Annotated in this window: 42 protein-coding genes, 2 tRNA genes, 11 pseudogenes and 1 riboswitch (1 of these 56 only partly in view); of the genes and pseudogenes, 12 read left to right on the plus strand and 43 right to left on the minus strand. The window is 63.7% G+C overall.

Translation table 11 applies throughout. The features are described from left to right. The 14 genes and pseudogenes from BQ7477_RS03820 to BQ7477_RS03880 form a co-directional block, all read right to left on the minus strand. A pseudogene (locus tag BQ7477_RS03820) lies at positions 1-200 on the minus strand (PHP domain-containing protein); the annotation flags it as partial. Positions 201-351: 151 nt separating this feature from the next. Next, entirely contained in the window at positions 352-912 is a 561-nt protein-coding gene (locus BQ7477_RS13225) for a transketolase C-terminal domain-containing protein (RefSeq protein ID WP_478209453.1), read from the minus strand. Beyond that, positions 898-1,389, minus strand: a pseudogene (locus BQ7477_RS13230) (hypothetical protein); the annotation flags it as partial. The pseudogene BQ7477_RS13230 and the gene BQ7477_RS13225, both read right to left, overlap by 15 nt. A 117-nt stretch (positions 1,390-1,506) precedes the next feature. After that, a complete protein-coding gene (locus BQ7477_RS12305; RefSeq protein ID WP_073982866.1) occupies positions 1,507-3,378 on the minus strand; it encodes an FAD-dependent oxidoreductase in 1,872 nt (623 codons plus the stop codon). Between the two features lie 16 nt (positions 3,379-3,394). Further along, the gene (locus BQ7477_RS03835) at positions 3,395-4,444 is read right to left on the minus strand and encodes a dihydrolipoamide acetyltransferase family protein (RefSeq protein WP_478209447.1); all 1,050 of its coding nucleotides are present in this window, start codon (positions 4,442-4,444) and stop codon (positions 3,395-3,397) included. Then, entirely contained in the window at positions 4,383-5,132 is a 750-nt protein-coding gene (locus BQ7477_RS03840; RefSeq protein ID WP_073982868.1) for a DeoR/GlpR family DNA-binding transcription regulator, read from the minus strand. Before BQ7477_RS03840 ends, BQ7477_RS03835 begins: the two co-directional genes overlap by 62 nt. Positions 5,133-5,463: 331 nt before the next feature. After that, a complete protein-coding gene (locus BQ7477_RS03845) occupies positions 5,464-5,895 on the minus strand; it encodes an RbsD/FucU family protein (RefSeq protein ID WP_073983005.1) in 432 nt (143 codons plus the stop codon). Between the two features lie 13 nt (positions 5,896-5,908). Then, entirely contained in the window at positions 5,909-6,904 is a 996-nt protein-coding gene (locus BQ7477_RS03850; RefSeq protein WP_073982869.1) for a LacI family DNA-binding transcriptional regulator, read from the minus strand. Beyond that, entirely contained in the window at positions 6,879-8,288 is a 1,410-nt protein-coding gene (locus BQ7477_RS03855; protein WP_073982870.1) for a rhamnulokinase, read from the minus strand. The genes BQ7477_RS03850 and BQ7477_RS03855 overlap by 26 nt, the downstream gene beginning before the upstream one ends. Before the next feature lie 170 nt (positions 8,289-8,458). After that, the gene (locus BQ7477_RS03860) at positions 8,459-10,222 is read right to left on the minus strand and encodes an L-fucose isomerase (RefSeq protein ID WP_073982871.1); all 1,764 of its coding nucleotides are present in this window, start codon (positions 10,220-10,222) and stop codon (positions 8,459-8,461) included. Between the two features lie 188 nt (positions 10,223-10,410). After that, positions 10,411-11,469: a substrate-binding domain-containing protein gene (locus BQ7477_RS03865; protein ID WP_073982872.1), complete on the minus strand. Its 1,059-nt coding sequence runs from the start codon at positions 11,467-11,469 to the stop codon at positions 10,411-10,413. 93 nt (positions 11,470-11,562) lie between these two features. Beyond that, the gene (locus tag BQ7477_RS03870) at positions 11,563-12,567 is read right to left on the minus strand and encodes an ABC transporter permease (RefSeq protein ID WP_073982873.1); all 1,005 of its coding nucleotides are present in this window, start codon (positions 12,565-12,567) and stop codon (positions 11,563-11,565) included. After that, positions 12,564-14,081: a sugar ABC transporter ATP-binding protein gene (locus BQ7477_RS03875; protein ID WP_073982874.1), complete on the minus strand. Its 1,518-nt coding sequence runs from the start codon at positions 14,079-14,081 to the stop codon at positions 12,564-12,566. Before BQ7477_RS03875 ends, BQ7477_RS03870 begins: the two co-directional genes overlap by 4 nt. 179 nt (positions 14,082-14,260) lie before the next feature. Further along, complete coding sequence (locus BQ7477_RS03880) at positions 14,261-14,626, minus strand: MGMT family protein (protein ID WP_073982875.1); 366 nt, start codon at positions 14,624-14,626, stop codon at positions 14,261-14,263. Between the two features lie 1,749 nt (positions 14,627-16,375). Here BQ7477_RS03880 and BQ7477_RS12990 point away from each other — a divergent pair. Then, a pseudogene (locus BQ7477_RS12990) lies at positions 16,376-16,486 on the plus strand (transposase-like zinc-binding domain-containing protein); the annotation flags it as partial. 143 nt (positions 16,487-16,629) lie between these two features. On the opposite strand, the gene BQ7477_RS03885 reads toward BQ7477_RS12990, so the two are convergent. Beyond that, a tRNA-Asn gene (locus BQ7477_RS03885) sits at positions 16,630-16,701 on the minus strand. Between the two features lie 713 nt (positions 16,702-17,414). On the opposite strand from BQ7477_RS03885, the gene BQ7477_RS03890 reads away from it, so the two are divergent. Further along, positions 17,415-18,635 (plus strand): hypothetical protein, encoded by a 1,221-nt coding sequence (locus BQ7477_RS03890; protein ID WP_129582494.1) that lies wholly within the window; start codon positions 17,415-17,417, stop codon positions 18,633-18,635. A gap of 205 nt (positions 18,636-18,840) precedes the next feature. On the opposite strand, the gene BQ7477_RS03895 is transcribed toward BQ7477_RS03890, so the two are convergent. From BQ7477_RS03895 to BQ7477_RS03915, 5 genes and pseudogenes are all read right to left on the minus strand, one after another. Continuing rightward, a complete protein-coding gene (locus BQ7477_RS03895) occupies positions 18,841-19,635 on the minus strand; it encodes a MerR family transcriptional regulator (protein WP_073982877.1) in 795 nt (264 codons plus the stop codon). A gap of 1,022 nt (positions 19,636-20,657) precedes the next feature. Continuing rightward, positions 20,658-20,886 (minus strand): annotated as a pseudogene (locus BQ7477_RS12995) (hypothetical protein); the annotation flags it as partial. A 246-nt stretch (positions 20,887-21,132) separates the two neighbouring features. Beyond that, positions 21,133-21,831: a GNAT family N-acetyltransferase gene (locus BQ7477_RS03905; RefSeq protein ID WP_073982878.1), complete on the minus strand. Its 699-nt coding sequence runs from the start codon at positions 21,829-21,831 to the stop codon at positions 21,133-21,135. Then, complete coding sequence (locus BQ7477_RS03910) at positions 21,828-23,054, minus strand: molybdopterin molybdotransferase MoeA (protein ID WP_073982879.1); 1,227 nt, start codon at positions 23,052-23,054, stop codon at positions 21,828-21,830. The genes BQ7477_RS03905 and BQ7477_RS03910 overlap by 4 nt, the downstream gene beginning before the upstream one ends. Before the next feature lie 5 nt (positions 23,055-23,059). Then, on the minus strand, positions 23,060-23,983 hold the full coding sequence (locus BQ7477_RS03915) for a UTP--glucose-1-phosphate uridylyltransferase (RefSeq protein WP_200783463.1): 924 nt from the start codon (positions 23,981-23,983) through the stop codon (positions 23,060-23,062). Between the two features lie 39 nt (positions 23,984-24,022). On the opposite strand from BQ7477_RS03915, the gene BQ7477_RS03920 reads away from it, so the two are divergent. Together BQ7477_RS03920 and mscL are read left to right on the plus strand one after the other, a co-directional pair. Next, complete coding sequence (locus BQ7477_RS03920; RefSeq protein ID WP_084795637.1) at positions 24,023-24,676, plus strand: 5-formyltetrahydrofolate cyclo-ligase; 654 nt, start codon at positions 24,023-24,025, stop codon at positions 24,674-24,676. A 256-nt stretch (positions 24,677-24,932) separates the two neighbouring features. Next, complete coding sequence (gene mscL, locus BQ7477_RS03925) at positions 24,933-25,325, plus strand: large conductance mechanosensitive channel protein MscL (protein WP_073982882.1); 393 nt, start codon at positions 24,933-24,935, stop codon at positions 25,323-25,325. A gap of 373 nt (positions 25,326-25,698) precedes the next feature. Here the strand turns inward: mscL and BQ7477_RS03930 are convergent, their stop codons facing one another. The 10 genes and pseudogenes from BQ7477_RS03930 to BQ7477_RS03980 all read right to left on the minus strand — a co-directional run bounded on the left by BQ7477_RS03930 (position 25,699) and on the right by BQ7477_RS03980 (position 34,892). Continuing rightward, a complete protein-coding gene (locus BQ7477_RS03930; protein WP_073982883.1) occupies positions 25,699-25,923 on the minus strand; it encodes a toxin in 225 nt (74 codons plus the stop codon). Further along, complete coding sequence (locus BQ7477_RS03935) at positions 25,916-27,664, minus strand: hypothetical protein (protein WP_478209454.1); 1,749 nt, start codon at positions 27,662-27,664, stop codon at positions 25,916-25,918. Before BQ7477_RS03935 ends, BQ7477_RS03930 begins: the two co-directional genes overlap by 8 nt. 221 nt (positions 27,665-27,885) lie before the next feature. Next, positions 27,886-27,958, minus strand: a tRNA-Arg gene (locus BQ7477_RS03940). Positions 27,959-28,112: 154 nt separating this feature from the next. Continuing rightward, positions 28,113-28,712 (minus strand): annotated as a pseudogene (locus BQ7477_RS03945) (universal stress protein); the annotation flags it as partial. A gap of 18 nt (positions 28,713-28,730) precedes the next feature. Next, positions 28,731-29,243: an EamA family transporter gene (locus BQ7477_RS12750; RefSeq protein ID WP_338072946.1), complete on the minus strand. Its 513-nt coding sequence runs from the start codon at positions 29,241-29,243 to the stop codon at positions 28,731-28,733. Next, a pseudogene (locus tag BQ7477_RS13000) lies at positions 29,217-29,426 on the minus strand (DMT family transporter); the annotation flags it as partial. The gene BQ7477_RS12750 and the pseudogene BQ7477_RS13000, both read right to left, overlap by 27 nt. A gap of 106 nt (positions 29,427-29,532) precedes the next feature. Continuing rightward, positions 29,533-29,901: pseudogene (locus tag BQ7477_RS12675) on the minus strand (ATP-binding cassette domain-containing protein); the annotation flags it as partial. 2,361 nt (positions 29,902-32,262) lie between these two features. Continuing rightward, positions 32,263-32,922 (minus strand): annotated as a pseudogene (locus BQ7477_RS03970) (universal stress protein); the annotation flags it as partial. A gap of 132 nt (positions 32,923-33,054) precedes the next feature. Then, positions 33,055-33,807 carry a C40 family peptidase gene (locus BQ7477_RS03975; RefSeq protein ID WP_234968669.1) on the minus strand — a complete coding sequence of 251 codons (753 nt, stop codon included), beginning with the start codon at positions 33,805-33,807 and terminating at the stop codon, positions 33,055-33,057. A gap of 2 nt (positions 33,808-33,809) precedes the next feature. Beyond that, positions 33,810-33,971, minus strand: a riboswitch (cyclic di-AMP (ydaO/yuaA leader). A gap of 243 nt (positions 33,972-34,214) precedes the next feature. Then, positions 34,215-34,892, minus strand: a complete 678-nt coding sequence (locus tag BQ7477_RS03980) for a metal-dependent transcriptional regulator (protein ID WP_073982885.1) — start codon at positions 34,890-34,892, stop codon at positions 34,215-34,217. A 174-nt stretch (positions 34,893-35,066) separates the two neighbouring features. Here BQ7477_RS03980 and serC point away from each other — a divergent pair, with 174 nt between their 5' ends. After that, positions 35,067-36,194: a phosphoserine transaminase gene (gene serC / locus BQ7477_RS03985; RefSeq protein WP_073982886.1), complete on the plus strand. Its 1,128-nt coding sequence runs from the start codon at positions 35,067-35,069 to the stop codon at positions 36,192-36,194. A 24-nt stretch (positions 36,195-36,218) separates the two neighbouring features. Here serC and BQ7477_RS03990 read toward each other — a convergent pair whose 3' ends face one another. The 4 genes and pseudogenes from BQ7477_RS03990 to BQ7477_RS04005 form a co-directional block, all read right to left on the minus strand. Continuing rightward, a complete protein-coding gene (locus BQ7477_RS03990) occupies positions 36,219-37,508 on the minus strand; it encodes an MFS transporter (protein ID WP_073982887.1) in 1,290 nt (429 codons plus the stop codon). A 152-nt stretch (positions 37,509-37,660) separates the two neighbouring features. Beyond that, a complete protein-coding gene (locus BQ7477_RS03995; RefSeq protein ID WP_073982888.1) occupies positions 37,661-39,112 on the minus strand; it encodes an NCS2 family permease in 1,452 nt (483 codons plus the stop codon). A 187-nt stretch (positions 39,113-39,299) separates the two neighbouring features. Beyond that, positions 39,300-39,986: pseudogene (locus BQ7477_RS04000) on the minus strand (DUF3027 domain-containing protein); the annotation flags it as partial. Beyond that, on the minus strand, positions 39,979-40,356 hold the full coding sequence (locus tag BQ7477_RS04005) for a cold-shock protein (protein ID WP_073982889.1): 378 nt from the start codon (positions 40,354-40,356) through the stop codon (positions 39,979-39,981). The gene BQ7477_RS04005 and the pseudogene BQ7477_RS04000, both read right to left, overlap by 8 nt. Positions 40,357-40,601: 245 nt before the next feature. On the opposite strand from BQ7477_RS04005, the gene BQ7477_RS04010 reads away from it, so the two are divergent. Continuing rightward, the gene (locus BQ7477_RS04010; RefSeq protein ID WP_234968671.1) at positions 40,602-42,638 is read left to right on the plus strand and encodes a TPM domain-containing protein; all 2,037 of its coding nucleotides are present in this window, start codon (positions 40,602-40,604) and stop codon (positions 42,636-42,638) included. Positions 42,639-42,942: 304 nt separating this feature from the next. Further along, on the plus strand, positions 42,943-43,665 hold the full coding sequence (locus BQ7477_RS04015) for a PspA/IM30 family protein (RefSeq protein ID WP_073982891.1): 723 nt from the start codon (positions 42,943-42,945) through the stop codon (positions 43,663-43,665). Positions 43,666-43,759: 94 nt separating this feature from the next. Here the strand turns inward: BQ7477_RS04015 and BQ7477_RS04020 are convergent, their stop codons facing one another. Together BQ7477_RS04020 and BQ7477_RS04025 are read right to left on the minus strand one after the other, a co-directional pair. Continuing rightward, positions 43,760-44,332 carry a PIN domain-containing protein gene (locus BQ7477_RS04020; protein WP_073982892.1) on the minus strand — a complete coding sequence of 191 codons (573 nt, stop codon included), beginning with the start codon at positions 44,330-44,332 and terminating at the stop codon, positions 43,760-43,762. A gap of 76 nt (positions 44,333-44,408) precedes the next feature. Continuing rightward, positions 44,409-45,005, minus strand: coding sequence for a TetR/AcrR family transcriptional regulator (locus BQ7477_RS04025; protein ID WP_073983007.1), 597 nt, complete (start codon positions 45,003-45,005; stop codon positions 44,409-44,411). A gap of 92 nt (positions 45,006-45,097) precedes the next feature. Here BQ7477_RS04025 and BQ7477_RS04030 point away from each other — a divergent pair, with 92 nt between their 5' ends. Continuing rightward, entirely contained in the window at positions 45,098-47,386 is a 2,289-nt protein-coding gene (locus BQ7477_RS04030) for an FAD-dependent oxidoreductase (RefSeq protein WP_073982893.1), read from the plus strand. 76 nt (positions 47,387-47,462) lie between these two features. On the opposite strand, the pseudogene BQ7477_RS04035 reads toward BQ7477_RS04030, so the two are convergent. After that, a pseudogene (locus BQ7477_RS04035) lies at positions 47,463-47,735 on the minus strand (FGGY-family carbohydrate kinase); the annotation flags it as partial. A gap of 5 nt (positions 47,736-47,740) precedes the next feature. Further along, a pseudogene (locus BQ7477_RS04040) lies at positions 47,741-48,460 on the minus strand (MIP/aquaporin family protein); the annotation flags it as partial. Between the two features lie 312 nt (positions 48,461-48,772). Between BQ7477_RS04040 and BQ7477_RS04045 the strand changes: the two are divergent. Then, entirely contained in the window at positions 48,773-49,714 is a 942-nt protein-coding gene (locus BQ7477_RS04045) for a sugar-binding transcriptional regulator (protein WP_073982894.1), read from the plus strand. Between the two features lie 80 nt (positions 49,715-49,794). On the opposite strand, the gene BQ7477_RS04050 is transcribed toward BQ7477_RS04045, so the two are convergent. From BQ7477_RS04050 to BQ7477_RS04070, 5 genes are all read right to left on the minus strand, one after another. Further along, positions 49,795-51,411, minus strand: coding sequence for a lysine--tRNA ligase (locus tag BQ7477_RS04050; RefSeq protein ID WP_073982895.1), 1,617 nt, complete (start codon positions 51,409-51,411; stop codon positions 49,795-49,797). Between the two features lie 115 nt (positions 51,412-51,526). Beyond that, positions 51,527-52,783, minus strand: coding sequence for an ATP-binding protein (locus BQ7477_RS04055; protein ID WP_073982896.1), 1,257 nt, complete (start codon positions 52,781-52,783; stop codon positions 51,527-51,529). A gap of 319 nt (positions 52,784-53,102) precedes the next feature. Beyond that, positions 53,103-53,537 carry an aspartate 1-decarboxylase gene (gene panD / locus BQ7477_RS04060; RefSeq protein WP_073982897.1) on the minus strand — a complete coding sequence of 145 codons (435 nt, stop codon included), beginning with the start codon at positions 53,535-53,537 and terminating at the stop codon, positions 53,103-53,105. Next, the gene (panC, locus tag BQ7477_RS04065) at positions 53,534-54,487 is read right to left on the minus strand and encodes a pantoate--beta-alanine ligase (RefSeq protein WP_073982898.1); all 954 of its coding nucleotides are present in this window, start codon (positions 54,485-54,487) and stop codon (positions 53,534-53,536) included. The genes panD and panC overlap by 4 nt, the downstream gene beginning before the upstream one ends. A gap of 175 nt (positions 54,488-54,662) precedes the next feature. Next, positions 54,663-54,986 (minus strand): hypothetical protein, encoded by a 324-nt coding sequence (locus BQ7477_RS04070; protein WP_234968673.1) that lies wholly within the window; start codon positions 54,984-54,986, stop codon positions 54,663-54,665. Between BQ7477_RS04070 and BQ7477_RS04075 the strand changes: the two genes are divergently transcribed. The 3 genes from BQ7477_RS04075 to BQ7477_RS04085 form a co-directional block, all read left to right on the plus strand. After that, positions 54,985-55,707, plus strand: coding sequence for a response regulator transcription factor (locus tag BQ7477_RS04075; RefSeq protein WP_009055118.1), 723 nt, complete (start codon positions 54,985-54,987; stop codon positions 55,705-55,707). The genes BQ7477_RS04070 and BQ7477_RS04075 overlap by 2 nt on opposite strands. A gap of 1 nt (position 55,708) precedes the next feature. Continuing rightward, the gene (locus BQ7477_RS04080; protein WP_073982899.1) at positions 55,709-57,175 is read left to right on the plus strand and encodes a sensor histidine kinase; all 1,467 of its coding nucleotides are present in this window, start codon (positions 55,709-55,711) and stop codon (positions 57,173-57,175) included. Positions 57,176-57,349: 174 nt separating this feature from the next. After that, positions 57,350-57,671, plus strand: the start of a protein-coding gene (locus tag BQ7477_RS04085; protein WP_073982900.1) for an HD domain-containing protein. It continues 635 nt past the right edge of the window; only the first 322 of its 957 coding nucleotides appear in the window; it begins with the start codon at positions 57,350-57,352; the stop codon falls past the right edge of the window.

The raw sequence follows: 57,671 nt of genomic DNA on the forward strand, positions 1-57,671 counted from the left end.
ACGCGCAGTCCGGCCCGGCGCGCCAGCAGGGCGGCGTGCGTGGGCGTGTAGGGGCTGAAGGAGAAGCAGGTGTGGATGTGGTTGTTCGACTCGGGCACCCAGGTCGGGAAGTGCTCGTCGGCGGCTACCGCGCGCAGCGCCTCGATGCGCTTCGCCGGTGTTGCAGCCGGGTCGTTGGTGATGTCCATGGGTTTAGCCATCTCTTCGTTGGGGTGGGCACAGGGGGAAGGGGCGCGAGGCCGGGGCACAGGTGAGGAGGAGATTTACCCCGGCCTCGCGCGGCTCACATCAGGGAATGCGAGCCTCGGACGGGGGCGGGCCGGAAAGGGGGAGCGGCCCGCCCCCAGTGCTTTACAGACCCTCGCGGTTCAGGCGAGCGATCTCGGCCTCGGTCGCGTGCTTCGTGGTGGGCACGTGGCCGGGCAGCGGCAGGATGCGCTCGTGGATCGAGTCGAGGATCCAGGAGACCTGCGGGAAGAAGTACGACTCAAGCTCGGGTCCGGGCGTGATGCCGTTACGCGAGCCGACGACCGCGATCGGCGCGTCGAGGGCGTCGAAGGCGAGGGTCTGCACGTTGGCGGCAACCGTGTTGAGGAAGGAACCGCGCTCGACCGCGTCCGAGGTGAGGACGAGGCGACCGGTCTTCTTCACGGACGCGATGAGCTTGTCGTAGTTCAGCGGGGCGACGAAGCGCAGGTCGATGACCTCGGCGCTCAGGCCGTACTTCTCGGCCAGGACGTCCGCGGCTTCCAGGGCCTTGTACACGGTCGCGCCGTAGGCGGCGATCGTGATGTCGGTGCCCTCGCGGCGGATTGCCGGCTCGCCTTCTTCGGTCTCGTAGTAGCCCTCGGGCACGCCGCCGGGCTCGAAGTCCTCGCCCTTGTCGTAGAGCTTCTGGCTCTCGAGGAACACGACGGGGTCGGTTCCGGCCAGGGCGAGGTTGAGCATTCCCTTGGCGTCGGTCGGCGTGGTCGGGAAGTAGACCTTGAGGCCGGGGATGTGGGCGACGAGCGCGCTCCAGTCCTGGGAGTGCTGCGCGCCGTACTTGGAACCCACGGACACGCGCAGGACGAGGGGCATCTTGAGCAGGCCGGCGCTCATCGACTGCCACTTGGCCATCTGGTTGAAGACCTCGTCGCCGGAGCGGCCCAGGAAGTCGCAGTACATGAGTTCGACGACCGCGCGGCCACCGGCCATCGCGTAGCCGACGCCGGCGCCCACGATCGAGGCCTCGGCGANAACGAGCACGGACAGGAAGGCATCGTAGAGGCACTCCCTGTCCTGCGCAAAGAGGTCCGCCGCGTGCGGCGTGCGCGGGTCCAGCTGGCCGACCAGCCACGCCTGCAACGCGACGTAGCCCTCACTTGTCACACAATCGTCGAATCTCACGGCAACCTCCTTGTTCGCAACGCAACACTTGCCCCCTCATTATCGCAGAAACGCGAAGGCCCCGGCCTCGTCCCAGGAACATGAACGAAGCCGGGGCCCTATCGCGCGAGCGTGCGCTTACTCCGTGGCGAGCAGCGCCTCCTCGGCCTCCTTGGTCCACAGGCCGGCGGCATCGAGCTTCGCGGCGACCGTCGGCAGCTTCTCGGCCAGCTCGCTCAGCGGCGTGAGGCCAAGGTCGTGCAGGGAGGGGAAGACCATGATCTTGCCGCCCGAGGTGCGGTTGATGACCGAGTTGATGGCGTCGCCGAAGCCCGCCATGCCGGTGACCGCCCACAGGGAGATCGTGGTGTCGATGATGCCAGCCTCGATCTTGCGCAGAACCGTGCGCATGTCGGACACGTCCGAACCGGAGGTGCCCAGCATGAAGATCCGGCGCTCGATGATGCCCTGCAGGTCGAAGTCACCGAACGTGCCGGCCGGGATGCCCGCGAACGCGTTCAGGATGCCGCCCTGGGCCAGCAGGTCGACGGCCTGGGAGACCAGCGCCGGGACGGGCACGAGGCACGTCGCGTAGGTGTAGCCGTACTCCAGGGGCGTCGAGGCGGTGTTGATGATGTCCAGCGGCACGCCGTTCTTCTCGGCGGTCGGGCCGACAACCTTCGTCAGGTTCGCCAGGCGCTCGTCCGACAGGTCGGTGCCGACCACGGAGATGCCGGGGACACCCGAGGTGACGGCGCGCATCGTGTGCATGACGCCCATCGGGCCGGCGGCGCCGACGAAGACGCAACGGTCGTTCTCGCGCAGATCGCCGTTAGCGGGAATCCAGGCGTACCCCTCGCGCGGGTCCGAACCGGTCGTGCCGCAGAAGCGGATGAAGTCGTAGTGGACGCGGCCGATGTCCAGGGACACCTTGCGCTCGATCGATCCGCCACCCAGGACGACGCACATGGTGCCGCGGGTGCCGATCAGGAGCGCGGCCTTCTCGATCGCGTCGGCGTCGCAGCCGAAGAACACGACGTCGTCGAACTCGCCCAGGGCGCCCTCAACGGCGTCGGCGGCGACGCGCACAACCTNCGAGCGTCCGGTGACGTCGCCGATGGCCCACACGTTGGGCAGGTTGGTGCGCATCGTGTCGTCGACGACGATGCCACGGTTGATCTCGAGGCCGGCTTCCTGGGCGCCCCAGCCCTCCGTCGCGGGACGGCGGCCCACCGCCATGAGGACCACGTCGGCCTCGACGCTCTTCTTCTCCTCGCCCTTGGAGTAGTGTACGGTGCCCCCGTCGAGGGACTCGACGCGGCAGCCCAGCTCGAAGGTCACGTCCTTCATGGCGGCGCGGGCCTTGGCGGCCAGGTCGTCGTCCATGAACGGCAGGATCTCGGGGGCCATCTCGATGACGGTCACCTGGGAGCCGAGGGTGGAGTACAGGGAGGCGAATTCGACGCCGATGACGCCGCCGCCGATGATCGCGAGGTGGGAGGGGACCTCGGGCAGGGACAGGATGCCCGTGGAATCGACCAGCGCCGGATTGTCCTGGGTGCCGGGCAGCGGGGGCATGGCTGGCACGGAACCCGTGGCGATGATGACGTGGTCCGAGGTGTAAGTCGTGCCCTCAACGGTCACGCGACCGGGGGCGTCGAGGTGGCCTCGTCCGTTGATGACGGTCACGCCCGCCTTGCGCTCGGTGGCCGCGACCCCGGCGACCAGGCCTTTCACGACTTGGTCCTTCCAGGCCTGCATCTGCGTCCAGTTGACGGCAACGCCGCTGGCGTCCACACCGAACTGGCTGGCTTCCTTGGCGTGCAGGTAGTTCTTCGCGCCGTTGAGCAGGGTCTTGGTGGGGATGCAGCCCACGTTCAGGCAGGTGCCGCCCAGGTACTCTTCCTCGACGAGGGCAACCTTCTTACCCGCGTGGCCGAGGCGTTCGGCGGCCAGGTAGCCGCCGGGGCCCGCACCGAGGACGATGACGTCAAAATGCGTGTCACTCATGAGTGTTCCTCTTTCCTCAGGCCAGGACGGTCACGTCGATGTTTTCGATGGCGGCGACCAGGTCGGCGAGGAAGCGGGCGCCGTCCGCGCCGTCGATGACCTGGTGGTCGATCGTCAGCGACAGGTTGAGGCGCTGCTCCACGCCGATCGTGCCGTCGGCTGCCACTGCGGGGCGCGGGGTGATCGCGCCGACGCCGAGGATGGCCGTCTGGGGCAGGTTGATGACGGGGGTGAAGGTCTCGATGCCGAAGGAGCCGATGTTGGAGACCGTGAACGTGCCGCCGCTCAGGAAGTCGGGGGCGATGGTGCCGTCGATGGCGCCGCCGGCCAGGCGCTTGGCCTCGTTGGAGAAGGCCTTCAGACCCAGGGCCTGCGCGGAGCGGATGACGGGGACCAGGAGGCCGCGCGGGGTGTCGCACGCGAAGCCGAGGTGGACCTGCTCGAACTGGGTGAGGACGCCGTCCTGAAGGTGGGCGTTGAACACGGGGTACTTGGGCAGGGTGCGCGAGACGGCGAAGCAGACCAGGTCGTTGAGCGTGATCTTGTTCAGGCCCAGCGCCTCGTCGGCGTTCTTGACCTTCTTGCGCAGCGCGAGGATGCCCGCAGCGTTCGCGGTGGTGTTGAGGGTCAGTTGCGCGGTGGTGGTCAGGGACTCCATCATGCGCGTGGCGACGACCTTGCGCACGCCCTTGAGCGCGGCGGTGGTCGAAGCGCCCGGGAAGTCGGCGCCCGCAGGGGCTGCGNAGATGTCCTCTCCGGGTTCTCCGACGATGATGAGGGGATCCTTGACGGGGACTTCGTCGCCTTCTTCCCACAGGATCTTCAAGACGGTTCCTTCGGCGGTGGAGGGGACCTCCATCGTCGACTTGTCCGTTTCGATGGACGCGAGGGTCTGGTCTACGGCGACACTGTCGCCCTCTGCAATCATCCACTCGACGATGATGCATGACTCTACAGAGTTGCCCAGCTGGGGCATCACCACGATGGTGGCCATGTAATTCCTCCTAGACGATGCGCAGCGTGGTGCGCTCGGCCAATTCCTTGATGGATTCTTCGGGGATCTCATCGTCGGTGATGATTCCGGTGACCTGGTCGATCCCCATGAAGGTGACGAAGCCGGCCTCCCCATACTTTGAGGAGTCTGTGAGCAGCCACGTCTCTTGTGCGCGTGTGCGCATGATGGAACCAACCTGTCCACCCTCGACGAGTTGGGTAGTCAGGCCGCGATCAACGCTGAAACCGTCCGTTCCGAGGAACGCGATGCGCGCGTTGAAGTCATTGATGGCGCGCTCGGCGACGGGTCCTACGAGGGACTCGGATTCGGCGCGGAAATGTCCGCCCGTCAGGGTAATGTTCAGGTGCGGGTTGGAGCGCGCGTTAGCGAAGACCAGGACGGAGTTGGTCAGGACCTGGACTCCCCGCTTACCGGTGAGGTACTTGACGATGAGGGCGCAGGTGGTGCCGGCCTCGATCATGATCCGGTCGTCGTCGTGGATCATGTCGGCGGCGGCCCGCGCAATTCGCTCTTTCTGGTCCACGCGATCATGTTGACGCAGGTGGATGTTGCGGAAGGTGGTGGGGCGGGCCCCTCCGTGGGTGCGCACCAGGTAGCCCTGCTCATCGAGGGTCTTGAGCGACGCGCGAATGGTGACGGGGGAAACGCCCAGGTCGGAGGCGAGCTGCGCGACACTCACCTCACCCTCTCGAGCAAGGCGATCCAAGATGTAGTTCGTGCGTTCCTCTGCACGTCCCATGGTTTCACCTCGTGATACATCCGCGACAACCCTCTGTCGCTTTGACTTTCGTTAAGAACAGAATAGTCACTTAAACGAAAGTATGCAACATCACGTAAGGATAATTTTCAACAACACACCCCCCAGAACAACCCTACGCACATCCGGCAAACCAAAGCCCAATTGCCCTGACATATCAAAGATAAATGAACGAGCGGACGGTCCACATCGAACCGCCCGCCCGCTGCCGCACACGCGAAACCTCGCCAATCACACCACCGTTTAAACGAAAACAAAACGAAAGTGCAGATCGTTGCCTACCCCGGCCCAGGCCTCGCACCAAGAAGAGGCACTACTCCCCCGGCGCACGCACACCCACCGTCAGCAGCAGATTGCCATACAGGCGCTGCTCCCCCGTCGCCACCACGATACCCACATCCTCACTGCGCGCAGCATCGTAAAAATCCCAGCGAGACAACTCACCGAACTCCACACCCGGCAACGCCGCTCGGAACTCATCATGAATCGGAATCTCCACCGGCTCCGCATCGGGGGCAGGCGTCATAACCTCCGCACGCTCAATCGGAATCGTCTCCTTCAACACATCAAGAACCTGGCTGACATCCAGCAAACCCGGAGCCAAGTTAAGCGACACGAGTTCACAGCGCGGATTCACACCCGTCGTATGCGGATAATTCGCATCCGCCAACAGAACCTTCGACCCATGGCCAGCCGCGGCCAACGCACGCAAAAACTGGGGGTGAGTCATAGGACCATACAGCATGAACATACCTTTCTCACATGTGAGAACTGGCCCGGATGACCAGCTCAGGATCAATAACAATGTCTTGGGACGCACCACCACCCATGAGCGAGCGCACCAGACGAACCGCCGTACGACCCAGACGATCAAACGGCTGATGAATCGTCGTCAAAGGCGGCGCATACGAATCAGCGCCATCAATGTCGTCAAACCCAACGACCCGCACATCGCGGGGAACCACACCCCCACGCTCGTAGATGAAGCGCATCGCGCCCAAAGCCAACTGATCGTTCGCCGCCTGGACGCCCTGCGGCAAACGGCCCGCCGCACGCATCACGTCGTAGCCGTCACGCGAATCCCACGAATCAGGTTGCAAAATAACCGGCTCAACACCGTAAGCATCGCACGCCTGCTCGTACCCAATCCGACGCATCTGCGCATCCGACCACCCATCGGGACCAGCGATATGAATCACGTCAGTCAGGCCCTGCGCCAACAAATGTTCCGCAGCCAGCCGCGCGCCGCGCACATTATCCACAGCGACCGTCGAAATACCATCAAGACCCTTCTCGCTCGTCAGCACCAGCACCGTCGGAAAACGCTTACCCGACTCAATCGCGACGTCGATCGTCGGATCCTGGCCACCCAGGATGATGACGCCATCCACGTCGAAGGGCGCAAAATCGGAGCGCAACTGCCCGTCCGGCCCATACGCGTAGGACAGGGACACGTGATACCCGGCCTGCGCCGACGCGTTGAGGATCGACAAGAGAACAGTGCCATGCCCATGAAACATCGGCGCAGCAAGCACAACCTGCAGTACGTTCGTCCGCTTGGCCGCGAGCGCCCGCGCCGCGTAGTTGGGCACATACCCCAGCTCATCGACGAGCTTGGCGATCCTCGCCCGCGTCTTCTCCGAGACTTCCGGGTCGCCGCGCACGACACGCGAGACGGTATTCGTGGAAACGCCGCCCGCTCGCGCGATGTCCGCCAGCGAGACTTTCTTAGGCGAGCGTCGGTGTGTGGACATGAGTCGACGCGCTCGCAGCGATGACGGATGCTCGGTCGTGCGGCGCCATGACGCCAATCGTTTCGAGCTGGGCCAGGAGAGAACCGAAAGTCGAGGCCTCGATGGGGCCGCGCACGACGGTCACGCCCGCGATCTGGGCGGTCAGGTCGCACAGCAGACGGTTACGGGCGCCACCACCGACGAGGTTGAGCTGATCGGGTGCTCGCCCCGTGGCCTGCGTGAGCTCTCCGATCGCGCGAGCGTAACGGCGGGCGAAAGACTCGATGATGACGCGCACGTAGCCGGCCATGGAGTCGGGACGAGCAACCCCCTGAGCGTCCAGGGCCTCATCGATCTTGCGTTGCATGTCGCCCGGAGTCGCGAAGGCCTGACCATCGGGGTCGAAAACGCCGGGGGCGGGAGGCAACTCACGGGCTTGGGCAACCAATTCGTCTGTGTCCGTGGGCGTGCCCTCGCGCTCCCACTGACGCTGAATCTCCTGGAGGATCCACATGCCCGTGATGTTGAAAAGGGGGCGCACTCCCCCGTCAGTGCGGCCCTCATTGGTGATGCCCATCCGGAACGCAACATCACTCATGAGGGGCGCATCTTCGATGGCTCCGAGCACCGACCACGAGCCGCAGGACAGGAAATAAGCGCGTTTACCCTCCTCGATGGGCAAGCCATGAACCGCGCACGCCGAATCGTGGGCCCCGCCGCGCACGACTGTGAGGGTCTCGAGGCCGGGGACCGTACAGGGACCAACGACAGTACGGTCGGCAGCTAGCTCACCGAACCAGCCGCGTGGAATACCGAGACGAGCAAAGACCTCGTCGTTGAAGTCACCTCCGCCCGGAGTCAGCAGCCCAGAAGTCGAAGCGATCGTACGCGACCAACCGAGGACACCGGTCAAGCGGTACGCGAAGTAGTCGGGCAAGAAAAGAACGGAGTTCACGCGGGCCGCCGCCTCGGGGTCCTCACGCAGATAAGCGAACAGCTGGTTCGCCGTGTTAATGGTCGCGGGCTGGTTGCCGGTCAGGTCGAAAAACTCGCGGTCCGCGATGCGTTCACGGAATGCGGGCAGCGTGCGGGAGGTGCGCTCATCCCGGTAGGCGACGACGTCGCCGACGAGGCGTCCGTCCTCGTCGAGGGGCGCCCAATCCACGCCCCACGTGTCGATCGACACCGCGCGGGCATCCGGGAACTGCTCGAGCGCCTTCGTCAGGCCGTTGATCGTCTCAGCCTCCATCGTCGCCACGTCCCACGTGAGCGTCCCATCCGTGCGGCGGCGCGCCTCGTGCTTAAAGCGGTGAATGTCCGTCACTTCCAAGCGGCCCTCACGCAGGGTTCCGGCGAGAACCCGCCCCGACGCGGAACCAAGGTCAACAGCAAGTACGGTGGTCATTGAAGGTCTCCTGCTCAAAACGCCCACGCTCGGCGCCTCCCATCACCCGGATAGTAGTGCGGCTTTCCTCATCGCCGGTCCCGGGGCCAAATCCCGGAATCAGATATTCCCAGGAAAGGAACCCGTTCGGGCTCGGGGAGAGAGGAACCCGAGCCCGAACGGGACGTACATCAGCGGTACATCGGGCCGAAGGTCTGGCAGGCGCGGAAGTCCGCGGCCTCCAGGGACTCGGTGCCGAACAGCGACCACGCCTTGGGGCGGAAAATCCGCTCCTCGGGGACGTTATGCATGTTGACTGGGATGCGCAGCATCGACGCCAGCGTGATGAGCTGGCCGCCAATGTGGCCATAGGAGATCGCGCCGTGGTTCGCGCCCCAGTTGTTCATCACGTCGTAGACGCTCTTGAAGGCGCCCTCACCCGTCAGGTTCGGGACGAACCAGGTGGTGGGCCACTCAATGTTGGTGCGCTCCTCGATCGTGAAGGCAACCTCGTCGGGCAGCTCGACCGTGTACCCCTCCGCGATCTGCAGGACCGGGCCGAGGCCTCGGACCAGGTTGATGCGGCACATCGTCACGGGCATCTCGCCCGAGGTGCGGAAGTGCGTCGAGAAGCCGCCGCCGCGGAAGTAGCCGGTCGAGGCCGGATGGAAGGTCGTGGCCTCCAGCGTGGCCTCACGGTCCTCCTCGGTGAGCTCGTACCAGGGCTTGATGACGTTCTTACCGTCGCGCACGGCCTTGCCTGCGCCGTCCAGCGTGGTGGAGCCGGAGTTACGCAGGTCGAGCAGGCCCGCCGCCGCGCGGCCCTCCGGCTTCCAGCCGGTCGCCTTCTCGATCGACTCCGCGCTCCAGTAAGTGCGCACGTCGGAGAAGATCTGCGGCGTGTTGGTCAGCAGGTAGCCGAACAGCATCGACGCGCCGTTGAGCGAATCGTTCTCGGTGGCCACGACGGAGGGCTGACGGATGCCGGTCCAGTCAAAGTTCGTATTCAAAATAGTTTCGAGCACGTCGCCGTTCGGGAAGTGGTCGGTCCACTGGCGCTGGCCCTGGAAGCCGGCAGCGATGGCACCGTGGCCTCCCGCCTCCTCCTCGAAGCCCAGCTCAGCCAGGCGCGGGTTGCCGTGCATCAGGTCGCGAGCGATGAGCGTCATCTTGGTGACGAACTTCCACCAGTCCTCGTGCTTGTCGGGGTAGCGCCACTCCGGCGGGTTCCAGTCCTTACCCTGCTTGAAGTTCTCGCGGATCCACTGGTACGCCTGCTCGTACTCCTCGGGATCATAAATGCCCTCGTCGATGCGGCGCGTGAACTCACTCATATCGATGTACTCGTTGCGCATGCCCAGGTAGGAGCCGAAGAAGTCAGGGTTGACGACGGAGCCGGCGATACCCATGGAGACCGAACCCATGGACAGGTAAGCCTCGCCCTTCATCTGAGCGACAGCCAGGCCAGCGGTCGCGTAATCAATCAGGCGGGTACGCACGTCCTCCGGGATCGAAGTGTCGTCAGCGTCCTGCACGTGCTCGCCGTAGATGCCGAAGGCGGGGATGCCGATCTGGGCGTGGCCGGCCAGTGCGGCGGCCAGGTACACAGCACCCGGGCGCTCCGTCCCGTTGAAGCCCCAAATCGCGTGAGGCATCGCCGGATCCATGTCCGTGGTCTCCGTGCCATAACACCAGCACGGGGTCACCGTCACGGTCAGACCCACATTGTTCGCACGGAACTTCGCCGCGCAAGCCTGCGCCTCATGGACGCGACCGATCGTAGTGTCGGCGATGACGACCTCAACTGGGGCGCCGTCCGGGTAACGCAACGTGGACGTAAAAAGGTCGGCGACAGACTTCGCCATGTTCATAGTCTGCTCTTCGAGCGACTCACGCACGCCCTTGCGGCGGCCATCAATCGTGGGGCGGATTCCGATGCGGGGGTGTTCAGTCATTATTCCTTCATCCCTCATGAAGACGTCGATGTCGGAGCGCGGGGGCGCACGCCCCCTCGGATCCTTGGATTCAGTGAATACCGGGTCCGCAGGTCCCGCCCCAACCATTCGGAGCGGGACCCGCGGCGGGCCACCGGTTCAGCATGCGCCTACCCGGCCCCGGCCTCGTGCCCTATCAAGCGAGCGACTCACTCGTACAGGTTGCCCTTGATCTCATCGCTGTCAATATTGGTCTGGTCGTACCACGCGAAGCCCGAGTCGATGACAGTAGGCAGCGAAGCACCATTAATGGCAGCGATCGCAGCCTTCACCGTCAGCTCACCCATCCGCTGAGGAGACTGAGTGACAGCGCCAGCCTCCTTGCCGGCCTTGATGGCGTCGATCTGGGTCTTGCCCGAATCGAAGCCGACGACGGTGACGTCCTTGCCGGTCTCCCCAACACCCTGAACGACACCCGAGGCCGCAGCCTCATTGGAACCATACATGCCGATGACATCCGAGTTGCCCTGGATAATGCCCTTAGCGGTATCAGCGGCCAGGCCGACCTCACCCGCATACTGCTCCTGAATCAGCGTCAGGTTCGACGGAGCATTCTTCTCGAAGTACTCCTTGAAACCCGCACACCTCTGCTTACCGGTCGTCGACGTCTGATCGTGGCACACCATGCCAACCGACCCCTGCTTATCGCCCAGGAGCTCAATCATCTTCGCAGCAGCCTCACCAGCAGCCGCATAGTTGTCCGTCTGAACCGTCGTGACCGGAATATCCGAGTCAACACCCGAGTCGAAGGCAACCACGGGGATACCCTCCGCCTGGATCTGCCCCAGCGTCTCAGCGGCCGCAGCCGAATCAAGCGCCGCGAAACCAATGGCGGCAGGCTTATCAGCAAGCGCCGCGTTCAGCAGATCATTCTGCTCTGTCACAGCCTTCTCGTTCTGAGGCCCGACAAACTTCACGTTGTAGTTGCAAGCCTTTCCAGCTGCAACCGCGCCTTCGTTCACGGCCTGCCAGAAACGGTGCTGGAAGCCCTTCGACACGAGGTAAACCGTCTGGGTTCCGTCACCCTCCTTAATCGAATTCTCCCAGTCAGCGCCATACGCCGACACACATTCGACAGTCAGCGCCGAATCAGTAGTATTCGAGCCAGTGCTCGCTGTGGAGGTATCCTCCGAGCGCGAACACGCCGTGAAGCCAAGGGCCATGGTGCCGACAGCAGCGACGGCAATGAAACGTCCGATGGGTCGCATTGGTATTCCTTTCATGGTTTGGTCGGGCTCACCCAACCAAAGGACGGTGGACATCTCTGTCCGGATTCAATAGATATGGAGAAAGTTGATGGGTCAGGCCGCGTTCTCGCGAGCACGGCGAATATTGTCCACGGCAACCGCGAGCAGAATCGCGATACCCGTCACAACATACTGATAGTCCTGCGCGATACTCATCATGATCAGGCCCTTCTTCAGGGTTTCCATAATGAGGGCACCAACCAGCGCACCGGGGATCGAGGCGCGGCCACCCGACAGAGACGTACCACCGATGACAGCCGCCGCAATAACGTTGAGCTCCATGCCCACGCCCTCAGCGGGCTGGACCAGGCCCAGACGCGCAGAGTAAAGAACGGCACCGATGGCCATGAACACACCAGCGACAACGTAGATGATGATCTTCCACAGGCGAACGTTGACGCCGGACAGGCGGGTAGCCTCCTCGTTGGAGCCAATAGCCAAGGCGTAACGCCCCAGCAGAGTCTTATTCATAAGGAAGGTCGCCAGGATCGTCAACAGCACGAAGATGAGCGCCGCGTTAGCAACATGGGGAATCAGCGTGCCGGTCGCCAACGCCATGTAGTCGGGATTCTTAATCTTGATCGACTGGGTCTGCGAAATGACGAGCGCCAGGCCTCGCGCAACCATCATCATCGCCAGCGTTGCAATAAACGGCGGCAGCCCCAGAATCGAAACGTTTAGACCATTGATCAAACCGACGCCAGCGCCAACCAGGATGGTCAACACAAGGCCGACGCCGAGCGGCAGATTCATCTTGTCCCCCGCCAGGAAGACACCGGCCATGACAGCGACGAAACTGAGACCCGTACCGACAGAGAGATCAATGCCACCAGTCGCAATCACGAAGGTTGCACCCAACGCCATCACGCCGGTGAACGCGGCCTGAAGGACGATGTCAAGATAGATCTTCGTCGACGCGAATTTGGGTTCCGCCAGCGAGAAGAACACAAGAATGACCACCAGCGCGGCTATCACGACCAGCAACTGCATGTTCTTCTTGATGAAAGCGGTGAAAGGCGAGGGCGCTTGCAGGCCCTTATTGTCGACGACGGCGCTCACGCGTGTACTCCGTTCACTTCTTCCTGGCCGACGGTGGCCAGTTCCATGATGTTTTCTTGGGTGGCGTCCTCATTGTCGAGGACGCCAATGATGCGACCGTGGGCCATGACGGCAATACGGTTCGCCAGGCGCAAAACCTCGGGCAACTCCGAGGAGATCACAATGATCGCTTTGCCCTGCGACGCCAGGTTTTCAAGCAGCGTATAGATCTCGTCCTTCGCACCCACGTCGATGCCGCGCGTCGGCTCATCAAAGATCAAAACCTCCGAGTCACGTTCCAGCCACTTAGCCAACACGACTTTCTGCTGGTTGCCACCCGACAAGGAACGGACCTCAACGTCCACACTCGGCGTGCGAGTGCGCAGCCTCTTCACGTAGTCACGAGCAACCTCGCGGATCTTCCTGGCGTTGACGACAGTAAACTTCGTGAACTTATCCATCGCCGCCAAGCTCGTATTGAACGAGATGTCCTTGTCCAGAAGCAGACCGTACTGCTTGCGATCCTCGGACAGGTAACCGATACCGTTCTTCACGGCGTCCGTGGCGCTCCTGATCGACACCTTGTTTCCGTTGACGTAAATCGCGCCTTTCGTGTGGCGATCCGCACCAAAGATCGCGCGTGCAACCTCTGAGCGACCGGCGCCGACCAGGCCCGCGAAGCCAAAAATCTCGCCCCTCTTCACCTCGAACGAAACATCGTGGACCACCTTGACGGTCGAGAGGTTCTCGACGCGCAGCACTACCTCATCAGACAGCGGCTTGGTCGTCGGGCGCGCGTCGGCAGGGACCTCGCGACCCACCATCATCTTGACAACCTCACGCATGGGCGTCGAGGCCGTCTCCACCGTGCCAATGTACTTACCGTCGCGCAGGACAGAAATACGGTCGGTCAGTTCCGTCAGCTCAGGCATACGATGCGTGATGAAGATCAGGCCCGTCGTCGGGCACACAAAGTCGCGTACCAGCTCGAACAGCGATTCCGTCTCGGTCGTGGTCAGGGGGGCCGTAGGCTCGTCCATGACCAGGATCTTCGAATCAAAGGATAGCGCGCGCGCAATCTCGACCATCTGCAGGCGAGCGACCGGAAGGTCACGACAGTGCGCGGTCGGATCAATCCGCATGTTCAGGCGTTCGAACAGCTCATACGCGTCTCGTACCATCTTGCGGTCATCGATGTAGGACCACGTCGAGGATCCTGGCCGACCGAGGTACAGGTTCTGGGCAACGGTCAAGTCAGGAACAATGTTCAATTCTTGGTGAATGATCGACAGGCCGAGGGAACGGGCATGCTCCGGGGACTGAATGTCGACCCGATCGCCCTGCAGCCAGATTTCACCGCCCGGGTCCGCTTTGTGGATACCGGTGAGCACCTTCATGAGCGTGGACTTGCCCGCTCCGTTCTCACCGCAGAGACCCAAGACTTCGCCGGGTCGAAGGTCGAGGTCCACGTCGGACAGCGCCTTCACGCCGGGGAACGTCTTTGAGATCCCCTTGAGCTCTAGTAAGTTCGTCACTTCTCACCCCTTGGGTACCAGTAACTTCTCTGTTTCTGGAGTTTGCTTCCCCGGTTTCGTTAGCGCTAACGGAAACGGCTCCAAGGAAACGCCCTCTTCGGCGTCTCTTTAAGAGTAAAGCATCACACGAGGGTGCGCGAGCCAAATTGATGACGACGTGATCAAATCGTTATCGAATCTCACTCATAAGAGTCTGACATTTCCGCGCTTTTCCGCAGCTCGTCAAGGATAGTACGCGCGACATTATCGAGCCACTCCTCACCAACAACACACTCATCCAGGAGCAGTTTTCCTCTCTCAAAATCGTGAGGCATCCCCTCGCTCACCCAGTGAGATAAACCATCCTCTCGGACAGTTGTTGGGAAAGTTCCGTGAACGTTCACGACACGCCACCACGGGACCCCACCGCCCCACTCGTGCATGATCCGCCCCACGACGCGCGGTCCGGTGCCAACCGCACGGGCGATCATGCCGTACGTGGCTGCATGCCCGGCCGGAATTGACTCCACGACGCGCAGGACCGCTTCGACCAGTTCTTCTCGCACAGCTTCATTCCTTTTCGATTCTCAGGTTGCTATTCAATCTGCAGGCCAGCGCCACCCGCGCACGCGCACGCGCACGCGAGCCGCCCATATCCTCACCATCCACGAACGCCGTCCACCCGTATCCTCACCATCCACGAACGCCGTCCACCCGCATCCTCGCTACCCTCGTCCGCGTCCGCGCACGCGCACGCCAGCCGGAGCCCACCCCGCACACGGATAGGTTATCGACATCCGGATAGGTTATGGGCATCCGGATAGGTTATTAACCTATCCACATCCGCGTAACCTATCCACATGCGAGCCACGCCCTCGCAACCCGTGCCCGCAGCCTCGCCCCTTCGCCCGAGCACGCCAGCTCCGACGTGCACNCATCCGGATAGGTTATTAACCTATCCACATCCGCGTAACCTATCCACATGCGAGCCACGCCCTCGTCACCCGCACGTGCCAGCCCGGTTCAAGCCAGGCACCTGCGCACGTCGACGCCAGCACACGCCGACAACGCCCGTGCACGCCAGGCACCCCACCCTCACCACCCGCTCACGCTCACGCGCACGCGCACGCGCACGCCAGCGTGCAAGTCCACAGCACTGCACACCGATCCCAACTCTCCCCTACGAATGCAAGCGAGCCCGTGATAGATTTGATGCGGAGCGGGAATCCCCCCTGGGCTAGTCGTGGAATAATCGACCGTCGGAAGGCCCGGGCAATGGGTCCCGCTCCCCACTTTTCCCTTCATTTCCCGCGTCGATGTTCTCGCGCGACAGAAGGGATATAGGACATTTCGTGTTGGCGTGTTGCCACCTGCCCCACTGGACGTCAGGTTGCCGCGTGACCTGGCAGCCCATTCGGCGTCCGCGTCACATGAGAGCGGGGTATTGATCATGCTTTGGCAGCGGGCGCATCAGAACCGGGACGTGCGAGACAAGACCCGCCAAGAAACGCCGGACTATCGGTCACGAACGTGGTGCTTAAGTTCCGGGTTTAGGTTGGGATTGCGGGCGAAAGTCGCTGTTATTTAGGTTCGGGCGGTTAATCGCGCAGCTTCCTTGACTGGCTCTTCGCATTTAAGGGTGTAGGAGGTGTCGGAGTGGGCCGGAGTGCAGGTGGTGGCGTGGGCGGCGTGCCCATCCTGCCGCCAGTAGGGCCCAGGTGCGCATGGAGGGGTGTGGCGGTGAGTGGTTCGGTGTGCCAGTTCCGCGTTTGTTCTTGTTTGTTGGGGCGCTGCACCCGATCCGTAGGCAATGCACCTCTTCTGTTCGGGTGCACCGCCACGTAACGGGTGCACCGCCACGTAACGGGTGCAGTGCCCCCGTGCTTGTGGCGGTTGTGGCGCCTGTCGGGGTTGCGGGGGTCTTCTGTGCTTGAGTTGTCTTCCGGGCTTGGGGTGTCTTCTGCTTGGGGGTCTTCCGTCTGCTGGGCTTGGGTTGTCTTCTGCTTGGGTTGTCTTCTGCTTGGGTCTTTGTGGCGCCTCATGTTGTGGTTTCTCAGAAATGTCGCACGCAATTCCCCGACATGTATTTCAAACGTTGAAATCGCACCGTTGGAATTGCAACGTTTTGGGGTGCTGCACAAAGTTCGGGTATCCGAATTGCGTGCGAGTTTTGGTTGATGAGGCTCCCGAGGCGAGCTCCTGTGTTCGGTCGTCGTTCCACGACACTGTCCATGATCCCCGGGACGCTTCGAACACCACCCCCACACCCCAAAATGCGAAGAGCCCCTTGACTTTCTGGGGTGATCGTGTAGTGGGTGAGAACACGATCGAATCGTGCTCGGCGTTGCCCGGTGTGCGCTGTGCCGATGAAGAAGAATGGACACACCGCGGCGGGCGCTCAACGGTGGAAATGCACCTCGTGCGCCCNTCTAAAGCACCACGTTTGCGCCTATAGCCCGAAGATGCGCGGTAACCCCTTTCTTTAACCCCCGAGCCAACCCCACTCCTCCCCCGCACCGGTTCAGGGATAAACGAAAAGCCCCAAGTCCGTGAGGACCCGGGGCGCCTGCTCCTGCGACTGGATTCGAACCAGTAACCGTCCGATTAACAGTCGGATGCTCTGCCGTTGAGCTACGCAGGATTGCGACAGGTGACAATGGTAGCAGGGCACTCACAGCTATGGCAAGTCCGAAGAAACCCTCGAAGTGTGCACCACATCACGCCTTGGACGGGGCCTTGGCTGACTACGCGCAACACCAACGCACGCGAACAGGCATCAGCAGGCCAGGGCCGAACCGACAACCAGAGAGGACTCACCCCGCGGGCCAGGTCCGAGCCAGCCACACGGGGACAACCACACCACGAGAGCACACACCCGCACGGACAGGGGCCTCGTTCAAGGGGCGCTCAAACAGCCACCGGCGTCCAATCCCCCACCAGGGGCCGCTGTCCAGGTGGTGCCCGCCACAGCGATAACGGCGTCCCCTCCAAGACGGCCACACATCAGACACCACAATCGGCACAGAGTCTCAACCGCACCCGACATGCGCGGCGTCGCGCGCTGAAATACCGCATCTCTCACACAGATACCCTGTTACCATAAAAATCACTGGCGACCCATCCGCCGATCATCGAGAAAGTACTGCAATGTCCATCCCCACCGGTGCACCGCTGCCCGCCGCGCAGCCACACCCAACATACGCCCCGTATACCCAGCAGGGAGAGCACCCCCACAAAGCGCCCCTCTCCGGGAGAGCACGGGCACTCACAATCACGATTATTGTCTGCAATGCACTTCTGTCCATCGTAGGGTTAGCGTTTCACAGTCCGAGCTTTGCGGACATACCTGCATACATGACGGTGATTACCCTCGCTGTGATCTATTTAATAAAGAAGACCACAGCGACGCGCTATGCGCTCGCGGGAGTATCCGTCATTATCCTCTTCGTCGCCTTCCCTATTTTCGCAGCATGCCTAGAGCAGGATTACGTATATCTGGCGTCCATCGGCTATCTGGCGTTCATCGGCGGATCGGTCGAGCTAGTCGAATTCGCCATCGGGCATGGGATCGATGAGCTCCCATTCATCATCGTTGCTGCCCTCGCCGCTCTCGTCACTCTCACGTGGCTACTATGCGCGATCGGCCTACTACGCCCCGACAAGGCCCCCCGCAGCATGGCGATGCCGACCCCCCTCAATGCTCCAATTCCCTACGGCGCACTGATTGCTCCTTCGAGCATGTCGGGTATCGTTGCGAATACCGGTCCCATCACGGGTCCTGGCGTCAGTCAATACGCGCACGGGCAGGTCAGTCACGCACCGGTGAATATGCAGTACGGCTACGGTTATGCAGCTTCCCCTGCAGCGCCGATTGATCGACGCAAATCGAGGCGTCTCTCTCTGCGCTCAAAAATGTGTTCCGCCGCCATTATTGTCGCTGTTATTGCCCTGGCTGTGGACGCTTTTTATCCCGACAGTTACGTGTCGAGTGTCTTCCGCTACGGTCTGGATCCTTTTACCCTCTTACCTTTATTTGTTCTCCTTCTCTGCTACTTCGTGACGATGATAGTGGTTGGTATTTTCCTCCTCATGCGCTCCAACGGTGCACGTCGAGCTGTCTCGGTCACAACACTTTTCCTACAGATTCTCGTCATCCCCGTTACACAGGTATTCATTAGCGGAAACCAAAACACCATCACCCCGAACTTAGTCTTTTCAATGCTTAATTTTTGGGGTCAAGACGGGCGCAATGCCTTCTATTGGGCCCTCAACTGCGTGTGGATCGTGGCCGCAATTTTCCTGCAGATTCCCGACTGGCCCGCGCCTGCATCGGCCACGGCGGCAACCGCAGGAGTGCCCCCGATCCTGGCCTACACGCAGGCAGCACCGGTCGGCTGGGCGGCGCAGCCAGCACCCATCCAGAACGCGACCGGCCCACTGTTCCAAGAAGCGCCGACAGCGGAGGCGACCTCCCCCACGCAGGCTCCTCCGCCACGCTCAGATCAGATGCCGCCACAGCCCTCCGGTCGGGTCCCGGCAACGAACGAAGAACAGCTTCCTCCACCGCCCCAGTAGGGCGACACGCATCCCCTCGACGCCGTCACAGGCGAGGGGTCCACACGCCACGGCGGCGCATGGTCCTTGAAGGCCATGCGCCGCCGTTCCACGCAACCAATCCACTAATGATGCGTCACGAACCCCGGCCTCGTCCCGCTTCAACGCTCACGAACACGAATACGACACCACTAACACCCGGCCAAGCCCCGGCCTCGTCCCCACGTCACCCCCACACGACGTTGTCCACGTCCACGCCGCGACGGCGAGCAACCTCCTCGATCGCATCGGCGAGCCACTGCGCGAAGCCCGCCTGCTGCGACTCGTAGTGCTCGCGGAATCGCTCATCATGAATGTAGGCGCGCGACATGATGAAGTGCTTCGAGGGAGTGACCGGAAAGAACTCGCTGATTACCTCCCGGTGTTCCTCGACGAGGCCTGCCGCCCTTTCACTGTCAGGAGCGACACCGGCACGGATCGCCTCAATCATCCTCTGCTCAACGTCATGGAAGCGCGCGGAGTTCTGGCGCCACTCGGCGCCATGCCATGAGGCAGTACGCCTGCGCGATTCACGCCAGTCATTGGTATCGCCGAAGCATTCTTCCGCCTCGTCCTGGTGAGCCGCAAAATCGACGTCCCCCAGAATCTCCCCGATCTCTTCCACGGTCAGCGCATTATCGTTCATTGCATCCTCCAACAGTGTGTCCAGCGCTTCGATCATTGTGTCCGTCCGCGAACGGTGAGCAACGAGACGCTCTCGCTGCCTCTTCAGGTGTTCGACCGCCGATTCTCCAGAATCGAGGAGTGCCTTAATGTCCGTCAGTTTCATCCCCGTCGCCTGGTAGATGACAATCCTCTGAACGCGAGCGCAGTCCTCGGTCGAATACAGGCGGTAGTTCGACCAGCTACGCGCGACGGGAGCGAGGAGACCCAGCGACTCCCAATAGTGCAGCGTGCGCACCGTCAGGGAGAATCGCTCGGCGACCTCACCGACCGTGTAGAGGGTGGTGTCGTTGCTCATGACAACGATTGTCGTCCCTGACGCCGCGTCATGGTCAAACGAAAGACCGTTTCCATGTCGCGGCCACGCGGAACAGTACGACGGCATCAGGGCAAATCAGGCCCGTCGCGCGAAAAACTCGCCCAAGACGCCCATCTGGGCCCGTCGCGCGAAAATACTCACCCAACACGCCATAAACCGCGATTTTTAGGCCATTTTCCCTCGCTGGCGAACTATTTCGCGTTCGCGTTCACGTCAGATCGCACAGGGCGAACTATTTCGCGCCCAGAGCACAGGGATGTCATAACTTTGAAACCAACGGCATCACTAAACGCCCGCCCCGGTACAAAACTCTCCCAGCAACCACCGTCGCACACCCATCCCGCTACAAACTCTCCCAGCGCGCGAAAAAACGGCTGTTTTTGCCCAAAACGCATAAGCAGGGAGAATTTTGTACCGCTCGCAGAGCACACGAGCTAAGCAGGAAGAGTTTTCAACCGAACATCGCGAGCTCACCCCACCAGCACCGGTAACAAGCCAGAGCCCGCGGCCCCTTCTGCGGGGCACGGGGTGACACTGACATGGTTGACGATCCGGATAGGTTACGACGATCCGGATAGGTTACGACGATGCGGATAGGTTAATAAGCTATCCGGATGCTCATAACCTATCCAGATAGCAACAACCTATCCGTATGCGCAGCCGCCGGAGGGACCGGAGGGACCGGGCTGGCTTCGAGGAGGGACCGGCTGCGATGACCATGAGTGACGACGGAGACACATACCAGAGATTCCGCATGCAATTCGATTGCGTGAACTTTCAACAAAGCCCAGAAACGTTGCAATTCCAACGATGCCAATTCAAATACTGAAATAGTGACAGAGGAATTGCATGCGAAAGTGCTAGACGCACAATAGCCGCGTCGACCAAGCTGCGGCGCTCGTGAGCAGCGGCGGGACCAGGCCCGGCTTCAAGCCGACACCAACCGCGCAAGCACCGCCGGCGTGGGGGGCGCCGGAGGGTCCGGAGGGCAAGGGCGGGNGCCGTGTGCATGCTTCCTCCGCTCGTCAGCGCGCGCCGCGCCAGGATCGTTCCGCTGGCATGATCGCACGAGTCTAATTCTGACGCATTCGTATGAATGATGCGCAGTTTCGGCGAAAATCGGTCGATCTCACGAGACTGAACAATGGCCGTTCGGCGCGCGACCAGCGACGGTACGGTCGCGAGGAGCGACACGAATACCGCTGCGATGACGAGTCCACCAATTTCCACCCCTCCAACGTAAAGCGGTTTACGAGTAGCAACTTCGCAGCTCGTGGGCGTGTCGAGCTCTCAAACCTGGCGGTCAAAAGATAGGTAATCACAGCAGCCACACAAGTCCCAATAGTCACACGAGCATCAACGAGGCCGTGGCGACGCTCACCTTCAACGCGCGCACGACGGCCCAACAGCTCCACAGAACGAAAAACCACCACAGCAGCGGGCACACGAAACTACCACACCCACATCCAATCGGCACTAACCGATAGCAGGACGACCCCAGCGCCGCTGAACGAGACCCCCCACAGGCAGAGACTCCGCATCAATAAAGAACGCAACATGATCGGCCCACTCCCCCGCGATGTGCATAAAACGCGGCCGCAGGCCCTCCTCGACCAACCCCAAGCCTCGACACACGCCCAACGAGCGCTCATTCTCCGGACGCACGCACACCTCCACGCGATGAAGGCCAAGCTCCCCAACCACCAAATCAAGGACAAGACCAGCAACCAAGGAACCCAAGCCTCGTCCCGCCCACTCCGATACGACCCAATACCCAAGCATCCCCGACGACATCGCCCCCCAGTGCACGTTCGACACAGTGAACTGCCCAACGAAACACCCATCAATCTGGACGCCGAAAATCAGGCCGGTCCCCTCCCGATGATCCCGCTCAGCACGACGCATGTACTGTGAAAAAGTTGGAATATGCTCCAACGTATCCGGCGGCAGAGTCGCCTCCCACGGACGCAACCAATGCCCGTCAGCCCGCCGCACCGCATCCAGCGTCCGATACTCCTCGCCGCGCACAGGACGCACGACCAGCTCACGAGGATTCACGCTCCCGACAGGCCCGGGACGCAAAAAACCGCGCCCGACCGGATCTGCGACGCGCAGCGTGAGCATCTCAATATCGCGACCCCACACACACGAGCCACGCCGAAACAAGTACCTCATTCGAGGACCAGGCACTGCAGGGTGTCACCGGCGCGCACGGTCGTCACATCCTCAGGCACGACGGCCAGCGCGTTCGAGTCAGCGAGCGCAGACAGCAACAACGAGGCCGGGGTCCCCATGACGGCAGCGTGATAGCCAGCGCGCGGAGAACCCGTCAGGCGCACGCGCACGAACTCGCGGCGCCCCCGCGGCGAGTACCACGACCGATCGATTGCCGCACGCACAACTGGGCGGTTAACGCCCGTCCATCCCTGCATGTGACGCAGCGCGGGACGCACGAAGACCTCGAAACACACCTGCGCAGAGACCGGGTCGCCAGGCAAACAAACGATAGGGGTACCGACGCGATCCTCATCCCCACCGACAGTGCCCACACCCAAAATGTGACCCGGCCAGGCTGCGACGTTGTCAAAGCGAACCGTTCCCAGAGCACCAAGAACCTCACGGACCGTGTCCCCGCTGCCATACGAGATACCGCCCGTGGTCAAGACGAGGTCGGCGCGCACCAGCTGATCCTCGATCGTTTCACGTAGCCGCCCGCGCTCATCCGGGACGGCCGCGACACGGAAGGTCTGTGCACCTGCGTCGGCAACCGCGGTGGACAGGGCGTGCCCATTCGCGTCGAAAACAGTGCCGGGGCGCGCCTGGGTACCCGGCTCCACGATCTCATCGCCGATGGAGATGATGACGACTCGCGGGCGCGGGTGAACAAGCACGCGGTCGCGACCTACTCCCGCCAGAAGCGCCATCTGGCGTGCGCCGATGCGTGTTCCGGCGCGCAGCACCGTGTCACCCTGCGCCACGTCCTCGGCGCGACGGCGGATGTTTTCCCCATTGGCCGGGGCTGTGCGCAGCGCCACCTGGGCGACTCCGTGGTCGGTGAACTCCAAGGACACCACGGCCTCAGCACCCGTGGGCATGGGCGCGCCGGACGCGATACGAATCGCGGTACCAGGCACGAGGGCGACAGGGTCGACCGCGCCGGCGCGAATCTCTTCAGTGACGGGCAGCGTCACCGGCGTCTCCAGGGTGGCTCCCTCGCAGTCTCGCACGCGAACGGCATACCCGTCACACGCAGACAGGTCGGCAACCGGAAGATTGAAGGGAGCCTGCACATCCTCCGCGAGCACACAACTCACCGCGTCGGCGAGCTTAACGTCAAGCGGGGGCACCGCGTGGGCGACTGCCTGGCAGTCCTGGTAGAAGTCAGCAACGCTTCGCATGTTGGTTAGTCCTCGAGCTTGGAGCGCAGGAACGCCCTGAGTTCCCCTCCAAGCGCCGGGTCCTCAAGGGCGAGCGTCACGTTGGCCTCGAGGTAGCCGAGTTTGTCCCCGGTATCGAAGCGACGCTCGTCGATGACTACACCGTACAACCCTCCACCCGCTTCTTCGGGGAGGCCGATCATGCGCGCGTACCCATCTGTGAGCTGATACTCACCACCGGCGCCCGGCTCGATGTTTTCGAGGGCAGTGAACACGGCCGGGTCCAGCAGGTAACGACCGACGACCGCATACTCCGACTTGACTTCGTCGAGCGGGGGCTTCTCCGTGACGCCGGTAATGCGCATGAGCTGCCCCTCATCAAGGTCAACCCCCACAGGAACAGGCAACACTTCGACGGCGGTCGACGCGTAGGCTGTGGCCTGCTCGGGGGTGACCTTCAGCAGGGCGACGACGCTGCCACCCAGAGCCTGGCGAACCTGGATCATCTTACGCAGCAGCTGCGAACCGGGTTCCATGAGGTCGTCGGGCAGCAACACGGCGAAGGGAGCCTCGCCCACGTGAGATTTCGCCTGTAGGATCGCGTGCCCCAGGCCAAGGGGATGTCCTTGGCGCACAGAATGGACGCGCGCGTACTTCTTGTACTCATTGACGTACTCGAGCGCCTCATCCTTACCCGCCTTTTCCAGGTCAGCCTCAAGGCCTGGTTCAGCATCGAAGTAGTCTTCGATCGCCTGCTTACCCGCTCGGGTGACAAACAAGACATCGGTGATGCCCGCGTCGGTGGCTTCGCGCACAATGTACTCGATCGCGGGGCGGTCAACGACGGGAAGCATCTCCTTGGGGACCGACTTCGTGATGGGCAGGAAGCGGGTTCCGCGACCGGCCGAAGGGACAACGGCGTGCACTACAGGCTGGTTTTTATCTGACATACTGCAAGCGTAGCGAAGAAACCACCCGAAAGGGAGACGATGACCACAAAAACAACTCTCCGCGCGGAGATTCTGGGGCGTCGGCGGGCTCGGCGAACCGCCCCCGCCGAACCGAACACCGCGCCTTCGTCAAATACTGACCATACATTGGTTCCGGTCCGTCACCGCGCAGAAGCGGCAGCGATCGCCACCCAGGTACGCGCCCTGGCCTCGTCAATGGGCACTGTGACCCTACCCGCCCTTTTCGTGCCCACTGCGCTAGAACCCGACCTGTCACTGACGCTCAACCTCTTCCCTCGCGCGCTCCTACCGGTTCTCGTCAACGAGGCCGGGGCCGCACTTGGCGGACCTCGCTGGGGCCGCTGGGAGGAGGGTCAGGCGTTAGCGACACCTGGACGGCCCCCCGCTCAACCGACCGGGAGTGTCCTGGGACCGGGCGCGTTATCCAACGCTGACCTGATCCTTGTTCCCGCATTGGCCGCAGGCCTAGACGGGGCGCGCCTGGGGCAAGGCGGCGGCTGGTACGACCGCGCACTCCCTCACCGCCGCTCCACTGCACCCGTCGTCGCTGTTGTCTTTGACGATGAGGTACTCGCACCCGGCGCAATCCCACTCGAACCCCATGACGCTCAGATTGACGCGATTATCACTCCCACGCGCACAATTCACATGCAACGCCTCTCACCGGCTTGATCGCGAGGCACACACGTTTGTCATACACGCCTCAGGACACGTTTTCGGGCCTCATTACGCTAACCTCTGACCAAATGACAAAAAGTGCGACAAAGATTACCCTCTATACACTGTCACCACGACGAAAGTCCCTTAATCTTCTCCGTGGTAATAACGTGCCCTCGCGGCACCAGCCGCGGCGGCTCCCGCCCGCCACGCCGAAGCATTCGGCGATTCAGACATGTCGGCTCAGCCGACCGATCACACAGGAGATCCCATGCTTAAGGGCTTCAAGGAATTCATTTCTCGCGGCAACGTCATCGAGCTGGCCGTCGGTGTCATCATCGGTGCCGCCTTTAAAAACATCGTCGACGCCCTCGTTAACGGTGTTATCAACCCTCTCATCGCTGCCTTCGTCGGCAAGCCAGACTTCTCGAAAGCCTTCATCGTCACGTTCCACGGCACCGATATTACGTTTGGTGTTCTGCTGACCGCCGTCATCAACTTCCTGATCATGGCATTCGCCCTCTACTTCTTCCTTGTCCTGCCCATGAACTACCTGGCCAAGCGCACGAAGAAGGCCGAGGACGAGGCACCGAAGGTTGTCTCCGAAGAGGTCCAGCTCCTCACCGAAATCCGCGACTCCCTGGCCCGAGGCGACCGCGCCTGATTCTTTCCTCCTCGCGAGCCGGGGCCGATGCGTGCGCATCGGCCCCGCCGCTTTTGTATTAACACCACACGAGAGCACCACTGTGGCCTAGTGCCCGGCTGGCTCTCTCACCCCACTGAAGTGCCCGATCGCGCACGCTTCCCCACAAATCTCGCACGTAATTTAACCCGGTCACTTTTGAGCACCACGAGAAAACGTTGGAATTGCAACGACGCGATTTCAATATCTGAAATAGTCCGCGAGGAATTACGTGCGACATTGTTGGGAAACCACCACAGGGCCCGACACGTCGCAGGGTCCTACACACCACGGGCCCTACGCATAACCGGAGCATCGGATCGGCGCTCCAGTGTGGCCCGCCACACGGACGGCCCTACGCGCGAGCCTGGGCGTGCGGGGGCACGTTGGCCAACAGACGCGCATCGTTAGCGCCATCGCCCCGATCGGCGGAATCAGCCATGGAACCCGGGCGCGTGTCCTCGGGGCGCACACGGTCCTCCCACGAGGGCGGCAGACCCTCGTCAATGAGGTGGCGGTCCACCTCAGAGACGAAGCGCGCGACGCGGCGCCGTCTACGCGACGCAGGCGCATCACTCACTGGGGGTTCCCTGATCGCCCGACCCAGCCCCGGCCTCGTCACGAGCAACGGCCGCAGGCTTTGTGCGACGCACAACGTTGCCGAGCACCGCGTCAGACTGGAAACCGCGTCGCGTGATACCCAGGGCTTCGCGCAGCTCTTCGGCGGTCTCCAGATCAGTGCGTTCCACACCATCCGAGCGTACCCATGCAACCATCTCGTCGAGTTGATCATCGGAGTAGGCGGCCAGCGGCAAACCCTTAGCGATCGCTGGGCGAGGACCACGATGCTCCTCAGCGGCACGCTCCTTACGTTTAATTTCCATGAGCATGCCTGTCGTGTCTTCGTCGGCTTTCTTGCGGCGTTGAGACTCCTCATCCAACTCTTCGTCCAGCACCGGCATGCGTGGGGAAGCGGGTGCGTCGGCGGTCCGGGCGGAAACGTCCTCGTTGGTCGTCTGGGACGCGGCCTCGTCGACAGGAGAGGATCCCTCGGTCACGTCCGACTCCTGTGGCACGGAGTCGTCGGAACGGACCGGCTCGTCCGTCAGGCAGTCGTCGCTGACGCGTTCGGGCACCGTCACGGCTGGAACCACATCACGGGTATGCAGCCGCTCGAGCGCCTCCAGGACTGCGTCGACGATCGCCGATGCGTCCTTCTCAGGGTCGATAAACAGAGCCATAGACAGGGCCGTGTAGACGGCCCACCCCTGCGCCTCAAGCCAGTGGGGGCGGGCCCGGTCACGCACGCGCTGGCTGGGTTCGGCCAGGTATTCCGCGTCATCGGTCAAGACAGCTAGGAGCAGGCGGCCCGGTGAATCCGGGTGACCGATAGCCAAGGGAACGCGCATGCCGCCGGGGATTCCGACATTCGCGACGACCTCGAGTCCGCGCGAGTACAGGTGATCGGCGAGGTCGACCAGGAGCCGATCCGGTTCGCCAGGAAGGACCGGCCAAGCATCCATGCCCTCACCCGCATGCCCCTCAGCGATCTCAAGGAGGTCGACGAGCATGCGCGCCCCATCGTGGTGGAGGCGATCGCGGTCGATGTCCTCGCTGTGCAGGGAGGACACGAGGGTCAGATCACCGCGCACGACGCGCAGCGCCTCAGCGAGTGCGTCAGCGCCTCCCTCGGTCGAGAGCACACCAAAGTCGTGGATGACACGCCCGTGCGGGGTCTTGGCGAAGCCCACGGACAAGATCAGAGATTCGCGCGACAGCCCCACCGCTTCGTCAGGGTTGACAACGACGAAGGGCTCGGGCGTGGCCGGATCGAAGAAGGTAGCGAGGCCCGGCTCCCGCGCGCGCAAGGAAGCGACGGCTTCCTTGATGCGTCGCGCGTGTCGATCCGACAGGGCGACGACGGCCAAGGAGCGTTCCGGAGACTCAACCGCGTGTTCGATGACGGCGTCGATGACCGCGTGCACTTCTGTGCCAGTGGATTCGATCGCGTGGGCGCCGGGCGCGGGCATTCCCGTGGCCTCGACCCAGCGGGCACTCACGGGCGCGTTCGCGGCAGTCCAGGGCACGGGGATACCAGCGTGCTCATAGCCGTAGCGGGCGAGCAGCAGTGCGACTTGGTCGTTGAGACGCCTGGGGCCGGGTTCAACGCGCAGGGTGGGCAGGACGCCCGCGAGCGCGCGCGTCGCGCCATCCTGGGAGGCGGCTGTCAGGTCGTCGATGACGACCAGCTGGTGGCCGCGCGCGATGATGGGGGCCAGCTCCGCCAGAGGGAGGCCGTCTGCGCCGTCGAGCACGACCATGTCGACCGTTCGGCCCGTTGGCGCAAGCATGGGCACCATGGCGGGGACGGTCATGAGGACGGGAAGCAGGTGTCGGACGAGCGGGTAGGCGATNGAGGGTCAGTTCGATCCCTTGGGAGGTCATCAGGTAGTCAGCGGAGACGCCGGACGCACCCCAGCACAGGGCAGCGATGACGGTGACGGCGTATCCGAGCGCGTTGCGCATGCAATCCCCTGATCTGTGCCCCCGAGACGATTCGAACGTCCGACACCCGCTTTAGGAGAGCGGTGCTCTATCCCCTGAGCTACGAGGGCGTGACACGTTGTCCGGGCCAACTTTAGCAAAGTGTGCGCCCGCCCGTCGCGCCGCAAGACCCGTGAACGGGTGACGCTCTCCGGGGATATTGCGCACACGTGAGACCTGGCCGGGGTGTCCCACGTGGGATACCCAGGCCAGGTTGGGGTCGAATTAGCGGCGCTCCCACTCTGTGTGGACCGCCGTGGCCCCCTCGCCCAGGTGAGCGGAGGGCACGACCATGACGGGGCACGTCGAGTGCTGCAAGACGGTCTGCGACGTCGAGCCGAGGAGCACTCCTGCGAGGCCACCGCGACCGCGCGTACCGACGACAATCAGGTCGACGGCAGTGGAGAACTCGATGAGCAGGGAGGGCGCGGAACCATCAAGGGCGTGGCGGGAAACGCGCAGATCGTCCCCATCGAGCGCGGCCTCGATGGCAGCATCCATGCCGTCGCGTACTTGGGCGAGGAGAGCCGAGTGGTCGACACCCGTGGGGGTCCACGCCATGACCGAGGGTCCTGCCGCGATCGGCACCGCAGACACAGCTGTGACCCGGGCACCCCACACGCGCGCTTCGGCGATCGATTTTTTGAGTGCACAGGAAGGCTGGTCGGTGCCGTCGATACCGACGACGATACGTTCAACGGGCGTGAACTTCTTTCCCGAGGTGTGGCGCGGAACCACAACGACCGGGCATTTGGCGTGGGCGGGCAGCGCCGAGGAAACGGTGCCGAGGAGGCGGTCGGCGAAGCCGCCGCCGCCTCNGGTTCCACCCTACGGCAGGGGCGCTTATTGGCGGACGCGGCGCGCCCGAACAAGGTCGACCGCGCATATGCTCACAACGGCACCGATGATGAGGGACATGCCCGCGATGTCTGCGCCCGTGTACGCGCTGCCCATGACGAGGGCGGAAAAGACTGTCGCTGCGATGGGTTCGATGCACCCGACGAGGGAGGCGCGTACTGGTCCGATGCGGTTGACGCCCCACAGGTAGGCGGTGAAAGCGACGGCGGTTCCGAGTATGACGGTGATTGTCATTGCGAGGATGACGTCGGGAGTCCACGTGATCGAGTAGCGCCAGACTCGACCGACGAGGCCGACCCCGACCCCGGCGATAACCAGGCCGTAACCGACGACCAGTTCGGCACCGTATGCGGCGATCAGGCGGGCGGGTAGCAGCGTGTAGGTCGCCAGGGTGAGCGCGGCGACGCTACCCCACGCGAGGGTCGTGGGGGTCAAGGCGAGGGTGCCTGGGTTGCCGTGCGTGGACAGCAGGAACGTGCCAGCCAGCGCCAGGATCATGGCAATCAGCTCGGAGGCGCGCGGCCAGCGCCGGTGGCTGAGGCACACCCACACCACGATGAGTATGAGGCCCAGGTACTGCAGGACTGTGCCCGTACCGGCGTTGGAGGCGCGGATGACCTCCATGTAGCTGATTTGGCAGGCGGCGAGGCCGCCGAGCGCGTAGACGACGAGGGTGCGCCAGTTGCGCGCGGAGGAGACGAGGGCGCGGTGCTGGGGGGTGACGCGGNAGCTTGCGGTCCATCAGGTGGGCGATCCCCATGAGCGTCGCGGCGCGCATGCTGGCCTCGATCAGGGTTTCCCGGTCGCGGCCGTAGTTCTCCCCGCAGAAGGCCAGCTCCTCGGCGACGGTGTCGCAGAAAAACTGGGTACGCGGATTCTGAAAGACCGACGAGCACAGGTGACCGACCTCGGTCAGGGGGACCTCGGCGAGGTCGCGACCGTCGATCCTCACCGCGCCCTCGAGCTCACCCGGCGTCATCTGCGGGACGAGGCCGGTCAGGGCACGCATGAGCGTCGACTTCCCACAGCCAGAGGACCCGCACACGAGCGTGAGGGTGCCAGGCCGGGCGGACACATCGACCCCGCGCAGGGCCTGGACGCGATCTCCCGTCAGCTCACTGACGTAGGAGAACGACAGGGATTCAACATCAATCACGGCAGGACTCCCAGGTACGCACAGATCTCAATGGCGATGACGCCGGCGACGCACGCGAGGGCGAGGCCGTCCCAGGCGGTGGCGCGCAGCCNTGCGAGGGCCTCGCGCAACAGGGACCTGGCACTGTCTCCCTGGTCGAGTGCGATGTCGTAGAGGGTTTGCTCGGACAGGCGCACGCGCGTCGTGGGGGCATCCTCGCCGCTCGTCAGGTCGGTGAGGGCACGTAGGGCATCTGCTGGGCATACTCCGAAGCGCCCGTACGGTTCATGCAGTGCGGTGGCGTAGGCCGCCAGAGCGGAGCGCACGTGGCGCAGGCGAGAGCGCATCACGTCGAGGTTCTCCTGATCGACGACCGGTGACATGTCCTCCATGGCGTCCTTGACACGCCCCGCCAGGGCGCGTCGCGCGTCCGAATAGCCGTCGATGTTAGCGACGATGTCGGCCAGACCCAGGTCGGCCAGCCGCGTGTAGGCGGCAATAGAGCGCGACGGGGAGGTTGAGACGTGCAGGACGGAACGCCCGGTAGCAGCGGCGTCCGCGAGGATCGCGGCCACGATGGAGGAGTCATCGCTGTGCGTGGGCACGTCGATGAAGAGGCTGCGTCCGTCGGAGGCGGCCTCGACTGCGTCCTGCTGGGCGGGGATGAGGTCACCGACGCCCTTTTCGGCCCAGGGGTCGCGGTCGTTCGGGTTGGTGGGGATCGGGTCGGCTGTTAGTGCGCGGCGCGCATCCTCTTCACCTGCGAGCGCGCGGATAACGGTGGAGTCGGCCAGGGCGTCGACATCGGCTTCCAGGCTGGCAGCGAGGGGGCCGGCTGGGTGGCAGAACAGTCCGACAACCAGCTCGTCGCGCAGTTCGAAGCGGTCGAGGACGGCGCAGGCCTGGCGCAGGGCGTTCATTGCCTGCGAGGAGGAGAAGCCGTGGGGGCCGCTGGCCTGGGCGAGGATGTCGCGCCCGTCGATGTCGTGGCCTGCGGCGCGCNGGAACCGCCCTCGAGGAGTTCGCGCAGCTCTTCATACTGGCTGGGGCGTGCAGCTAGGGCGTTCGTGCGGATGCGGCGCACACCGGTGATGGCCTGCGGGATGAGCGAGGCCACCTGCTCCTCGTCGAGTTCGCGTCCTTCTCGGGCAAGTTCTTCGAGCGAGCCGGGGGTGGCACCGCCAAGCGCTGGCTGGGAGGCGAGCATGGCACGCAGCAGGGACGCCCACCAGGCCAGGTCGAGTTCGGTGTCGATGTGCGCGTCATCGACGCCTCGATCCGCGAGGTCTTGAGCCAGGGCGTCGAGGCCGTGGTCAGCTAGGCGCGCGCGCATCGCCAGGCGGGCGGGGATGTCGCGGGCGGCGGCCGTGTCGGTCGACCAACGCTCGATGAGCGTTGAGAGGCGCTGCATGTGGGTGCCGACGAGGTTGGGTTCGTCTGCGACGAAAACTGGGGCAATCGCGTCGAGGTCGTCGCGTACCGCGTCGGTCAGGGCTGCGATTTCGCCGATTTTAGCGGGTAGGATCGGCCAGGAGTCCTCGCCGCATACGGCGCACCAGGCATCGCGGCGCTCCTGGACGCGGATGAGGGCCCGGTGCAGGTCGGGCACGTGCACGCCGGGGCGTACGAGGTCTTGGGCTTGTTTAACTAGGCGGGTGCGTTCGGAGCGTCCCATCGTGATGCCGTGATCTTTGCGCCACTGTTTGGGGGCGGTGGCAATGACCATGTCGGCGGCGCTTCGCTCGAAAACGCGAGGTTGGAAGACGTCGAGGACATCTGCGATGCCGTCGAACATAGCGAGCTGGCGGTCCCACTGAGCGAGGGTGCCGGCGGGTTTGATGCCTGCCTCGCCGGCGACCGAGGCGATGTGGACGCGCAGCTCGGGCAGGGTGCGCGAGAGGCGGTCGACGCGCAGGAGCACGTCGGAGGCTTGTTCGTCGGAGGTCAGCACTGCCGATGACCATGACGAGGAGGAGTCTGTGATGAGTCGCCCGGATGCGAGGGCCTCGCGCAACAGGGACCTGGCACTGTCTCCCTGGTCGAGTGCGATGTCGTAGAGGGTTTGCTCGGACAGGCGCACGCGCGTCGTGGGGGCATCCTCGCCGCTCGTCAGGTCGGTGAGGGCACGTAGGGCATCTGCTGGGCATACTCCGAAGCGCCCGTACGGTTCATGCAGTGCGGTGGCGTAGGCCGCCAGAGCGGAGCGCACGTGGCGCAGGCGAGAGCGCATCACGTCGAGGTTCTCCTGATCGACGACCGGTGACATGTCCTCCATGGCGTCCTTGACACGCCCCGCCAGGGCGCGTCGCGCGTCCGAATAGCCGTCGATGTTAGCGACGATGTCGGCCAGACCCAGGTCGGCCAGCCGCGTGTAGGCGGCAATAGAGCGCGACGGGGAGGTTNGAGGAGAGCCGAGTGGTCGACACCCGTGGGGGTCCACGCCATGACCGAGGGTCCTGCCGCGATCGGCACCGCAGACACAGCTGTGACCCGGGCACCCCACACGCGCGCTTCGGCGATCGATTTTTTGAGTGCACAGGAAGGCTGGTCGGTGCCGTCGATACCGACGACGATACGTTCAACGGGCGTGAACTTCTTTCCCGAGGTGTGGCGCGGAACCACAACGACCGGGCATTTGGCGTGGGCGGGCAGCGCCGAGGAAACGGTGCCGAGGAGGCGGTCGGCGAAGCCGCCGCCGCCTCGCGAGCCGACAACGATCATGTCGACCTCGGCGGAAAAGTCGATGAGCACTCCCGCGGGGTCACCCGGCTCCGTCGATCCCGACACGTGTGTTGCGCCACGTTTCCGGGCCAGGGCCTTCGCTTCTTCGACGACCTGTTCGGCGCCTGCTTTCAATGCTTCATCGTCGAGAATGGCGTAGCCGCCGTCGAGGGCGGCTGCGGAGTACGAGGCAAGCGCGTAGGTACACAGGCAGTGGATGCGCGCCCCGGTGCGCGCGCCGCGATCAGCGGCCCAAGTCACGGCGGCAAGGCTCTCCTTCGAGCCGTCGACACCGACCAGAATGACGTCGGTAGAACTCATCATGTCCTCCTCGTGGTGGCAGTCACTTATATTGTGCCGTATTTTAACGATGCGCGAAAGCCCAACTCGGGAAGAAAAGACGGTCGCCGCAACCCCGAAGGGCTGCGGCGACCGTCACGGAAGTATTGCGGCTCAGTAGCGCACGTAAGTCGCGCCAGCGCGCACCGGCGAAACCTGGGAGAGGCGACCGGGAACAGTTGCCTCAACCATCTGGCCGTTGCCGATGTAGATCGCGACGTGACCGGGGTAGGCCACGATGTCGCCGGGCTGCGGGTCGGACACAATAGTGCCGCCAGCGGCCTGCGCGGACGAGGAGTGGGGCAGATTAATGCCCGCAGCGGCGTACGCATACTTAACCAGGCCGGAGCAGTCCAGGCCAGCGAGGGTCTCGCCACCGTAAACGTAGGGAATGCCAGTCAGACCGAGAGCGACGGACACGATGTCCCCACCAGCGGCATTCACGGCGGCCTGACGAGCGGAAGCATCCGACGAGGTCGCATCCGCACGGGCCTCCGAGCGGGAGGCGGCGGAGTCGTTGGACTCGGTGGTAGCGACCGGCGTCGGCTCGGGGGCGCGAGGAGCCTCGGCAGTCACGGACTCGGCGGTATTATCGTCGGCGGTCCACGCGATGTCAGGAACCTCAACCGTGGTGACGTCGTCAACGGCGATGGTCGTAGTGTTCAGGTCAGCGCTCTGCGGCTCGGACTGGGGAACGGCCGGGGCGGCGTTCGCAACGCCGGCGGCGATAGCAGTCAGCGCGACACCAGCAGCCGACGCAAAGGCGATCGGGCGAGCGGCGTTCGCGGGGGTCATGCCCTCAACCATGGAAGCGGTCAGCGGGCGACGTGCCAGGCGGTGACGCGGAGCAGGCTTAGAAGTCTTCACTCGTTTTCTCCCTGTTTCCCTGCGAGGTTAGCTGTCGGGTTCGGGCGGGAGGCCCGGCTCGCTTCGCGAGCTTAACCCCAAGGCTTCGAGGAGCCGTTAATGGGTTCCCCGCGTGAGACGCTCTTTCCATCCCATCCGTTGTCTCACTTCGGGTCCCGAATGGGTGGTTGGTCTGATGACCGGTATTCACTATAGCCTGCACACCTGGTCAATGTCACGTTCCGGTAACACCACCATCCCCCGCCGTTATCATTCCGTGACATTAACACCCCGGCGTATCAGGGAAAACTCCCCCAACCGGAAACTCGTCACACCCATTTCATCATTCGAGATATACCGAATTGAGCGCACAACGAAGGCCGAGGCCCCAACGAACCCCGGCCTCGTCGCACGACCCAATGAGAGGACTACACGCCGAGAACGAACAGATGAGCGGCCAACGCCATCGGAATCGTCAGATACCCCATGACCTCACCAGACTCACCAAACGCCGACACACGCACGACATCACCGTGCGCCGACAGACCCACGCGTGCCCCCGGACGCAAACCCAGCTCATCGAAAGCAGCCAGCACCTCAGCATCGGCCTGGATCGGCTCACCAATGCGCCCCAACGTCAGCACCCCAGACTCCAAGGAACGCACCGCAAGCTCGGCAGAATGCATACGTTCACTTCCCCCCATGCCCGGCAGAGGATTGCCATAAGGATCAACGTTCGGATCATGGAGGAGTTCCACCAGGCGCTCCTCCACGGCGTCGCTCATGACATGCTCCCAGCGACAGGCCTCATCGTGGACCTGCGCCCACTCCAATCCGATAACGTCCAACAGGAGACACTCCGCCAGGCGATGCTTGCGCAGCACCTCGGTCGCGCGAGCGCGTCCCTCTGGCGTCAGCTCCAGACGACGGTCCCCCATGACATGCAACAGCCCGTCACGCTCCATACGGGCCACGGTCTGTGACACAGTAGGCCCCGAATGACCCAGCCGGTCCACGATGCGAGCCCGCAGGGGCGTCACCCCGTCTTCTTCGAGCTCAAGAATGGTCTTAAGGTACATCTCCGTGGTATCAATCAGGTCCGCCACGTCATCCTCCTTCAAGGGGTCCCTACGATCATCAGCATAGGGTGACCTTTCTTTTCTTGGAAGAAAACGACACTAAGACGCGAAAAACAGCGTGTCGCAACGTGTCCTTGTTCACGACAATTCGATTAATGGGCATGATGGAAATACCGACAAACCCTAAGTTAGGCTATCAGCATGGTGGACTTCCCCGACATCAACCCCGAACTACTACCCACCGACGGACGCTTCGGCTGCGGCCCCTCCAAGGTACGCACCAACCAACTTCAGGCCCTCTTCGCCCCCCTCCTCATGGGCACCTCGCACCGCGCCGCCCCCGTGCGCACAGTCGTCGCCGACCTGAAGGACGGCCTGCGCACCCTCCTGAACGTTCCCGACGGCTACGAAGTCGTCCTGGGCAACGGCGGAGCATCAGCATTCTGGGACATGGCCTGCGCGTGCCTCATCTCCTCGCGCGCAGCGTTCGGATCGTGGGGGGCCTTCGGTGCGAAATTCGCCTTAGAAGCGGAACGCGCCCCACACCTGGGGACACCCCTCATCGACGAGGCCGAGGCTGGCTCACTGGTCACACTCGCTCCGCGCGACGCTTCCCAAGGCGTGGACGCCTACGCCTACCCCCACAACGAGACCTCGACGGGCGTGACCTCCCCCGTCTACCGCGTCGCGGCCCCCGGGGCACTGACCCTCGTGGACGGAACCTCAATCGCGGGCGCCGCACCAATCGACCTCACCCAAGTCGACGCCTACTACTTTTCCCTCCAGAAGTCCCTCGGCTCCGACGGCGGCCTCTGGGTCGCCATCCTCTCCCCCGCCGCCATCGAGCGCGCACGCCGCGTCGAGACCGCCCCAGGCGAGCGCTGGATCCCCCAGTTCCTGTCCCTGTCAGCCGCGATCGACAACTCGGCTCGCGACCAGACCCTCAACACCCCCGCCGTCGCGACCATCATCATGGCGCAGCAGCAGGTGCGTTGGCTCCTCGAGCGCGGCGGAATGGACGCGGTCGCCACCCACTGCGCCCAGGCCACGTCCCTCATCTACGACTGGGCGAGCGCACACCCGGCGCTTTCCCCCTTCGTCGCCGAACCCGCCTGGCGTTCCCCCGTAACCGCCACGATCGAAATCAACGCTGACGTGCGCGCCACCGACCTGGCTGCACACCTGCGCGCCTACGGGATCGTCGACATCGGCGCCTACCGGGGTGTTGGGGCCAACCAGCTGCGCATCGGCACGTGGCCCAGCGTCGAGATCGGCGACGTCGAGGCCCTCCTGGAGTGCATCGACTACTGCCTGGAGCGCGTGCTCTAACTCCCGGTCCCCCGGGGACGCACCTCAGTCCTCGTCGAGCGAACGGCTGGGCGCGTCCACCGAGGAATCCCCCTCGATGCCCACCCACGGGAAGGACGAGCGCCGCACGACGCGCGCCTTCCAATGAATCATCGCCCACACTCCGCACGCGACGGCGATGCTCAGGGAGGCGATCCCTCCCACCAGGATCGCCCAACGCGCCCCAAAGAGCGCACCAATCCGACCGATGATGGGTGACCCGATCGGCGTTGCACCCAGATACACGAGCGAATACAGGGCCATGATGCGTCCGCGCTTGTCGGGATCCGTGCGCGTTTGCATCAGCGCGTTGGCGCTGGTGTTCATCGTCAGCATGCCGTAGCCGGTGGGGACCGCCAGGACGGCGAACCACCAGTAGGAGGGCGACAGCCCCAGCAGGATCTCGGCGGTCCCATAGAATGCAGCCCCCATGAGGATCGCGCGCAAGCGAGGCGTACGTCGCGCGACAGCCGTGGACCCGAGGATCGACCCGAGAGCCATGAAAGTCGACAGGACACCGAACGACCCAGCAGACTTACCGAACACGGTCGTCGCCATGAGGGCACTCGTGAGCTGAAAATTCATGCCCAGAGCGCTGACGACGAAGATCGTGACGAGAATGATGCAGATGTCCGTGCGCCCGCGCACGTACGCGATTCCCTCGCGCAGTTGGCCGCGAGCGCGCGGGATGAGGGTGCGCTGGTAGAGGCGGTCGGCGCGCATGAGGAACAGGGCGATGATGGGGGCCGCGAACATGCCAGCATCGATCAGGAAGACGGGGCCCACCCCCCACCAGTCGATGAACAGCCCCGCCGATGCCGGGCCGATGAGGCGCGCGGCATGGAACGCGGTGGCGTTCAGGGCGACCGCATTCGCCATCTTGTCAGGCGGCACGAGCTCGCCGACGAAGGCCTGACGCGCAGGCGTGTCGACCGCGGAGATCGTCCCGGAGACGAAGGCGAGGATGTACTGGTGCCAGAGCTCGCCCGTGCCCGTGAGGACCACGAGACCCATCACGAGGGACACGAGGCCCACCCCCGCCTGCGTGCACTGGAGGAGACGACGCCCGGGGATACGGTCCGCGAGAACACCCGCCGACGCGGAAAACAGGATGATCGGAAGAAACTGGAGCGCCGTCACGATACCGACCTGCCCCGAGTCGTGATCGGTGAGAACCGTCAGCACGTACCAGTCCTGGGCGACGCGCTGGAGCCACGCGCCGGTGGACGCAATCAGGGATGCGACGAACCAATACCGGTAGTTCACGTAGCGCATGGATGCGAATGTTGCCGACACGCCAGACCTCCCTCTCTCGCTGCTGCTGCGCACGCCGAACGAGGCGGGGGCAGCCTCTGGGAAGCGCCCCTCCTCGGCGCATCTTCCCAGGATACGACTGCCCCGCCGGAGCGAGGCTCCGGCGGGGCAGGGAAGGGACGAGAGGTGACGAATCAGGCGACGCCGAAGAGACGCTGAATCGGCCCCATCAGGAAGTAGACGACGAACAGCACGGAGACAACCCACAGGAGCGGATGCACCTTACGGGCCTGGCCCTTGACCAGCTGGATCAACGAGTAGGTCACGAAACCAACGCCGATACCCACGGACACGGAGTAGCCGAACGGCATGAAAGCCATCGTCATGAAGGCGGGGATCGCGACCTCGGGGGCCTTCCAGTCGATGTCGGTGACCTGGGTCATCATGAGGAAGCCGACGAACACGAGAGCCGTGGAAGCAGCCTCTGTCGGTACTAGCTCAACGAGGGGCGCCAGGAAGGTCGAGAGCAAGAAGAGCACGCCGGTGACCACTGAGGCCAGGCCGGTGCGCGCGCCCTCGGCGACACCCGAGGCGGACTCGACGTAGGAGGTATTCGAGGAGACGCCTCCGACGCCGCCGGCCACGGCGGCCAGGGAGTCAATGATCAGGATCTGGCGGGTCTTGGGCGGGTTTCCCTGCTCGTCCAGCAGATTACCCTCGGCGCCGACGGCGACCATGGTGCCCATCGTGTCAAAGAAGTCGGCCAGCATGAGAGAGAAGACCAGGAGGATGACGGAAACAATTCCGAGCTTGCCGAAGCCCCCGAAGAGGTCAACCTTGCCGAGGGTATCGAAAACGGGGATAGCGATCGGGGAACCCTTGAGTTCGGGCACGGTCTGGCCCCAACCCGTCGGGTTCGTCTCGGAGATGCGATCAATGTGTGCGAACGCCTGAACGATCGCCGCGAGGACGGTCGCGGAGATGATCGAAATCAGGACCGCGCCCTTCACACGCCGCACGTACAGGATGATCATGAGGAAGAGGCCGAAAACGAAGACCAGGGCCGGCCAACCGTCAAGGGACCCCGAAATACCGAATTGGACGGGGGTCGCGCCCGTGCGCACGATACCTGCATTGACCAGGCCAATGAGAGCGACGAACAGGCCCAGGCCCACCGTGATCGCTGTCTTCAGGGCGGCGGGGACGGCACGGAAGACCGCCTCGCGGAAGCCCGTGAGGACCAGCAGGAAGATCAGGATACCTTCCCACGCGATGATACCCATGGCCTCGCCGTAGCTGAGGCCTGCCCCCAGGACCAGGGTGAAGGCGACGACCGCGTTGAGGCCAAGGCCTGCGGCCAAGGCCAACGGATAGTTGGCAACGACGCCCATGAGGATCGTCATGATGCCCGCAACCAGCGCGGTACCGGCGGCGATGCCCTGGGTCGTAATAGAACCATCCGTGGGGATGGCGTTGCCCAGGATAGCCGGGTTGACAACCAGGATGTAAGCCATCGCGAAGAAGGTGACGATTCCACCGCGAATCTCATGACCAATGGTCGAGCCGCGCGCGGAAATCTGGAAGAACGAATCGAGTGACTGTGTGAAGCCGCCGCGGGATGGGGCGGTCTGTGCTTGGGTATTCACCGATTAATCGTGCACGCTTGCGCGCCCAGGTGCAAACATTCCCGCCGTGTTTCCACTTGTTGAGAAAGCACCCGGGCGCTGGTCCCGGGTGCTTTCCGTCAGTCTGTGTTCATCGAGGCCTCGGACGGCGTCGCCTCCTGCGGCCCGCCCTCGGACCGCGCCGCTTCCTCCGGCCCGCCCTCGGNTTAGGCACGTCGGTCTCCGAGTGGGAGCCGCACGTGTGATCGAGGGACACGACTGCGCCGTCATCCGTCGCCCACTCGTTTGCGCACACACCGAACATGGTGCGAATGTCGCCGCTCATTTTCATGAGGAAGCCGCAGGTGGAACAGGTGTTGCGTGGGCGGCGACCCGACTTCGGACCTCGCTCCGACTCATACCAGCGCTTCGCGGCCTGGCTGCGCCCCTCCTCAGACAAGACGCGGGGGCGACCAAGACCCAGGTCGCGCACAACCGGCAGGTCCGGATCGTCGCTCGTATCCTCAAAGCCTTGTTCCAGGCGCACATCGTCCGCCACGTAGGGCAGCGTGTCCTCACGTGAGATGTCCGAGGGACGAAGACGCGCCTCCCACGGCACCCACTCAGGGGCTAACAGCGCACCCTCGCGCGGGGTCATATCGACCTCGCACACGGTGGCGACGCGTCCGCGCGGCACGCGGGCGAGTGTCACCGCCCAGCACCACCCCACATAGCCTGCGTCCGTCGACGCGAAGTAGTGCGTCCCCAGACGCTCCGACACCATTTCGAAGCCCACATGCTCGCCGACCGGGCGCGGGTGAGCCACAGCCTCGGCACCCGCACGGGCCACGTCGAGCGCGGCCTCCAGGACCGCGTCCTTCTTCACTGCCCGCGTGCGGGCACCAGTTTTAGGCATCAAATTCCTCTGCGACGGCGCGCAACACCTTCGCGATCTTGGTCGCGTTGTCCGGGTAGGAGCCTCGTCGCAGGGAGGCACTCGAGGAGTCGAGGAGCTTAATGAGGTCCTCAACAACCGGCACCATCGCTTGCGGTTTACGGCGCTTAGCTCGGGCAACGGAAGCTGTCTCTTTGAGGAAACGCACGCTCAGGGCCTGCGGTCCCTTGCGCCCGTCAGCCACCGAGTACTCCACGCGAGCTCCCACTCTGGGGTTCGGCGAATCAGAGGGCAGCGCGGACGAGTGGAGGAAGACATCCGCCCCGTCGTCTCCCGTGATGAAGCCGAAACCGCGATCAGCGTCGAAGAACCTCACTTTACCGGTAGGCACGGTCCCCTCCTTCTGTGAATAGTCTGTTAGTCCACAAGACTCCCCCTATCATAGGGCGCATACCCGCCCCACGTCGAAGCGCGCTCTTTCCTGTAGCGAACAGCACCGACGCTCCCATACGTACTCCCATTTCGCGTAGACTGACCCCACGGCAGTAATCGCGCGGCGCGCTGTTCATCACACGATGGACGTGAGTGTGTGGCGTGGTATATCGTTGCCTGTTCGCCACAACGCAGGAGGTACTCGTGTCACGAATCCGCCGATTGAACCTCATCGCATTACTGACCACGCTACTCATCGCGGTGGGCGCGCCCACCTTCGCCGCATCCCCACTCGCCACGAGCGGTATTGTCACTGACCCGAACGGATGGCTTTCAGACTCCGACCGGGCGCGCATAGAAAGCGCCGCCCGCGACGCCCGGGCAAAGGGAATCACCGTCGATGTCGTCATCGTCGATGACCTTTCAGGCATCGACGGCGTCGAATGGTGCCGTCAGACCTTGAAGAAGTCCGGCACAACGGACGGCAACATCATCTACTACCTGGCCTATTCCCAGCGTGAGGACGGTGAATGCGTCAACGGCGGTTCCGTCTCACAAAGCGCGCGCGATAACGCGCGGCGGGCAGCCGAAGCCAAGCTGACCAGCAACCCCCTGACCTCCTCGGACGGCGCGTCTGGCGCCGTTGCCTTCATTAACTCCCTAACGAACGCATCCACAAGTAGCCCCTCGGCCACCTCCCGAAACTCCCGGCGCGGCAACCTCATCGGCGGCTCTTTCGGCCCTTCCATCGTCGTCTTCCTCGCCCTCATCACCTTCGGGGGGATAGGTTTCTTAATCGCCTCAACGTCGAAACGACGGGGCGGAGTCACCGAAGAGGTGACGCGCACGTCCATCGATGACAGTCACAAGAAGGTTACCCAAGCCAACCATCAGCTCCTGGCTGCCGACGAGCAGGTCCGCTCAGCCGCCGACGAACTCGATTTCGCGCGCGCCCAATTCGGCATCGCCCAAACGGACGAGTTCGCCCGCACCCTAGAGTTCGCCAAAGAGTCGGTCGCACGCTGCTTCGAGACGCAAAAACAGATGAACGGCTCCACGAACCCCACTGCGCGTGCAAACCTGGCGACCAGCATCATGCGCGACCTGGGCACCAGCATGAATCCCCTGAGCAACATCCAGGCTTCCTTCGAGAAGAAACGCTCAGAGCAGGCAACCCTGCCCACGCGCATCAGCGATGCCCGCGAGCGCCTGACCGAACAGCGCGCCGACCTGGAGCGCGCCAAGGCCGAGCTGGTGAGCATTGCTGGAATTTACCCGCCGCAGATGCTCGCGTCGTTGCAGGACAATCCTGAGCAGGCTGCAGCCCTGCTGGACACTGCCGACAAGGCCCTGGGAGAAGCCCAGCAGATGGTAGAAACGGACCGCGCCCGCGCGGAGAGTTCACTCGATACGGCACACCGCGCGCTCATGATGGCCACGCACCAAACCGACGCGATCTTCTCCGCAAAATCAGACCTTGATGCGATCCATGACCGCCTTGGCGCAGCGATCGGATCTATCTCCTCTGACATTACCGACACGTCCGCCCTGAAGGCCGATTCAGCCGTGTTCGACCCGCTCGTCAGTGACGCTCACGCAGCCATCGCGGATGGGCAGGCGGCGCTGCTCAACAACGGCGATCCGCTGGCGGCTCTCGAGCATTTGCGCAGCGCGGAGGCGAACCTCGACGCCGCGCTTGCGCCCCTGCGTACCCAGAGGGACAACGACGAGAGGGCGCGGTCTACCGCCCGTTCCCAGATGGCTCTGGCCGAGTCCGCGTTGACGCGCGCACAGCGTTACGTGCAGGGGCGACGCGGTGCGATGGACCTCGCCGTGCGTTCGACCCTCAACGATTCGGAGCAGGCTCTCAAGGCAGCGCGCGAGGCATTGGACTCCGACCCGAACCAGGCGACTTCCTTGGCCGCTCAATCGCGTACTCTCGCGGACCGTGTCCTCGCGACGCCGCTGAGCCGCCCGCAGTACAGCTGGCCAGAATCCGAATACAACTACGAGCGCGACCCGGGTCGTGATTCTGGTCCGTCGCTGGGAGAGCAGATCCTGTGGTCGATCCTCACGTCGAGCGGCGGCAGTTCTCGCCGCTCCAGCTGGGGTAGTTCGAGTTCGAGCTGGGGTAGTTCGAGTTCGAGGCGGAGCAGTTCGAGTCACCATTCCTCCGGCGGTTTTTCGGGAAGTTCCGGGAGTTTCGGCGGCGGTTTCTCGGGCAGTAAGGGCCATTTTTAGGTTTGCCGCGGGTAGCGCGTGAGGAACGCTGCGTGTGCGCTGGCGCGTTGTCCGTCCACCAAACCGATATGCTACACATCACATATCTTGTGTGACATGACGTTGCACAAACATGTATATTGCTCTGTTCACCACCAGTTGGGAGGAGAACGCGCCACCAAGCTGCTACCGAGTCCTCCGGAAGCACTCATAGCTTCGAGGATGCATTCCTGGCCCATCAGGGCCCGTCAACCCACCGACCTGCGGGGCCTTTGCCTCGCGCTCACCCCGCGCACGAGCGCACGTCACCATAAAGGAGAACATCATGGCTGAAAAGCAGACGATCCTGGGCCGCATCGCCCAGCTCGCTAAGGCCAACATTAACGCCATCCTCGACAAGGCCGAGGACCCGCAGAAGATGATCGATCAGCTGGTCCGTGACTACACGAACTCAATCATCGAGGCCGAGAACGCGATCGCCCAGACCTTGGGTAATCTGCGCATGGCCGAGAAGGACTACGAGGAGGACGTGAAGGCCGCGGCTGACTGGGGTCAGAAGGCTGCCGCCGCGTCCGCGAAGGCCGATGCCCTGCGCGCCGCAGGTGACGAGGCCGGGGCTAACAAGTGGGACGACCTGGCCAAGGTCGCAATCGGTAAGCAGATCCAGTTCGAGAACGAGGTCAAGACCGAGGAGCCTTCACTCCAGGCACAGCGTGAGGTCGCCGAGCGCCTGAAGAAGGGCCTGTCGCAGATGAAGGACAAGCTCTCCGAGCTGAAGTCGCGCCGCGACCAGCTGATCGCCCGCGAGAAGACCGCCCAGGCGCAGGCGCAGGTCACGGACGCGCTGGGTTCCATCAACATTTTGGATCCCACGAGCGAGCTCGGCCGCTTCGAGGACCGCGTTCGCCGCCAGGAGGCCCTGGCCCAGGGCAAAATCGAGCTGGCCGCATCCAGCCTGGATGCCCAGTTCGCAGAGCTTGAAACCGATTCTTCGCAGGTCGAGATCGAGGCTCGCCTGGCCGCTCTCAAGGGCAAGTCCGCACAGTGATCTGCGGCTAATATTGCGCTCATAGAAAGGCCGGGCGGCCCCGCAGGGGCCGCCCGGCTTCGTCGTTGCGTGTGGAATGCGCCCAGACGCGCGTTTACAGGAAGGACATCGGGTCGAAGTCGTCGATGTCGATAATGTGGAGCCGGGGCAGGTGGACCTGGAAGGCATGGACGTCGTACTCCAGGTCGATAATTTCCAGGCCCCGCTCCTCCAGCTCGTGGAGCTGGGAGGAAAGAAACTCCTTGAAACACATGACGGCGACGCGGCGTCCCTGGTCCAGGAGAGCCTCAAGCTGGGGCAGGAAGTCAGCGTCGTGGCTGGCGAGGATGACGTCGCCCGAGTCGAGGGCCGCGATAGCATCCATCGTGCGCTGCAGGCCGACGTCGACGACCTTCATGTCGGCGGGACCTGACAGGGGGATGACCGAGTAGTCCATGGCGGTCAGTGCCTGAACGAAGCCCATGGGCAGGAAGCCGGAGGAGCCGTTCAGGAAGAACAGGCCTTTGGCACGCTGGTTCCAGCGTCCGTGCGCGCTCTCGAGGACGCGGTCCCAGCGGGGGCGTTCCTCGGGATTGGGGCGCCGATCCAGGACCGATAGGCCCAGCGTCGCGTCGATATTTTCGCCGTCGACGACGAGATATGTCGTTTGATTGTTAGAGCTTTCCATGGGGTCAATTGTAGGTGACGCGTCGAACGCCACTGTTGGCCTTGGGTCCTAGGACTGCTCTGTCGCCACGTTGGGGTTAACGGACCCCTCGGAGTCCGTCAACGAAATAGGGAGCATCGATCGCCTCCAGGGCACAGCGGCGCACTTGTTCACCAACACCGAGTGCGGGCGGCCCGTCGAGGGCGAGGGTCGCGAGGCCGTGAACGTAGGCCCACAGGGTCAACTCCGCGCGCGGGTCGTCGGTTCCATAGGCAAGGCGCGCCAGGGAGCGCAGCTGAGCGCGAGCTGCCAAGCTTGCTGTCCTCACCTGCGGGTGGGCATCCGAGTCGTACATGTCGGATCGGAACATGATGCGGAAGACTCCGGGATTGGCCAGAGCACACGTCAGGTAGGCGCACCCCGCCGCGCGAGTGATCACGTCCGGCGCGGCTCCCTCGTTGGCCCTGCGAGCCTGCGCCAGTGCTTCTTCCAGGCGTCGGTACCCCTCCTCAACAAGGACGACAAGGATTGCTTCACGCCCTTGAAAGTAGTGGTAGGGAGCCTGGTGGGTGCATCCCGCGCGGCGGGCGACCTCGCGCATGGACAGCGAGGCTGGCCCTCCCTCGTTGAGCAGGTTGCGACTGATGGTCAGGATCGCCTCGCGTAGCCCGTCGGGTGTGGTGGAGCGCGTCATGTCCACAGTGTAACCGACACTGGACCACAACTTGACAGTGTCTACCCACACATGATCCCATGAGTAGACACTGTCTAGTTTTGGGAGTTCCCATGTACGACGCGATCATCATCGGCTCTGGAATCGGATCGCTAACGAGCGCCGGACTGCTCGCCCGAACCGCCGGAGCACGCGTACTCGTCCTCGAAAAACACTCCACCCCAGGCGGCCTCACACACTCATTCCGCCGCATGGGAGCATCGTGGGACGTAGGCCTTCACTACGTGGGAGACATGGAACCAGGCTCGCGCCCACGCCAACTCATGGACTACCTCACCGGCGGCTCCCTGACATGGACTCGCATGCCCGAACACTACGACCGATTCTGCCTGCCCGGCCACGGCCTCGACGTCGCGATCCCCTCAGGCCTCCAGGAATACCTCCACCTCCTCACCTCCCTGTTTCCACACGAAAAGAAAGCGATCCGTCGATACTGCAAGGACGTTCGGCGAGCCTATTCCTGGATGTCACTCGGATACGCGCGAGAGATGGTTCCCCCTCGGGCCGCCCCCGCCCTACGCCTCGCAGGACGCCTACTGGAAGGCTGCGCGCTCGAGCGAACGCAGCACTACATGAAGCGCCGCTTCCACGACCCCGCCCTGCGCGCACTCCTCACCACACAATGGGGCGACTACGGGGTCGAGCCCGCGCGCAGCGCGTTCGTCGCCCACGCGATGATCGTCAGCCACTACATGAACGGCGCATGGTTCCCCCACGGCGGCAGCGGCCAGATCGCACGCATGATTGAAGAGCACATACGCGACAAGGGCGGACAGATCCGCGTCGCACAAGACGTCGAAAGCATCATTGTCGAGGCCGGACGAGCGGTCGGCGTGCGCGTCACCGACCGCTCAGGTCCCATCCCCCTCTCCTACGAAGAACGTGCACCGATCATCATGTCCGGCATCGGCGCGCGCGAGACATACACGCGCCTGCTACCAACCACAGGGCCAACCGGCGCACTCACAGCGCCCATACGTGAAAAGATCGCCAGCCTCGGACACGGAGGAACAGCGGTCACCGTCTACCTAATTCTCGACCGCTACCCCGAAAGCGTCGACGGATCGAACGTCTGGGTGACAACACCGGATTGCCCCCACGATCCGGCCCAGATGACCGCCGACCTCCTCGACGGGCACCCACAGTCTGCCTTCATTTCCTTCCCAGGCATCAAGTCCGGGGAACCACACGCGACAGCGGAGATCGTCTCTTTTGTCATGCCCGAGGCCTTCGAACGCTGGGCGGGAACACGGCCGAAGAATAGAGGCCGGGACTACGAGACCCTCACAGAAATCATGAAAAGCGGACTCATTGACCTCGCAGAGACAGCCGTTCCCGGACTACGAGACGCCATCGCCTACGCCGAAGTGGGCACCCCACTGACCATCGAACACTTCACATCCCACGCCCAGGGCTGCTTCTACGGGCTGCCCCTCACACCCGAACGATTCCAGGCCAACCTGGCCACCCCCTCAACACCCATCGCGAACCTCTTCCTCACCGGACAAGACGCAGGAATGCCCGGGATCGTAGGAGCCGCAATGGCGGGCATGTCTGCCACCTGCAAGGCCCTGGGACCCGCAGGATACCCGCGCATCACAGCCGCCCTTCACGCACAGGACGACGCCTCAACTCCCGCGACGCACCCCCACGAATCCGGCTCAGATCGTAACGTCGGCGCCAGGCGGCACCGGGGAAGCGTACAGTGCGCCTGCTGGGCGACACCCACCATCCGAGACATCACACTCCGTCTGCCCACACCCGCCCTATGGCATGCAGGCCAGTACGCGCTCGTGCGAGTCGCACCCTTCGAGTGGCGCCCCTATTCGCTCGCCTGCGGACCCGGCCAGGCCGTGCGCCTACTCATAGACGTTCGCACCCGCGGACTCGGCGCGGCATGGGCGAGCCACGTGACAGCGGGAGACGCCGTCGACATCGAACTCCCTCTGGGGCAATTCCTCCTCAACACGGGCACTTCTGACACGCGCGCGACAACACCTGACACCCGACGCCGCGTATTCATCGCAACCGGAACAGGAATCGCCCCCTTTCTTGCGGAATTCGAGCGTGACGTACGAAACGATGATGTTCTCCTCCTCGGGTACGCAACGACCACCGACGACCCGACACGCCACGTAAACACGCCCCTGCCGCGCACCATACGCTGCGTGAGCCGCGAGAACACTCCCGGAACCTTCCACGGGCGAGTCACGAACTACCTGCTCGAAGCCGGCATCGACACCGACGCCACCTACTACGTGTGCGGCTCACCCCTCATGGTCGCCGACGCCGCACGCCTCATCCGCGACGCGGGCGGGCGCGTCCACACCGAATCCTTCTAGCCCCTCACCGCCCCTCACACGGCGAGGCCGGGACCGCTCGCGCAGCCCCGGCCTCGTCCCTACGTCAGGCACGTGATCACAACACGTCGTCATCCACCCAATCCAGGGTGCGGGTGACAGCCTTCTTCCACAGGCGGTAAGTGCGGTCGCGCTCGGCGGACTCCATGGTGGGCTTCCAGCGCTTGCCTTCCTGCCAGTTGGCGACGACATCGTCGGTGCTCTCCCAGTAGCCAACCGCCATGCCGGCCGCGTAGGCGGCACCCAGGGCGGTCGTCTCAATAACCTTCGGGCGGACGACGTCCACGCCACACAGGTCGGCCTGGAACTGCATGACCAGGTCGTCGTGCGTCANCAGTCGGAGCCACCCTTGCCCTTGATCGGCAGGATCGCGTGGGCGATACGCGGGCCGAGATCACGGGCCGGGTTGATGGCGTAACCGGTGGGGCCGCCGAGGGAGTTACCGATGACGACGATGATGAGGGCGACACCGAGCGGGCCAATCGCAGTCTCGGTGTAGCCGGAGACGAAGACCCACAGGATGAGGACGGCGGTGCCGATGGCCTCAGTGAGGCAGTTCCAACCGTAGGAGCGGATTTCGGGGCCGGTGGAGAAGACGCCGAGCTTGAGGGCGGGGTCGCAGTCCTCATCGAAGTGCTTCTTGAAGGTGAGCCAGCACAGGATGGCACCAACGAAGGCGCCGAGGAATTGGGCGACGATGTAGATGGCAACGTTGGTGCCGGTGACGGGAATTCCGCCGGCCTCGACGGCGGGACCGTTAAGGGTGACGCTCGGGTCGAACATGTTGCCGACGACCTTGGCGATCGTGACGGCGGGGTTCAGGTGGCCGCCGGTGCGGAAGGCGACGTAGACGCCGGCGAAGACCGCGAGGCCCCATCCCCAGTTGATGAGAAGCCAGCCGCCGCCCTTGCCCTTGGATTTGGGCAGGAGGTTGGTGGCGACGACGCCACCACCGAGGAGAAGCAGAACCGCTGTGCCGAGGAACTCAGACCAGAAAATCTGGCCGGTGGTAGGGGCAGTCGCGTCAGCGGCTGCCGGAAGCAGTGTTGAGAGCATGTTTCCTATCTTTCTCCGGCGCGTCCTCACGCCGGGTCACCGGTGATGAATCACCGCTAACTATGTGCCATCTAACAATAACCCCATGGATACTGTTGACGGATCACCCCAAGTATTACACTTCATGCACGTCGGCCCAAGCCGAATGCACGTTCGTTCAGCACCCTTGGTGTGACCCTGACCATCTGTCGCAGGCAAATCTAGCCCGAGGATAAGGCGAATGAATACCCAAAATCACACATCTGCACGCTTGTGCATGGCACACTAGAAAACGTGACAATACGTGACGAACAGGCGCATGAGGCAGCCTCAATGTACTACCTGCAGGGTCAGACGATGGAAACAATCGCTCGCCACCTGCAAATATCGCGCTCATCCGTATCCCGACTGCTCGCACACGCCCGCGAGGTCGGGCTCGTGCGCATCTCCGTGTCCGCATCCCCGGGCACCAAAGGAACCCTTGCCGGGCAAATCGCAGACCTCTTCGGAGTCCAGGTATCCGTCGTGCCCGTCCACGACGTCCACACCGAGGTCAATAGGCTCCACAACGTCGCCCTGGTTGCCGCCGAGCACCTCGTCGACATGCTCTTCCCCGGCGTCACCCTCGGCATCGCGTGGGGCAACACAACCGCCGAGGTCACCCGCGCCATGCCGCATGTGTCATTCGCCGGCTCAACAGTCGTCCAACTCAACGGTGCCGCGACCGCCACCGAGTCCGGCATGCCCTACGCGGAGGCCATCATGTCCTGCGCGGCCAAGGCCATCGGCGGGCGCATCGTCAACTTCCCCGTGCCCGCCTTCTTCGACTACGCCGACACCAAAGAAGCCCTCTGGCGCGAACGCTCCGTCCAATCCGTCCTCAACACGATCGACAACGCCGACGTCGCCCTCTTCGGCGTCGGATCCATGTCCGCACGCCTGCCCTCCCACGTCTACTCGGGCGGATTCCTCGAACCCGACGAGATCGCCTCCGCACAAAACGACGGCGTCGTCGGCGACGTGTGCACCGTCCTCATCCGCGAAGACGGCTCGACGAACATGCACCTCAACGAACGAGCCTCCGGCCCAAGCCCCTCAACGCTCAAGAGGATCCCGCGACGCCTATGCGTCGTCTCCGGCGCCTCCAAAGCCCTGCCACTCCTCGGCGCCCTACGCGCCGGAGTCGCCACCGACCTCGTCCTCGACGACGGCGCCGCACACGAACTCCTCGACCTCGTCCACACGCGCGCCCTCAAAAAGCGCACACGCCCCTGACCCCGGCCACCCCACGCAACTAAGCCCCGGCCTCGTCCACTGAACGAACGAACGAGGCCGGAGCCACATTGTCGATCGGCTCAGCCCAGGCGCTTAACCAGCGGGAACGGAATCGTCTCGCGGATGCCCTGGCCGGTCAGAACCATCAGCAGGCGATCAATCCCCATGCCCATACCGCCGCACGGCGGGAAGCCCTGCTCCATAGCGACCAGAAAGTCCTCATCCAGGACCATGGCCTCAGGGTCTCCGTTAGCAGCCGCGAGGGCCTGCGCCTCGAAACGCTCACGCTGAACCACCGGATCAGCCAGCTCAGAGTAGGCAGTACCCGTCTCAAAGCCGCGCACATACAGGTCCCACTTCTCTGTCAAACCGGGACGGGAACGATGGTAGCGGGTCAGCGGGGACGTATCCTCCGGGAAATCATAGACGAAGGTCGGCGCCCACAACTTAGAGCCGACAAGCTCCTCAAAAATATCCTCAACGATCTTGCCGGCGACCGCGTAGTCGTCGACCTCCAGGCCAATACGCTCCGCGTACTTGACCAGGGTCTCGCGAGGCGTCTCCACCGTAATCTCCTCACCCAGGGCCTCCGACGTCGAGCCATACAGGTCAATGCGGTCCCACTCACCTGACAGGTCGTACTCAGTGCCGTCCGCCAGGCGCACAACCTCCTCACCCTCAGACAGGTCGAAGGCGTCACGCGCAGCCTGCTGAATGAGATCGCGCGTCAGGTCCGCCATACCGTTGTAGTCCGAGTAAGCCTCGTAGGCCTCCAAGGCCGTGAACTCAGGGCTATGCGAGGAATCCATTCCCTCGTTTCGGAAGTTTCGGTTGATTTCGAAGACACGATCAACGCCGCCAACGACAGCACGCTTCAGGTAGATTTCCGTCGCAATACGCAGGTAGAGGTCCATGTCGAGCGCATTCATGTGCGTGACGAAGGGACGCGCCGCTGCGCCGCCGTGAATCGCCTGCAGCATCGGCGTTTCCAGCTCGATGTAGTCGCGACGGAAGAAGTTTTCACGAAGCGAGCGGTTGACGGCCGCGCGAATGCGGACCATGTCGCGCGCGGCCGGGCGCGTGATCAGGTCGAGCTCACGGCGGCGAATACGCTGATCTTCGGACAGCGTAATCTCTTCGCCAGCCTCGGTCGTCCAGGTTTTAGGTAGGGGACGCAGCGCCTTGGAGGCGATGGCCCAGGAAGCATCGGGGGCGGGCAGCGCTGTGGGAGCGGCGTCGTAGGCGGCCTGCGCCTCGGAGGTGACCTCGGCGGGGGTCGCGAAGATCGAGAGTTCGCCGCGGCGCGAGGAGATCACGCGACCGTGGACGAAGAGGTGATCACCCAGGTCGACGTCGTTCTTGTAGGCGGCCAACGAGTCGGCACCGACGGACGCCGCGGAGAGCATGACCTGAATCCTGTTACCTTCGCCGTCCATGAGGGTCGCGAAGCAGAGCTTGCCGCCATTGCGCGCGAGGATGACGCGGCCCGCCAGGCCCACGTAGTCCTCGGTCTCTTCGCCGGCCTCGAGGTGGGCGTACTTCTCGCGCACCTTCTTGATGGTCGTCGTAATCGGCAGGCGCACGGGGTAGGCGGGGATGCCGGCCTCCATGAGGCGCGCGCGCTTGGCCGCGCGAACCTTGACCTGCTCGGGGGTGTCGTCTGCGGGGGAGGGCGTGGGTGTAGAAGAATCGGTCATGCGCCTATCGTACCGGGATTTAGCCTCGCGACGAGGCAGGGGCCCGGTTGGGCTCCTCACGAAGCGTTCGGCCCGTTTCCTTCTCGCGCTGTCAGTGGGACTCCCCGACGTTCGTTCATGAGGCGGTGAGAGCGGCCAGTGAGAACGTGGTAACCCCGCCCTCGAGCGTCATCGTTGGACCATCAGCCGTCACGACAGCAGCGAAGGAAGGCACCCCCATGCGCTCAACGTCAACCACCTCAAGGAATCGCATCAGACTCTTGGCTCCAGCAGGTATCGCGGGTTGCCCGAGCTTGACCTCAATCGCTCCCCATCGACCATCAGGGAGCTCGACAATCACATCGACCTCTCGTCCCGCCTTATCTCGGTAGTGCATGACCTGCCCCCCAAGCTCCTGCATGTAGGTGCGCAGGTGCTGGACGACCATCGATTCGAACCAGAGTCCCGCCGTGTTCAAGTCCGCGAGCAGCTTACGCGAGGATGCTCCCAAGGCCGCAGCAGCCAGCGCCGGATCAACAAAGTGAACCTTAGAGGCGGAGCGAATAGCAGTCTTCGAGCGTATCTGTGGAGACCACGCGTCTTGTTCCTCGACGAGGAAGATACGTTCCAACGAACCGATGTACCCGCTAACGGTACGCGGCTGAATATCACCCACGCCTCGCATATCCGCCGCGATCGTTGTCAGCTTCAGCTCGGACGACAGGTTGCGCGCCAGCGAGCGCAGCAAAGCTGTCACTGTTCGTGGGTTACGGCGAGGTTCATCATCCAGGCGCGCAATGTCACTGACAGCAACATCCTCAAGGTAGGCGCGCAGATTACGCTGGGCGTCCTTCTCTGCCAAATCAAGGTCTGCGGGCCACCCTCCATGCACGAGGGCAGAGAGCATTGTGGGAACATCCATCGGCGAGGTGAGAGCAGGGGTGGGCAGATCACCGTCAAAGAGGCCCCCGAGCGAGACGGTTCCAACTCCTAGCCCACGTTCTTCGAGAGTCATAGGGCGCATCCGCAGACGTACGAATCTGTGTGCACCGGAGTGTCGCATCGCATCCTGAGCGGGAACCGATGACCCGGTGAAGATGAACTGGCCCTTCATGCCACGCCGATCGATCTCATGCCTGGCCGTATTCCACAGCTCGGGCGCCAGCTGCCACTCATCAACGAGGCGCGGAGTCTCGCCCTCGAGCAGCAAGCGCGGATCCACCTGGAGAGCAGCTGCAACACTAGGCGAACCATCATCGAGGATCACGACCGATGCGGCGTGGTGGCGCCCCGTCTGCGTCTTGCCGGACGCACGGACACCATCGATCAGCACACCACCCGAGGTTCGCAATGCGGATTCGACGCTGCGATCAAGAATACGCGACCGGTACATTTTCCCTCTCTTTCAAGCAAAAAGTAACACATGAAGCTGTTGTAGCGCATGTTTTGGCCGCATTTCAGCGCATGTTTTGGACGGACATTAGCGTATGTTTTGGCTTCATTTTAGCGCGCGTTTCGGACGTAAAGTTGCGCATGTTGTGCCTGCCTCGGCGTGAGCGTCACCTCTTCACGGCAGCTGAGCCCCACTGGTGGCAACGGAGGCAGGGCACCCACACTGCCTCCACTGGGGTTAACGCGCACATAAAAGGGCCACAGATACACGAAGCGCCCACTGTCACCAGTGGGCGCTTGCCCGTGCTGTCAAGCGTTGGTCAGACGCCGGAGCTCTTCAGGCCCAGCTCGCGGGCCCGCTTCGAGTCCTCGGGGACACGTCCCGCGTGGTCGCCGGCGCTGACGATCCTGTTGGAGCCGTCGACGAAGACGACGGAAGGCTTCATGGTGCGCACGAGGGATTCGGGCACCTGGGCGTAGGCCATGATGATGACCAGATCGCCGACACTCACCTTGTGGGCGGCGGCGCCGTTGAGCTGGATTGTGCCGCTGCCGCGCTCGCCGGCGATCGTGTAGGTCGAGAGTCGCTCGCCGTTGTTGACGTCGACGATGTCGACCTTCTGGCCAGGGACGATGTTCGCGGCGTCCAGCAGATCCTCGTCCACGGTGATCGAACCGACGTAGTGCAGGTCGGCGCCGGTGACGACGGCGCGGTGGATCTTGCCGATCGCCATCTCGCGCGTCATTTCCATCATGCGAGCTCCCCCGCGCGCTCGGCGAGACGGCCGACGGGTGTGGAGGCGCCGCGCAGCGGCACCTCCATGTTGTCGATGAGGCGGGTCGTGCCCACCTTGGCGGCGATGAGGAGGCGTCCTTCGCGCGAGCCGTCGGACAACATGGTGGGTGCACCAGCATCCTCGCCGACGGGCACGGACTCGGTGCCTGCGAGGATCTCGAAGGTTCCCGCGTCCACGAACGCAATGTAGTCCAAGTTGATGCCGCCCTCGGCGTCGATGACCGAACGGCATTCGGACACGATGTCCGCGGGAGCGGCCCCGGCCTCGGCGACTTCGGCACCGCGGCGAAGGGCGCGCGAGAGCGCACGGGCGCGGATGCGTTCCTCGTCGCTGAGGTACTGGTTGCGGCTGGACAGGGCGACGCCGTCCTCGGCGCGCACGATCGGGACGGCGTGGACGCGCACGGGGATGTCAAGCTGAGAGAAAACGGTGCGCAGGACGGCCAGCTGCTGAGCGTCCTTCTGCCCGTACAGCGCCACGTCGGGGCGCACGAGGTTGACGACCTTCGTGCACACGAGGGCGACGCCCGCGAAGTGCGTGGGGCGCGTCTTGCCCTCGAGGACGCGCGCAATCGGGCCCGGGTCGATCGACACGGTCGCGGGTGTGGGGTACACGTCCTGGGGCGCGGGCGCCCACACGAGGTCCGCGCCGACCGTCTCGAGGGCGTCCATGTCCGCATCCAGGGTGCGCGGGTAGGCGTCGTAGTCCTCGCCGGGCGCGAATTGCGTGGGGTTGACGAAGATTGTAACGATGACGTGATCAGCCAGTTCGCGGGCCTCGCGCACGAGCTGCAGGTGCCCATTGTGCAGGGCGCCCATGGTCATGACGAGCGCCTTCGTGCCGGGCAGCTTGGTCAGCGCCTCGGCCAGCTGGGCGCGCGTGTGGGTCAGGATGGGACGGTTGGTCATGTTTCCATTCTTGCAAATGTCGCCTGCCCTGGGCGAAATAGAGTCGCTATCCTCACGCCTCGCTCTGTGTGGGACGAGGCGTGGGCGCGGTCGGCGGGATCGCGCCCGCAGGGGGCGAGGCGTGGGCGCNAGGCGTCCGGGGGTGCTCATAGTGTCATTGTCGCCGATCCGCGCCTCACCCGCCGCGCACCGTCTCGCGCGAGGTCGCCTCGACGACCTCGGTGACGCGCGAGAGCCAGCGTTCGGGGGCCTCAGCCTCGCGGCGAACCTTCGAGGCCTCGGAAAGGTTAGCCCACAGCTCCAGGGAACGGCCCGCCTCGACGTGCTCGGCCATCGACGAGACCGGGCCAGGGACCAGCTCCGCGCGCACCGAGGCGACGCTTCGCCACCGCTGAATGGGCCCCTGACGCACCGCACAGGGCGGCCAATTCACGCGAGAGACAGACGCCGACATCGCCGCACGACTCACACCCACCTCCCAGGAAACATTCAGACTCATGGGCGACACTGACACCATGAGCACCACCGGAACAGAGGCAAAACTGCTCGTCGTCGACGACGAACCCAACATCCGCGACCTCCTCGCCTCCTCCCTGCGCTTCGCCGGCTTCGACGTCGTCACCGCCGAGGACGGAAGCGGCGCATTCCACGAAGCCCAAGCCTCGCGCCCCGACCTGATCGTCCTCGACGTCATGCTCCCCGACATGGACGGCTTCACCGTCACGCGCCGCCTGCGCGACGCCGGCATCACCACCCCCGTCCTCTTCCTCACCGCGCGCGACGACATGCGCGACAAGATCCAAGGCCTGACCGTCGGCGGCGACGACTACGTCACCAAACCCTTCGGCCTCGAAGAGGTCGTCGCACGCATCCGCGCAATCCTTCGCCGCACGATGGGCGCCGAGGAGGACGACGCCTTCCTACGCGTCGGAGACCTGGTCATCGACGAAGACGCGCACGAAGTCACGCGCGCCGGCGTCCCCATCGACCTGTCCCCCACCGAGTTCAAGCTCCTGCGCTACCTCGTCATCAACGCCGGGCGCGTGGTCTCCAAGATGCAGATCCTCGACCACGTGTGGGAATACGACTGGGACGGCGAGGTCGCCATCGTCGAGTCCTACATCTCCTACCTGCGCCGCAAGCTCGCAGTCGAGGGCGCGTCCGGGGAACTCATCCACACCAAGCGAGGCGTGGGCTACATCCTGCGCGCCGAGGAGTAACGTGCACCCCAGCCTGGCTCAACGCGTCGAGGCCTGGTGGGACGCCAAACCCCTGTCTTCACAGCTCGTCACGCTCATCACCCTCCTGCTCGCCGTCGGCCTCTCACTGTCCGGCACAGTCATGATCGGCCTCCTCCAGCGCCACCTGACCTCGCAGATCGACGACCAGCTGATCGCCACCGCGCACACCCTCCAGATCTCCGCCTCCACCGCAACCTTCTCCGCCGACGGCCAGGGCGCCATCCCCACCCTCTATTACATTCAGATCCGTGACACCAGCGGAAACGACCGCTACTTCTACTCCGAGGACACCCTCAAGGCCTCGGGCAAACCCAACCTGCCCGACCTCGTCGACACCTCCTCCGCCCCCATCTCCTCCTTCCGAACGCTGCCCATCACCGTTTCCTCCTCGAAGATGGGCCTCGGATGGCGCGCGCTCGTCGTCCCCGTCTACGACCAGGACTCCGGCGTCTTCTCCGGGTACATGACGATCGCCCTGCCCCTGTCCGACGTCCAGCACACCCTGCGCACCACGGCCTCCTACTTCACCGTCGCCGGCTCAATCATCGTCCTCATCGGCGGATGGGCAGGCCGCGTCCTCGTGCGTCGCGCCCTCCTGCCCCTGCGCTCCATCGAATCCACCGCCGGAAAAATCGCTGCCGGAGACCTCACCAAGCGCGTCACCCCGCACCCGCCCACCACCGAAGTCGGTTCCCTCTCCCTCTCACTCAACTCCATGCTCACCCAGGTCGAGCAATCCTTCGAAGCACGCCAAGCCTCGGAAAGAAAAATCAAACGCTTCGTCTCCGACGCCTCCCACGAACTGCGAACCCCCCTGGCAGCGATCTCCGGATACTGCGAACTCTACGCGATGGGCGGCGTACCAGACGAACGAATCGACGAGGTCATGGGACGTATCAGCTCAGAGTCCTCCCGCATGGCGAACCTCGTCGAAGACCTCCTGACCCTCGCCCGCCTCGACGAAGGCCGCCCACTCGACATCACCGACATAGACCTGGTCAAACTCGCCGACAACGCCATCTTCGACCTGCAAGCACTCGACCCCACGCGCACCGTCGGGCTCATCGGCACCAACGGGCACACACCCCCCATGACCCTCGTCGTACCCGGCGACCGAGACCGTCTCTCCCAGGTCTTCACGAACCTCATCGGCAACATCGTGCGCTATACACCCCAGGGTTCCCCCGTCGAAATCGCTCTCGGACGCAGCGCAGACACCGCAATCGTCGAACTACGCGACCACGGACCCGGCATCGACGAAACCGACCGCGGTCGCGTCTTCGAGCGCTTCTACCGCGCCGATTCCTCCCGCAACCGCAAGTCCGGCGGTTCCGGCCTCGGACTCGCTATCGTCTCCGGCATCCTCGCAGCCCATCGCGGAAACGTATCGCTGACAAAAACAAAGGGCGGGGGCCTCACCGTCCGCATCGAACTGCCGACAGCGTGAAGGACATAACGCACAGACTAACACCCGCGACTTTTTCGCTTCTTCATCGGCTTTTCTCACTACACAGTTCACGATAAACCCTTCTGAATCCCCCCAATTTTTCACCGCCGAACGTGACCTGAGCACAAAAGCGCACTACCATGGCTGGATATTCCTCACCTAGGAGAGTGGCCCATGGGTGCACAAGCACCTCACTGGCTGCTGACGTCGTTCGTCGACGCCATGCAGCAGATCGGCGCGACCGCGACCGATGCAGAACTTGAACATGAGGGCGCAGACCTCATACAGCGATGGAACGCCCCTGAGCGTCAGTTGCACAACCTGCGTCGACTCATGAACACGCTCACCCACATCGACGAAATCGCTTCGTCCGCGCACGATCCTGACATCTTACGGGTCGCAGCCTGGTATTACGGCGCCTTCCTCAACAAAGCCCTCGAAATTAAGCTCGGCGGCTTCCAAGCAAACTTCGCCGCCACCCGCTGCATCGACCACG

It is taken from the genome of Actinomyces bouchesdurhonensis, from assembly GCF_900128465.1.
Lineage (GTDB): Bacteria > Actinomycetota > Actinomycetes > Actinomycetales > Actinomycetaceae > Pauljensenia > Pauljensenia bouchesdurhonensis.

What these genes read in the sequence shown, in the direction of transcription:
- BQ7477_RS03840 (WP_073982868.1), bottom strand. Translation starts at nt 5,132, where the DNA reads ATGGGACGTGCAGAGGAACGCACGAACTACATCTTGGATCGCCTTGCT.
- BQ7477_RS03845 (WP_073983005.1), bottom strand. Translation starts at nt 5,895, where the DNA reads ATGCTGTATGGTCCTATGACTCACCCCCAGTTTTTGCGTGCGTTGGCC.
- BQ7477_RS03850 (WP_073982869.1), bottom strand. Translation starts at nt 6,904, where the DNA reads ATGTCCACACACCGACGCTCGCCTAAGAAAGTCTCGCTGGCGGACATC.
- BQ7477_RS03855 (WP_073982870.1), bottom strand. Translation starts at nt 8,288, where the DNA reads ATGACCACCGTACTTGCTGTTGACCTTGGTTCCGCGTCGGGGCGGGTT.
- BQ7477_RS03860 (WP_073982871.1), bottom strand. Translation starts at nt 10,222, where the DNA reads ATGACTGAACACCCCCGCATCGGAATCCGCCCCACGATTGATGGCCGC.
- BQ7477_RS03865 (WP_073982872.1), bottom strand. Translation starts at nt 11,469, where the DNA reads ATGCGACCCATCGGACGTTTCATTGCCGTCGCTGCTGTCGGCACCATG.
- BQ7477_RS03890 (WP_129582494.1), top strand. Translation starts at nt 17,415, where the DNA reads ATGACGGTGATTACCCTCGCTGTGATCTATTTAATAAAGAAGACCACA.
- BQ7477_RS03895 (WP_073982877.1), bottom strand. Translation starts at nt 19,635, where the DNA reads ATGAGCAACGACACCACCCTCTACACGGTCGGTGAGGTCGCCGAGCGA.
- BQ7477_RS03905 (WP_073982878.1), bottom strand. Translation starts at nt 21,831, where the DNA reads ATGAGGTACTTGTTTCGGCGTGGCTCGTGTGTGTGGGGTCGCGATATT.
- BQ7477_RS03910 (WP_073982879.1), bottom strand. Translation starts at nt 23,054, where the DNA reads ATGCGAAGCGTTGCTGACTTCTACCAGGACTGCCAGGCAGTCGCCCAC.
- BQ7477_RS03915 (WP_200783463.1), bottom strand. Translation starts at nt 23,983, where the DNA reads ATGTCAGATAAAAACCAGCCTGTAGTGCACGCCGTTGTCCCTTCGGCC.
- BQ7477_RS03920 (WP_084795637.1), top strand. Translation starts at nt 24,023, where the DNA reads ATGACCACAAAAACAACTCTCCGCGCGGAGATTCTGGGGCGTCGGCGG.
- mscL (WP_073982882.1), top strand. Translation starts at nt 24,933, where the DNA reads ATGCTTAAGGGCTTCAAGGAATTCATTTCTCGCGGCAACGTCATCGAG.
- BQ7477_RS03935 (WP_478209454.1), bottom strand. Translation starts at nt 27,664, where the DNA reads ATGGTCGTGCTCGACGGCGCAGACGGCCTCCCTCTGGCGGAGCTGGCC.
- BQ7477_RS12750 (WP_338072946.1), bottom strand. Translation starts at nt 29,243, where the DNA reads ATGATCCTGGCGCTGGCTGGCACGTTCCTGCTGTCCACGCACGGCAAC.
- serC (WP_073982886.1), top strand. Translation starts at nt 35,067, where the DNA reads ATGGTGGACTTCCCCGACATCAACCCCGAACTACTACCCACCGACGGA.
- BQ7477_RS04015 (WP_073982891.1), top strand. Translation starts at nt 42,943, where the DNA reads ATGGCTGAAAAGCAGACGATCCTGGGCCGCATCGCCCAGCTCGCTAAG.
- BQ7477_RS04020 (WP_073982892.1), bottom strand. Translation starts at nt 44,332, where the DNA reads ATGGAAAGCTCTAACAATCAAACGACATATCTCGTCGTCGACGGCGAA.
- BQ7477_RS04025 (WP_073983007.1), bottom strand. Translation starts at nt 45,005, where the DNA reads ATGACGCGCTCCACCACACCCGACGGGCTACGCGAGGCGATCCTGACC.
- BQ7477_RS04030 (WP_073982893.1), top strand. Translation starts at nt 45,098, where the DNA reads ATGTACGACGCGATCATCATCGGCTCTGGAATCGGATCGCTAACGAGC.
- BQ7477_RS04045 (WP_073982894.1), top strand. Translation starts at nt 48,773, where the DNA reads ATGTACTACCTGCAGGGTCAGACGATGGAAACAATCGCTCGCCACCTG.
- BQ7477_RS04050 (WP_073982895.1), bottom strand. Translation starts at nt 51,411, where the DNA reads ATGACCGATTCTTCTACACCCACGCCCTCCCCCGCAGACGACACCCCC.
- BQ7477_RS04055 (WP_073982896.1), bottom strand. Translation starts at nt 52,783, where the DNA reads ATGTACCGGTCGCGTATTCTTGATCGCAGCGTCGAATCCGCATTGCGA.
- panD (WP_073982897.1), bottom strand. Translation starts at nt 53,537, where the DNA reads ATGATGGAAATGACGCGCGAGATGGCGATCGGCAAGATCCACCGCGCC.
- panC (WP_073982898.1), bottom strand. Translation starts at nt 54,487, where the DNA reads ATGACCAACCGTCCCATCCTGACCCACACGCGCGCCCAGCTGGCCGAG.
- BQ7477_RS04075 (WP_009055118.1), top strand. Translation starts at nt 54,985, where the DNA reads ATGGGCGACACTGACACCATGAGCACCACCGGAACAGAGGCAAAACTG.
- BQ7477_RS04070 (WP_234968673.1), bottom strand. Translation starts at nt 54,986, where the DNA reads ATGAGTCTGAATGTTTCCTGGGAGGTGGGTGTGAGTCGTGCGGCGATG.